This is a genomic window from Alcanivorax sp. UBA3183 (assembly GCF_002364155.1).
Lineage (GTDB): Bacteria > Pseudomonadota > Gammaproteobacteria > Pseudomonadales > Alcanivoracaceae > Alcanivorax > Alcanivorax jadensis.
The window spans coordinates 272,642-320,331 of record NZ_DEXN01000009.1; the positions used below are offsets into that span (position 1 = coordinate 272,642).

Genomic DNA, 47,690 nt, shown 5'->3' on the forward strand with positions numbered 1-47,690 from the left:
CGCACAGTGAATGGCAAAAACCCGGGCAAGAACCGGGTACGAATGGCTCTGGTGGCTCCGCTGGAAGAGTGTGTAGAAGGGGCGAAACGCATCAAGGCGTTACTGGATACGCTGTAACATCGCCGTAGGAGCGTCGCTGGCGGCGCGATCAAAAACCAGGATCAAAAGCGATTTCACCACAGAGGGCACAGAGCACACAGAGTAAAACCCGTCTTTTCCTCAGTGATCTCTGTGCCCTCTGTGGTAAATAGCGCTTTTCAGGTTATGGGCTATCGCACCGCCAGCGAGGCTCCTACGGAAAGGCTCGAAGAGGAAAACACATGGAATTGACCATCTTCGGTATCAAGAACTGCGATACCATGAAGAAAGCCATGAACTGGCTGGATGAAAACGGCATCGACTATCACTTCCATGACTACAAGAAGGAAGGCGTGCCAGAGCAACGTCTTCGCCAGTGGCTGGAAGCACTGGGCTGGGAAACCGTGATCAACAAACGCGGTACCACCTGGAAAAAGCTGGATGATGCTGTCAAGGAATCCATGAACACAGAAAAGGCGATTACCGTGGCAACCGATAACCCGTCCATCATCAAACGCCCGATTCTGCAAAACGACAATTTCATCCTCGCCGGTTTCAAGGCCGACGAGTGGAAAGACACTTTGAATTAAGAAACGTCAGGCGCCTGACGTCCGACGCATAAGAGAGGACACCATGAGCAACTTTTTCGCCATCGCCCTGGGCTGCGGCACCAAGAACCGCAACGACAACTGGCTGGAAGTGTTTTATCCGGATCCAGCTCTCAACCCGGATGACAAACTGGTCGAAGTCATTCGCGAAGAACTCGGTTACGAAGGTGGTAATGCCGCCATCGAACTGACCCACCGTCAGGTACAGCACATTGCCCGCGAATGGCGCGAAGCCGGCTTCGAGCACGAAGCCAGCTATGCCGTTGCCTTCCAGGAGTCGGATCGCCCAGTGGTTCTCACTGTTCTGGAAACCGATGCAGAGCCGGCGTCCACCCCCGAGGCCTACCTGAAGCTGCAGCTGATTTCTCATCGTTTGGCAAAGCCACACGGTATTAACCTGTCCGGTATGTTCCCGCTGCTGCCCAATGTGGCATGGACCAACGAAGGGGCCGTGGACCTGGACGAACTGCCTGAGCGTCAGCTGATGGCTCGCCTTAACGGCAAGGTGCTGGAAGTGAACAGCGTGGACAAGTTTCCCAAGATGACCGACTACGTAGTGCCCAAGGGCGTGCGTATTGCCGACACCGCGCGGGTCCGTCTGGGCGCCTACGTGGGCGAAGGCACCACCATCATGCATGAAGGCTTTATCAATTTTAACGCCGGCACCGAAGGCCCGGGCATGATCGAAGGCCGTATTTCCGCCGGCGTGTTCGTGGGCAAAGGCTCCGACATTGGCGGCGGCGCCTCCACCATGGGCACCCTGTCCGGCGGCGGCAACATCATCATCTCCCTGGGCGAAGGCTGCCTGCTGGGCGCCAACGCCGGCACCGGCATTCCTCTGGGCGACCGCTGCACTATTGAAGCCGGCCTGTACATCACCTCCGGCTCCAAGGTGCAGCTACTGGACGACAAGGGCGAGATCGTGGACACCGTCAAGGCCCGCGATCTGGCCGGCCAGTCCGACCTGCTGTTCCGCCGCAACACCACGAACGGTGCGGTGCAGTGCCTTACCAACAAGAGCGCCATTGCCCTGAACGAAGAGCTGCATAAACATAATTAACGCAACAAGCGGCATGCTTCACACCCGCGTGTCCGCGTAATCTCTGTAGGAGCACCTCTCGAGGTGCGAACCAGCCACCGGGATTTTCCCTGACCGGTTCGCACCTCGAGAGGTGCCCCTACAGCGGCTTTGAATCACCGATACTGGAATACCCATGTCCCGCACCCTCGACTACACCAAAGAACTCATCCGCCGCGCCTCCGTTACCCCCGAGGACGAAGGCTGCCAGGACTGGATGATCGAAAAACTGGAAGCGCTTGGTTTCCAGTGCGAAACCCTGTGGTTCGAGGAAGTGCGAAACCTGTGGGCGCGGCGTGGCACCCAAGGGCCGGTGTTTGCCTTTGCCGGCCACACTGACGTGGTCCCCACCGGGGATGTGTCGGCATGGAAGTACGATCCTTTCACGCCCACCGAGGAAGGTGACCTGCTCTATGGGCGTGGCACCGCGGACATGAAAGGCTCCATCGCCGCCATCATGGTGGCCATTGAGGATTTTGTGGCAGCGCATCCGGACCACAACGGCAGCCTGGCGCTGTTGATCACCGCCGATGAAGAAGGCCCGTCAGTGAACGGCACCGTCAAAGTGGTCGAGCATCTGCAGGCCCGCAATGAACACATCGACTATTGCCTGGTGGGCGAACCCTCCTCCACCAATACCGTGGGCGATGTGATCAAGAATGGTCGCCGTGGCTCCCTCGGTGCACGCCTGACCGTAAAAGGCATTCAGGGGCACGTTGCCTACCCGCACCTGGCCCGCAACCCGGTCCACGATGCGGCACCAGCCCTGGCCGAGCTGGCCAGCACCGAATGGGATCAAGGAAACGATTTCTTCCCGGCCACCAGTTTCCAGATTTCCAACATCAACGCCGGCACCGGGGCCACCAATGTGATCCCCGGCACCTGCGAAGTGATCTTCAATTTCCGTTTCTCCACGGAACTGACCGATGCCCTGCTGCGCGAGCGCACCGAGGCTATCCTGGACAAACATGGCCTGGATTACGACCTGCAGTGGACCCTGTCCGGTCAGCCGTTCCTCACCGATCGCGGCGCCCTGGTGGACGCTGCCGTTACTGCCATCCTTGATGTCACCGGCCTCGACACGGAACTGTCCACCGCCGGCGGTACCAGTGACGGGCGCTTTATCGCCCCCACCGGCAGCCAGGTAGTGGAGCTGGGCCCCACCAATGCCACCATCCACAAGGTAGACGAGCACACCAGCATCAGCGAGCTGGATACACTGACCCGCATCTACACCCGCCTGCTCGAAAAGCTGATGCAGTGAATCGGTACTCGTTGCCGAGGATGTCCGTAGCGCGGAAACAGGCTAAATCCGACCTCTACTTATGGCACCTGTAGGAGCACCGCTCGAGGTGCGAACCCGAGCCCTGGCGAGGGAAACCATTTCGAGTGTCTTTCTGAACCTGTCGAGCCAGGAAGCTCCTTTTCAGTCCTTGCTGATGCGCGGTTCGCACCTCGAGCGGTGCTCCTACAGGTGCCCTGAATTATCCGTTACCATGCTCGCTAACATGACACTGCCGGGAAACAACGATGTGGCTGCATGAAATTCCGGTTGGCGGACTGCTGATCAGCCCCATGGTGCTGTTCGTGCTGCTGGGCATGGTGCTCACCCTGTTGACCTTCCTGCTGCTGCGCAAACTGGGCTGGCATCAGCAACTCTGGAAGAGTGCCTGGGTCTATCTGTCACTGTTTATCTGCTTTGTAGCCCTTTTCCTGAGAGCGCTGAGTTAGGGACAATTCATGCAACAACCGCTACGCATTCTGCTCACCGTAGTGCTGGTCATTCTGGCCCTGCTGGCCGGCAACTGGGTGTGGAATTATTACCTCTATGCCCCCTGGACCCGCGACGGCAAGGTGCGCGCCGAGATCATTACGCTATCCCCGGATGTGTCCGGCTGGGTAAGTGAGTTGCACATTCGTGATGACCAGACCGTAGAACAGGGCGATCCGCTGTTCCGTATCGATGATATCCGCTACCGCGCCACTCTGGCCCGGGCCGAAGCGCAGCTACTCCACGAGCAGGAATCTTTGCGCCTGGCTGAACATCAATATGAACGGCGCAAACGCCTGCACGCCGGCAACAGCATCAGCCGTGAAGAACTGGACAGTGCCCGTATCGAGGCGCAGTTAGCCGCTGCCAATGTAGCGCTCGCCGAGGCAGAACTGGCCAGCGCCAGAATCAACCTGGAGCGAACCAGTGTGGAAGCTCCCGCAGACGGCACTATTGTCAACCTGACCCTGCAGCAGGGAAACTTCGTTAATCAGGGCACTCCGGTAGTGTCCATGGTCAAGGCCGGCAGTTTCTATGTCACCGGCTACTTCGAGGAAACCAAACTACCCATGGTGAACGTGGGCCAGCGTGCCACCGTGGTATTGATGAACGGCGCCAGGAAACTGCGCGGCAAGGTCACCAGCGTGGGGCAGGCCATCGCCAACGCCAACACCCAGACCGACGGCCAGTTACTGCCCCAGGTCCAGCAGACCTTCAATTGGGTGCGGCTGGCCCAGCGCATTCCCGTCCATATCGAACTGGACCACATTCCCGACGATATTCTGCTAGCCGCCGGCATGACCGCCACCGTGCGCCTCCACGAGCAGGACACCAAGAGCGACCAATGAAACTGGATCCGCGACTGGCCGTCCTGCTCACTCCAGACCGCCAGTCTGTCCTGTTTGCCACCAAGGGCGTCATCGCCATGGCGCTGGCACTCTATCTGTCCATGCTGCTGCAACTGGACCGGCCCTACTGGGCGCTGATCTCCGCCGTGTTCCTGCAAGTGCGCCCGGAAACCGGGCTGGTGATCGAGAAAGGCTTCTGCCAGATCGGCGGCACCCTGGTTGGCGGCGCCATGGGACTGCTGATCCTGGCCTGGTTGCTCCCCTACCCGGCCCTCGCCATTGGCGCACTGACCCTGTGGATTGGTCTTAACGCTGGCGCCTCCGCCTGGGTACGCCAGGCCAATTTCATCTACGGTTTCGCCATGGCGGGCATCACCGCCACCCTCATTGTGGTGCTCGCCATCGCAGACCCGGCCAATACCTCCAGCCTGGGCATCTTCCACATTGCCAACGCCCGGGTCAGTGAGATCGTTCTCGGCGCCGTCTGCGCCACCCTGGTGAGCAGCTTACTGTGGCCAGTGCGAGTAAGCGGTCTGCTCAAGGAGCATGCCCGTACCGCCCTCAACCAGACACTGGCCTATCTGGAACTGGAACTGGACCCATCGGGCACCCATGCCAAACGCCATAATCAGGTGGATGCGCTACTGCAGGGTATTTTTGCACTCAGTGATGACAGCAGCGCCGTTCACTACGAGGGCAGCCATGGCCCGGGGCGGGCCCGGGCGGCCACAGTGATCTGCCACAAAACCCTTTCACTGGTGGCCCGCATCCGCGTTATCGGGCGCCTGATGCGCAACCACGACGAGCTGCTCACCCCGGCCCTTCGCGACCTGCTTGATGCCTTGCGGGCGGCATTCCAGCGCATGCGCGAAACCCCTTCCGCCGAACAGGCCATGAAAGAAGCCCAGGCCCTGCGACAGCAGCTGCGCGAAGCTCGCGGCGAACAAGCCGAGGATGCCCCGCCTCTGCAGCGGCGCTTCTTCCAGGTCAGTCAGAACCTGACATCGGACCTGATTCTGGCTCTGGAGGCCAACCGTGCCCTGCATTTCAGCCATGAAGTGCAACTGCGACCACAAGGACTGCGTCCTTACCGGGATCTACAGATCGCCTCCGCCGTGGGCCTGCGCAGTGCGCTGGTGTTTGCCCTTGCTGCCGGGCTCTGGGTCGGCACTGCCAGCCCCATGGCCATCATGCTGATGATCATGCCGGTCATGTTCACCATTCTCTTTGCACGTCTGCCAGAGCCGGATCAGGTGCTGAAACGGGCCACCTTCAGTTCCGTGCTGGCCGCACCGGTAGCCCTTTTTTTCACCCTGCCCCTGTTGGCCCTCAATAACGGCAACTTTCCCCTGCTCATCCTGATTCTCGGCGCGCCTCTTTTTGTCGGCCTGCTGGCCATCAGTAAACGCCTGACCCTGCCACTGGGGCTGGGCTTTTGCACGCCCTATATCATTCTGGTACAGCCGGGCAACGCCATGGATTTTGACGTGGCCCGGGTGGCCAGTAACGGCCTGGCAATCACCGTGGGAATCGCCATCGCCTTCCTCATGTTCCGTCTGATTACGCCACCCAATGGCCCCAACCTGCGCCGCCGGCTGATCCGCCAGACCGCCACCGACCTGACGTTGATGGGCAACCCCTCTGCGGCCACATCAGGTGCCGCCAACATCAATGAAGAATGGTTCAACGCGCGCATGGCCGACCGCCTGCGCTGGCTGACCATCTGTGACAAGGCCCTGCCGGAAGCCCAGCGCCATTTCACCGACCTGGGCCTCACCGGACTGAACCTGGGCCAGGTTTCCCTGTGGATTCAAAGTCGTCTGCGCAGCAATGCCCCACCCGCCCTGCTCGACAGCGCTGATCGCTGGCAGCTGGCCCTGGCTGCGGCCTATCAGGCCTGCTCCCGTGGCACCGTCGACGAGGGCTTTCGCCAACAATCGGAAAGGCTCAAACTGGACATGGACGACGCTGGCAACCTGGCTCAGCGCGACCGCGAACTGATTGCCGGCGCCCTGGAACGCATTGCCCTCACCTTCGAGCGCATGGCGTTCCGGCTGACGGAAGCGCAGCAAAGCCGTGGCGTCGCGGCCTGAAATCGGCCCGAACAGCACTGGCCACAATGTCTACTCTGTGTTTACCTATGTGCCTTTCCCGGAGCCAGACACTGGCCCTCCCAGAACAGCCCGCAGGCCACCTTTACGACCTGCCGTGATGGAGACTTCCTCACATGACCGCGCAAGAAAAACTCGACAGCAAAACCGTCCTGGACACCAACCCGGCCACCGGCACCGCCGTGGCCGAGCTGAATGAAACCGATCTGGCCAAGTTGCCAGAGATCATGGCCAAAGCCCGTGAAGCCCAGGCGATCTGGGCAGCCAAATCATTCAAGGAACGGGCTCGCCATATCACCATGATGCGTAGCTACATTGTCGACCGCGCCGACGACCTGGCTCGCACCGTCAGCGAGAGTAACGGCAAGACCCTTACCGACGCCCTGGCCACGGAAGTGCTCCCCTGTGCCCTGGCCTGCAAGTGGTACGCGAACAACGCTGAAAAATACCTGAAAGAAAAGAACCGTCCCGGCGGCAGCATCCTGTTCTTCAACAAGAAGACCCACATGCTACGTGTTCCTCTGGGTGTAGTGGGCATTATCAGCCCCTGGAACTATCCGCTATCCATCCCCTTCGGTGAAATTGTCATGGGCCTGATGGCCGGTAATGCCGTGCTGCTGAAAGTGGCTGCTGCCACACCGGCCGTAGGCCGCGCCATCGAGCAGATCATCGCTGCCGGGGAGTTACCCGAAGGCCTGTTCCATCATATCGTCGGCTCCGGTTCCAAAGTGGCCACCGGCTTTTTCGATAATGGTGTGGACAAACTGTTCTTCACCGGCAGCGTCCCCGCCGGCAAGACCCTGATGGCCCAAGCCGCCGAAACCCTCACCCCGGTGTCCCTGGAGCTGGGTGGCAACGACCCCATGCTGGTACTGGAAGATGCTGACCTGGAACGAGCCACCAATGGTGCCGCCTGGGCCGGTTACCAGAATGCCGGCCAGAGCTGTGGCGGCGTGGAAAGAGTGTATGTGGTGGACGCGGTCTACGACCAATTCGTGGATCTGCTCGCCAAGAAGACCCGCCAGTTGCGTCATGGCGTGGGTTGCAACGATTTCAATGTGGATATCGGCAGCCTGACCACTGCCGGTCAGCTGCGCACCGTGCAGCAGCATCTGGAAGATGCCCTGGCCAAGGGCGCCCGCATCGAAGCCCAGTCCCGCCCGGTAGGCAACGTGGAAAACGGCTTCTTCCACCCGGCTACACTGCTCACCAATGTGACTGACGACATGCTCACCATGTGTGATGAGACCTTCGGGCCTTTGATTGCCGTGCAACGCGTGGCTAACGAAGAAGATGCCATCCGCAAGGCCAATGAATCCAAGCTGGCGCTAACCTCCTCCGTGTGGACCAAGAACAACAAGCGTGGCCGCGCCATTGCTGCTCGTCTGCAATCCGGCGTCACCACCATCAATGATCATCTTTACAGCCACGGCCTGTCCGAAACCCCTTGGGGCGGCTGGAAGGAATCCGGCATCGGCCGCACCCACGGCCCGGAAGGCCTGGAGGAAATGACCCAGGCCAAAGCCGTCAACTGGGATATCCTGCCCTCCAAGCGCAACATCTTCTGGTACCCCTTCGACGAAGCCACCTACAACGGCATCAAGAACGCCCTGCACTTTGTTTTCCCCAAAGGCATCGGCCAGATGCTAGGTGCTTCACTGAAGCTCACCCCGTTCCTGGTGAAAAAGATGTTTACCAAATGGAAAACGGACTGAATCAGTTGACAGTTAGCAGTTGAAAGTTGACAGCTGCGCGATCCAGATTGTCTGTCATTGAAACGCAAGAGGCCGCGCCCGGTATACGGGCGCGGCCTCTTGCGTTTCAGGTCAAAACAGTTATTCCTCGCGTAGCTGTCAACTATCCACTATCAACTGTCAACTGATCTTATCAAGCCATTCCTGATCCGGCGCATACCACCACGATCCCATCACCGGGCGCGTGTAGTTCAGCAGGCGGTCTTTGACGGTGTCGTCGGCGATGCCGTACATGCGGCGCAGCAGGTAGTCGTAGCGGTCCAGTTCGCAGCAGAAGGCCAGGAAATACAGGCCATGCTCGCTGCTGTCACCGTAGGGCACAGAGCGACGCCACATTTTCTGGGGCACACCGTCCCGGTCCACATCGGTGCGGCCCACGTGGGCATCCGGCGGCATGCGCTCGTCGTCGAACTCCACCGCATCTTCCTTGGTGCGGCCGAACACGTTTTCCTGTTCGTTCACCGGCAGTTGGTTGAATTTCTTCAGGTCATGAACCCACTTCTGGGTCAGCACCCAACTGCCGCCCGCACCAGGATGCGGCTCGGCGATAAAGGCCGCCTTTTCTGCCTTGTCGCCGGTCGGGTTGCCGATACCATCGACAAAACCGGTCAGGTCGCGCATGTCGTGATAGACAAAGCTGTTCAGCTCCAGTTGCGTGGATAGCAGCTCGCCCACTGCATCCCGTACCTGCATACCGGCATCGAATAGATCGCCGCGCTCCTTCGCCTGTACCCAGACCCAAAGATCCCCCTGGGTTGCCGGCACATGGCCCTCCAGGGAAAATGGTGGAAAGCTGAAGCGGGTATCCAACTGCTCCCAGAGGGCTGGCCCGAACGCCATCAACACCGGGGTCTTTTCGCTTTTCAGCGAATTCAGCTGGCGCAATGCGGCTCTCACTGCCTGCATCTCCTGGCCACTGCCAAGGCAGAATTCGAAGAACAGATGATGCTGATAACTACGATCAAAAATCCCCGTTTGCGGTGTCGACACCGTTAACTCCTTAGTACTTATCAATAAACTGCCAATAGTCTAGCAAGGCTACCTGACTTGTTCCCGTGAATATAATGGACCATAGTACGAACTGGCAGACGCAATTCTGAAACAAATTGAAATATGCGCTGGTGTTCCCTGCCCGGGGCTTTCGCTACACTTGCGGCACACTAGTTAACTGAATCCGACTATGACACCTTGGCTTGGCCTGGATCGCCTGGGCTTCTTCCTGATCCGCATTTTCCTGCGTTTGTGCACACGTGCTAACGCGCTGCCTTCCAACCCTGACGAACTGCAACTTGCCCCCAATACCCCGGTGGTTTATGTGCTGCGTGACCGCTCAGCCGCCGATGCAGCAGCAGCGGATCAATCCGCACGACAATTGGGCCTTGCATCTGCATTGCATGGGTTAACGCTGGGCAAAAGCCACCTGAGCCATAGTTACTTCCAGCTGTACCGGCGCAAATTCAGTAATGGCCGGCAGCGAACCCCCGTGTCACCGCCACGGCTGGAAAAACTGGTCAGCGCACTACGCGCCAATCCCGAGGCCGATGTACAGCTGGTGCCGGTATCGGTGTTCTGGGGCCGCCGTCCGGAAAAGGAAAGTTCCCTGTGGCGCATTCTGTTTTCCGACAACTGGTCGCCGGCGGGTTTCATCAAGAAATTCTTTATCATCGTCACCCAAGGCCGGCAGTTGTACGTCCATTTCAGCAAGCCAATGTCCCTGCGCACCCTGGTGGATCAGTGCCCCACGGACGAACAGACCGTGCGCAAGGCTTCCCGCATTCTGCGTGTGCATTTTCGCCGTCAGCAGGAAGCCGCCATCGGCCCGGATCTGTCTCACCGTCGCACTCTCACCAATACCGTGGTGGACTCCATCCCCGTACAGGAAGCCATCCGCGCAGAGGCCCAGCGCCAGGAAACCAGTATCGAGAAGATGGAAGCCAAGGCTCGCCATTACGCCATGGAAATCGCCGCGGATTACTCCCATACAGTCATTCGCTCTCTGGAGTTGTTTCTGAACTGGGTCTGGAACCGGCTTTATGCCGGGGTCAGGTTATACAACATGGACAACCTGACCAAGGTAGCCGGTGATCACGAAGTGATCTATGTGCCCTGCCACCGCAGTCATATTGACTACCTGCTGCTGTCATTTGTGGTATTCCGCAATGGCCTGGTGCCCCCGCACATCGCCGCCGGCATCAACCTGAATATGCCCATCGTCGGGACTATCCTGCGACGGGGCGGTGCTTTCTTCATGCGCCGCAGCTTTCGTGACAACCCCCTGTACGCCACCGTTTTCAGCGAGTATCTGCACACCATCACCGTACGTGGTTACTCCATCGAGTACTTCGTGGAAGGTGGGCGCAGCCGTAGCGGCCGAATGTTGAAGCCGCGCACCGGTATGCTCGCCATGACCCTGCGCAGCTTTCTGCGTGATGCCCGCAAGCCGATTGCCTTTGTGCCGGTTTATGTGGGCTATGAGAAAGTGATCGAATCAGGCTCCTATATCGGCGAGCTGCACGGCAAGAAAAAGCAGAAGGAATCTGTCGGCGGGCTGATGAAATCCCTGGCGGTGCTGCGCAGTCACTTCGGTCAGGTGCATGTGAATTTCGGTGAGCCCATCAAGCTGGTGGACTTCCTCGACGAGCATCACACCGCCTGGCGCAGCGAAGACCTGGCTGCCGATGAAAGCCCAGCCTGGTTCAAGCATGTGGTCAATGAACTCGGACAGGAAGTGGTGGAATCCATCAATGCCGCCGCCGTCGCCAACCCGATCAACCTGCTCAGCCTGGCCCTGCTCGCGTCGCCCAAACACACCATGGATGTGGCCCAGTTACGCCAGCAGCTGAACCTCTACATCGCCCTGCTCAAACAGGCTCCCTACAGTGACAGCGCCTCCATCGCCACGGATGATGCTTCAGCCATCATCCAGTATGGGCTGGACAACGAGTTCCTGGAGCGCATCGAGCACAAGCTCGGCGATGTGGTCACCACCGATGAAAAAACGGCCCTGCAGATGGCCTATGTCCGCAACAACAGCCTGCACCTGTTTATTCTCCCCGGTCTGATCTGCTCGCTGGTGATGAACGCTCGCTCTATCAGCATTGACACCCTGCAGAGCATGGTGCATTTGCTCTACCCCTTCCTGCGCAATGAATACTATCTCCACTGGCAGGATGGCGACGACCTGTCCCGGGCGGTCAGCAAGACGGTGGATGTGCTGGAGAAGGAACAGCTGATCAGCCGCGAAGACCATTGTCTGCACGGCGCCCCTATCCACACCCATGAATCCGACATGCTGGACCATCTAGGCCAGACGGTCATGCCGTCTCTGGAGCGTTACTATCTGACCATTCGCCTGCTGGTTCAGTACGGCTCAGGCATGCTCACCGCCGACCAGCTGGGGGAACTGGCTCACCAGACCGCGCAACGACTGTCGCTGCTCTACGAGTTCAACTCTCCAGAATTTTTCGACAAGGTGGTGCTGAAAAACTTTATCAGCCAGTTGTACGGTACCGGCCTGGTCACCACGAACGATGCCGGCGCCCTGGTGTTTGACGAGAAACTGGAATCGCTTGACGATGAAGCCCGCCGTATCCTCAGCCCGGATATCAGCGACGCCATTCAACGGGTGACGCGGGTGACAGACATTGAGCACCTGGTGGAGCCGGTCTCCTCTGCCTCTGCTTCCTGAGACCGGCAACCGTAGCCGACAAAAAAATACCCGCCAAATGGCGGGTATTTTTATTTCCGGGCACACAGCCAACCGCTAGATGGCAATGGAAATACCCAGGCTGTAGTTGATGCTCTCCAGATCCATTTCCAGTTCCCGGGACAGTGCCACCGTACCGCCAACCCCATTGGCCGTATCACCACTTTCCACGGTACCGGCATCCACATAGAAAATGGAGAAATCCACGGAGGCCGCATCACTGAGCCAGTAGGCAACACCCCCACCAAATTTGAAGGCAAATTCGGTGCTGCCACCGTCTTCAATGGTTGCAGATGCGCCACTAACGAAAACGGTCATATCCTCCAGTTCGTTATCGGCAAGACCGATACCCGCCCCTACATAGGGGTCAAAGGCCCCGGTGCCACGGTCATTCATGAAGTGGTAGTAGCCATTGATCATGAGAAGATGACTGGTGGTCTTGGCCTCGAACGTCCCCGCCTCTGAAGCCCCGCCGGAGCTGACGGTAACGCCATCGTCTTCCTTGGACGCCAGAGAGAAATCCAGTGCAACTTCTGCGCGCAAGTTGGGGGAAAGCCAGGTACCACCTGCTACGCTAAGATAATCCGTACCACCCGGATCGTACCCATCGATGGCCAGAGTCTCGTCTGAAGGACTCGCAACCGTAAAATCCATATCTTGTTCATCGTAATCGGCAAGGCTATAGGCAAACCGCAGGTAGTTATCGGCCATGGCAGATGCCGGCAAAACCAGAGGCAATGCCGCAGTCAACGCAAGCAAACGGAAGGTATTCATTATCTTATCCTCATGCTTAAAGTGTCATTCCTTAACACCAACACATCAGGTGCACCTTTGACGCTATCAAAGCGACATCATTGTGTCTATTTTATGATCAATTCATGAATGCGTTACAGGATGGACTAGTTGCTCAGCGATTCGGGCTACTCATAGACATCAAAACGAATAGCCTTGCCGGCAATCTGATGATGAGGGCTGCGTTTTGCCAGCGGTTCAGCCTTGCCGGGCCGTTTGACCACCACCCGATGCGGATCAAGACCAAGCGCCCATTCCAGCAACGCCGCTTCTTCGTTCTGATCGGGATAGGCTGCCAATTGCTGAAGCCATTGCAGGTCTTTTTTTACCGCCGCCCTTTTGTCCCGCGATGGAAACATGGGATCAAGATAGACCGCATGTAGCGGCGGCAAGGTGTGCGCGCCAGCATCCGCGCAGGGTAGCAACTGCATGGCGGCAGCGAGCTCTGCAGGCGCCCGCCGCAAGCCATCAGCCAGCATGGCATGGAGAATCGGCGAGCGTTCCGCCAGCAATACCGGAAACCCGGCCATGGCGATCAGGGCCGCATCCCGGCCCAGGCCAGCGGTGGCATCCAGAACAGTAAAGGTTTCTTCCCGGGGTTTTCCCAGCGCCTTGATCAACCGCTCGTGGCGGACCCGCTCCGCCGTCAGTCGGTAGCCCTGTTTGCCATCATTGAAGCTGACGCTCAAGGGAGTTTCCCGCCCTTGCGGTCGCCACAGGCTGAGGCGCTCCTCATGCCAGCCCAGCACCAGCGGCAGGGCCAGTTCCACCGCTCTGTCTGCCTCTTCTACCGGCGTACCGGGAAGCCCGTCAGGGCACCCGGGTAACAGACCCAGCACCGTAGCCAGCATGGAATCAGGCCAGCCACGCCAGTAGCGCAACGCCAAGAACCAGGCGGTACACCACAAACGGCAGCATGCCGATGCGCTCAAGCAGACGAATGAAGAACACAATGGTCAGATACGCCGTAATCGCACTGACCACCGCACCCAGGGCCATCAGTCCCCAGTCCACCGCTACCTGCTGCTCGACAAGATCCTTTGTCTTGAGCAATCCCGCACCAAGAATGACTGGAATGGAAAGCAGAAAGGAAAAGCGGGCAGCGTCCTCGCGCTTGTAACCCAGCGCCAGTGCCGCCGTGATGGTAATACCGCTACGGGAGGTACCGGGAATCAGTGCCAGAGCCTGGGCCAGGCCGATAAAAATGGCGCCGATCACACCCAATCGCACCAGACTGAACTGGCGCTTGCCGAACGCATCGGCAGCCCACAGCAACGCGCCAAACACCAGGGTAGTAACGGCAATCACCAGTGCAGAACGCAACTCCCGTTCAATCCAGTCATCACCAAGAAAGCCGAACACCACCGCAGGAATGATAGCCAACACCACCAGCAGTCCCAGTTTCAGGTCGTCGTTCATGGTGCGCTGGGTCACCGCTTTGCCGGCACCGCCGACCATGGCAAAAAGATCCCGGCGGTAGTAGGCCATCACCGCCATCAGGGTGCCCAGGTGAACGGCCACATCAAAGGCCAGCCCCTGATCGGGCCAGCCCAGTACCTGAGACGGCAGAATCAGATGGGCAGAACTGGAAATGGGAAGAAACTCGGTAAGTCCCTGTATCAGGGCAAGCACCAGGGCCTGGAACCAATCCATGGAATGTCCTTATTGAATGGAACGTCAGTAACGGGAACGAGTTGCGAGGGGCGATAATCAAGACGGGTGAAGCGCTTTGAAGCGCGATTCCCGTCTATCGCAACGTTTTACTCTTCTGTGGCGGTGATTTTGTAACCCTGCAAAAATTCCGGGGGCATGCGGCGGGGCTTACCGGAATCCAGTGCCACACACACCCAACGGGTGCGGCCGCGCAGCAGGGTTCGCCCGTCTGATTCGCGAACAATCTGGTAACGGCGCGTGATACTGATGCGCTGGTCGTTTTCCACGATCCAGGTACCGATCTTCAGGTGTTCACCTTCAAAGGCCGGCGCCAGGTAATCCACTTCGGTATGCCGGGCCACCATGCCCCGGTTGAGCTTCTGGTACAGATCCCAGCCCAACCCAAGGCTGGCGGTATGATCCCAGGCAATTTTCTCCATGAAACGCAGATATTCGGTGTTGTTCACATGCCCCATCACGTCGATGGCTTCGGCCGGCACAGTCACCGCCAGTTCATGGACATTGGGAAGGTCCCAGTTGATCATCGTACAGCTCCCTGAATTACCTGATCACGAAGATAGACCGGCTGCGCCAGTTCTGCACTGACACCCTGCCCGCGCTGGAAACCGGATAATGCCAGCTGCGCCACCGCTTTCGCATGAGGATGCACGTCAGCCTCACAGTGACTTGCGCCATAGGCCTGGCAAAGGGCCTCACGATAGACCAGCCCGGAGCCGATAATCATCCAGTCTTTTTGTGGCAGAGATGGCAAAGTATCCGGGTGAAACAGGCCGTCGTCGAACACGGTTCTGGCAACGCTATCCTCACAGGCATAGGCGCCCAGATAGACCTCTCCCATACGCGCATCGAACACCGCGATCACATCCCGGTGTGGCGTCGTCTCCTGGGCGCTGAGTGCACAGGCCGCCAGAGTAGACACCCCGATCACCGGCAAGTCCGCCGCAAAGGCCAGCCCCTGGGTAACCGCAGCCGCGACCCGCACACCGGTAAAGGCACCGGGACCATGGCCAAAGGCAATGCCGTCCAGCTGGCGAAGCGACAGTTGCGCTTCCGCCAGCAGTGCTTCCACCATCGGCAGCACCCGTTCGGTTTGACGACGTGGCGCCTGCTCGAAATATTCGAGCACCTCGTCGCCATCCATGATGGCCACCGAACAGGTTTCACCGGCGGTTTCCAGAGCCAGAATTCGTGTCATGATTCAATCTGTTCCGTTGTCTGCCCTTCTTGCTGCCGGGCCAGGTAATCGAAAAACCGTTGTACCACGTCCAGCTTCCGGGTGCGGGTCATGTTGGGCAGACTGTTCACAAAGAGTTTTCCGTAGCTGCGCGTCAGCAGCCGGGGATCCGCCACCACCAACAGGCCGGTATCCTTGGGATCACGAATCAGTCGGCCGGCACCCTGGCGCAATGCCAGCACCGCCTGGGGCAACTGATAATCGCGGAAGGCATTGCCACCATTGCGATTGATATGTTCAATGCGTGCCGCCGCCACCGGGTCACCCGGCGAGCCGAACGGCAGTTTATCAATAATCACGCAACTGAGTGCCTCACCACGCACATCAATGCCTTCCCAGAAACTGCTGGTGCCTAACAGCACCGCGTTACCTTTTTCCCGGAAGCTGTCCAGTAACTCCCGTCGACCGGACTCCCCTTGCACCAGCAACGGATAGTCCAGACGGGGGCGTAGCAACTGGGCCGCTTCCCGTAATGCTCTGTGACTGGTGAAAAGGAAAAAAGTGCGACCCTTGGCGGCATTGATGACCGGCACCATGGCATCGCAAAGCGCCGCGGTATAGCCGGGATCGTTCGGCGCCGGCAGGCCGTCAGGGGCATAAAACACCGCCTGGCGTTTGAAATCGAACGGGCTTTCCAGCCGCAGGGTGGTAGCCGCGTCCATGCCAAGGCGCTTCTGGATATGCTCAAAGCGCCCGCCCACAGACAGGGTCGCCGAGGTAAGCACCCAGCTGCACGGCTGACGCTCGCGCTGGGCACGCAGCTGGGCTGCCACGGACAGGGGCGTACTGTGCAGCACCACAGTCCGTTTGAAGGTTTCAAACCAGTACACTCGGTTGGGTTGTTCCCCTTTCAGGTAGGCCGCCAGGCAGTCCACTTGCTCGCTGGCACGACGGGCACAGGCCTCCATTCCCCGGCTGGCCTTGGCCAGGGGGCCAAGGAACATTTCCAGATCGCGCAGGGCCGTTAGCAGGGTCTCGCCCGCTTCGATGACAGTCTCTTTCTCCGCCACCTCGGACCAGGGCTCCCGACGCTCGCCGTCGCCCAGGCTCAGGCGCAGATCCAGGCAGCCCTTCTCCACCGCTGCGATCAACTGGTTCAGGCGCGCCAGGTCGGCAGCGGTCTGTCCGGCTTCAGACAAACTATCACGACCCAGTTCCTGGACCTGCCGGGTGCTAAGGGTATCGCCGAAAAACGCGGCAGCGATTTCCGGTAGCTGATGCGCCTCGTCGAAGATCACCGTATTGGCACTGGGCAGCAGTTCCGAGGCCGAGCCGTTACCGCGCAAGGCCGCATCGGCAAAGAAAAGATGATGATTGACCACCACCAGGTCCGCTTCCTGGGCTTCCTTGCGGGCCTTCATCAGCGGGCATTCCTGATAGTTGGGGCAATCTGTGCCGAGACAGTTGTCGGCAGTACTGGTTACCCAGGGCCATACCGGCGCGTCTTCGGGAATCTGTTGCAGCTCGGCGATGTCACCGGTTTTGGTACGACCAGCCCAATGGGCGACGATCTGCAACTGCTCGGCGGTTTCCCGAGTCAGAAAACGGGCCTCTTCCTGATGCAGGGTCATCCGGTAGGGACAGAGATAATTGGCGCGCCCTTTCAACAGCGCCACCTTGCGCGGCAGCCCCAGAGCTTTCTTGACCAGCGGCACATCCTTGAAAAAAAGCTGATCTTGCAAACTCTTGGTGCCGGTGGACACCAGTGTCGGCCCCTCCGACAACAGGGCCGGCACCAGGTACGCCAGGGTCTTGCCGGTACCGGTTTCCGCTTCGACCATCAGGGTGCCACCGGTGCCGATCACCGCATCCACTGCGTCCGCCATGGCCAGTTGCGGTTCACGGGGCTGATAGCCCGGCAAAAGCGGCGCAAAGCGCGTCAGATCGGTAAGATGGTTACGGGCGCTGGTCACACGATGTCCTGAGGATGACAGAAAGGAAGCAAGCCACAGAGCATAGCATTAGACGCCACAAGCAGCACGCCTCACGCAACGCGGAAAACCCGTCAACGGACGGTTTCTGTGCTCAGGCATCCCACACCAACGGAGGCACCCCATGGACTACACCCTGATCATTCTGGCTGGCGGCCAGGGAAAACGGGTCGGCGGCGCCGACAAGGGATTAGTGGAGCTGGATGGCAAGCCGCTGATCGCTCACCTGCTGGATCACGTGGCACCCTCCCCGACCCGTATCGTAATCAGTGCCAACCGGAATCAGGCCACCTACCGGCATTGGGCCGACCAGGTGGTCAGTGATGAACGTGACGGGTTTCAGGGGCCCATGGCCGGCCTGGAAGCAGCACTGAATGCCAGCCAGGGGCTCTGCCTGTGCCTGCCCTGCGATCTGGTGAAGGCTCCCGCCTCACTGCCCGGCGACCTGCTGAAAAAAGCCGGGCCGGAGCACATCTGCGTGGCCAAGGATCCGATCCGCCGCCAACCTCTTTGCCTGGCGTTGCATGCGGAGCACTGGCGGGACTCCCTGCACACCTATCTGGATAGTGGTGGCCGCAGCGCCTACGGCTGGCTGGATCAGGTATCGGTTCACCTGGTGGCCGTGGCCACGCCTCTGCAAAATCTGAATCACGCGGAACGTCACACGTCTGATGTCTGACGCTAGAAACAACAATGCCCGCACAAGGCGGGCATTGGGGAAAGACTCCAGATAAACGACAGTGTCGTTATATCAGGCAGTCACTTCCTGGATCTGCTTCATCAGGGCAACCTGGTCAGCAGAAGGCTGGGCGGTTTGCAGCGCCATCAGCTTGCTCATGTCGCCTTCGATACGGATCTGGCCACTCATGAAGCCCTGCATACCGGCGGACTGGTCACCTTCGATGAAGATACGCTTGGCCAGATCAGCCGGCAGGATCATGGTAGTCGGCGCGTCAGCGTGATGACCTTCTTCGATCATGCCACCGACCAACGCCATCTCCTTGTCGCCACCATCGCCGGACACAGTGATGTTGATTACCAGATCTGCCAGGGCAGCCGGAGTTTCCACATCACCGGCACCGTCACGGATCTCTTTTACTTTCGCAAACCACTCGTCAGACAAAAATTCCAGGCTCATTCTTATATCTCCTTAACCTATCGTTGTGGCTTCGACACCCCGTGTAATCAGGCATCACCATTCAAACAAGCGTTCGAAACTTACCCGTACCTTATAGAAAGGCCCAGAGGGTGGCAATAGCCGTACAAGCGTCTATCGGGGACAAAAAAACCCGGCGCAAGGCCGGGCTTTTGGGTCGTTGTCATGCAGTGGTAATCAGAGGTCGTAACCACGCTCTTCGTGCAGGGCAATATCCAGACCCTGGGTTTCTTCGTCGCTGTCCACACGCAGCTCCGAGAACAACCCAACCAGCTTGAGCAACACCCAGGTCACCACAGCGGTATAAACGAACGTGGCCACCACGCCCAATGCCTGTACCCCGAACTGATCCAGCATGGTGAATTCCGGCTTGGCAAAACCGTAACCGGAGAACAGCCCCAGTTCCGTGGACGCAAAGATACCGGCAAACAGGGTACCGAGAATGCCGCCTACACCGTGCACCGGGAACACGTCCAGGGAATCATCGATCTTCAGCTTGTGCTTGATGAAGATGACCGAGTAGAAACAGATCACACCTGCAGACAGACCAATCACCAGCGCTGCTGCCGGCCCGACAAAACCGGATGCCGGGGTAATGGTACCCAGACCCGCCACCATGCCGGTGGCGATGCCCAGTGCCGAGGGCTTGCCGAACTTCTTCCACTCCATGGTGATCCAGGCCAGAGAGCCTGCCGCCGCGGAAATGTGCGTGACCAGCATGGCCATGGCAGCGTCGCCGCCGGCGGCCAGTGCAGAGCCACCGTTGAAACCGAACCAGCCCACCCACAGCATGCCGGCACCGGTCACGGTCATGGTCATGTTATGCGGCATCATGCCTTGCCCGGGAAAACCCTTTCGGCCACCCAGCACCAGTGCCGCCACCAGCGCCGCCACACCGGCAGTGATGTGCACCACGGTGCCGCCAGCAAAGTCATACAGACCTAGGTCAGCCAGCCAGCCGCCGCCCCACACCCAGTGGCAGACGGGCACATACACACCCAGCAGCCAGAGCACGGAGAACGCCAGCATGGGTCCGAAACGCATGCGCTCGGCAAAAGCACCCACGATCAGCGCAGGAGTAATAATGGCAAAAGTCATCTGGAACAGGCCGTGCAGGCTTTTCGGCAGCGTGCCTTCCAGAGTGTCTTTACTGATACCGGCAAAGAACGCGTGATCAAGACCACCGATCCAGGCATTCATGCTGCCGCCATCGGAGAACGCCAGCGAGTAACCACAGATCAGCCATACCAGCGATACCGCACAGGTAATGGCAAAACACTGCATCAACACGGATAGTACGTTTTTACTCCGCACCAGGCCGCCATAGAACAGGCTCAGGCCGGGAATGGTCATGAACAGCACCAGCGCGGTGGCCGTCAGAATCCAGGCGGTGTCGCCGGTATCCAGGCCATCGGCCAGGGCCAGGGATGGAAGCATTAACAGTACAGCAAGCAGTTTTTTCATCATCGCCCCCTTAAATAGCTTCGTTGCCGGTTTCACCGGTGCGGATACGAATTACCTGCTCCAGATCGCTGACGAAGATCTTGCCGTCACCAATCTTGCCGGTGCCCGCCGCCTTCATGATCGCTTCGATGGCCTGATCCAGGTCCTCTTCACGCACCGCCAGTTCCAGCTTTACCTTGGGCACGAAATCGACCACGTACTCGGCCCCCCGGTACAGCTCCGTATGGCCCTTCTGGCGACCAAAGCCTTTGACTTCAGTAATGGTCATGCCCTGCACCCCGACCTGGGCCAGCGCATCGCGGACTTCGTCCGCTTTGAACGGCTTGATCACCGCTGTCAGCATTTTCATGGTTGTCTCCTGATCCACGTGCATCTCTGATGCACCAACACAATACGTGCCGAAAAGTTTGCACCGGCATAGGGCATACAAGAATCAGGCCAGTAATATTACTTTTTAATTTCAGTTACTTGGCCGCATTACACCCCAAATGTGCACCACAATAGAACCGTTGCACCACGCAGATGCACAGATTTAATGCATTAAAGCATTCCAGGATGATGCAGCGAGGGAAAATTCAGAAAAAGCAGCAAAGCAATATGCACCAGCAAGACGCAGCGCATCGACATACGAAGGGATTAAGGAAGGAAATACCACGCTTTCCCCAGCCTGGGGAAAGCGTGGCGGCAGATCAATACAGGTAATTGAACATTTTGCGACGGTATTCGCTGGCCAGCGGGTCACCCTTGGGCAGGCATTCGAATACTTCCAGCAGCGCGCTGCGGGCAATACCATCGCGGAAATCCCGGTGCTCACTCAACAGTTGCAGCAACGCCTCCAGGCCAGCCTGGAACTGGCCGGCTGCCGCGGCCTGCAAACCAAAGGCATAGAGATCTTCCGGGTTCGGCTCATCGCTGATGCGTTGACGCAGCTCCGCCAGAGAACGGCTCTCGCCCTCCAGTTTTTCCAGCAGGGCAAAGCGGGCACGGAACGGCCGTAATGGCTCCACGTCCTCGGTGACCTCCGCCAGCACCGACTGGGCCTCGTCCAAACGTCCTTCACCCAACAAGAACTCCACCAGCATGGCCCGGATCGCGTGCTTGTCCGGGCTCTGCTGCAAGGTCTGGCGTAGTGCAGCTTCCGCCTGCTCACCATGGCCGGCGTCGATGGCCATACGGATCTGCTCGATAAACCCTTCTTCCTGCTGTTGCTCGGCAGCTTCCGGGTCCACCACCGGGGCCAGCCACTGGCGCAACGCCCCTTCTGTCTGGGCACCATCCAGCTCGCTGACCAATTGCCCCTGATACACCAGTTTCAGGCTGGGCAGGCTGCGCACCCCGAACTGGCTTGCCAGCATTTGCTGCTCATCCGCATTGACCTTGGCCAGGATCACCTTGCCCTGGTACTCATTGACCAGGCGCTCCAGTATCGGTGCCATCTGTTGGCAGGGCTGACACCAGCTGGCCCAGAAATCCACAATCACCGGCACCTGCCGGGACTGCTCAAGAATTTGCTGAATGTTCTGTTCAGTTGCTTCAATGATGTAGTTGTTCGGTTGCAACGCCTTGCTCCTGAAAGCCCTAAAACTGTGACAATTGTAAGGTATGACCGCCATTAAATCCGGTTAAATCCTGTGCAACTGATCACTTTCACGGGTTAGACTCAAAGAGGCTGAGTCAATTAGGCTTCACGCCATGTACATGACACATGAGTACGCTGGACCGTATTCAAATTTACCTGAGTTCACAGGCTCGGGTTCACGGCAAAGGAGATCACCATGCTTAGCCTGTTGGCTATTGTAGTGTTAATTGCCACGCTGATGACCTTGTTCTATCAGCGCATCAGTCGCGGCATCGGCAGCGCGGTTTTTGTAGTTGTCTGGCTGTTGAGCGCCTTCCTGGCCCCCTGGCTGGTTCACCCGGTTTCACTGATCCTGCTGGCCGCCGGCGTTGCTCTGCTCAACCACGTTGATCTGCGCCAGAAGTTCATCAGCAAGCCGGTCTATAATGCTCTTGGCAAGGTCATGCCCGCCATCGGCGACACCGAGCGCGAGGCCATTGAAGCCGGTACTACCTGGTTCGAGACCGACCTGTTTTCCGGTCGCCCGGACTGGGAAAAATTCGCCCATATTCAGTTTTCCACCCTCACCGATGAAGAGCAGTCCTTTGTGGACAATGAGGTCCAGGAACTGTGCGACATGCTGGATGAGTGGAAAATTTTCCACGAGCTGAGAGACCTGCCAGAGGAAGTCTGGGATTTCCTCAAGCACAAGGGCTTCTTCAGCCTGATCATCCCCAAGGAATACGGCGGCAAGGCATTCTCCCCCTATGCCCAAAGTCGCATCATGAGCAAGATTGCCACGCGCTCACTGACCGCGGCCGTTACCGCCATGGTCCCCAACTCCTTGGGCCCCGGTGAACTGCTCGCCGAGTACGGCACCCAGGAACAAAAAGACCGCTGGCTGCCCGGCCTGGCCAAGGGCGACGAGATCCCCTGCTTCGGCCTGACCGGCCCGGAAGCGGGTTCTGATGCCGGCGCCATTCCCGATACCGGGGTTATCTGCAAAGGCAAGATCGACGGCAAGGAAGTGTTGGGCATGCGCCTGAACTTTGCCAAGCGCTGGATCACCCTGGCTCCGGTGGCCACGGTGGTAGGTCTGGCCTTCAAACTCTACGACCCGGAGAAACTGCTCGGCGACAAGGAAGAGCTTGGAATCACCTGTGCGCTGATTCCTGCTGACACTCCCGGGGTGGAAATCGGCCGTCGCCACTACCCTGGCTCTCCGTTCATGAACGGCCCCATCAACGGCAAGGATGTGTTCGTACCGCTGGATACCATCATTGGCGGGCCAGACATGGCCGGTCGTGGCTGGCGCATGCTGATTGAATGCCTGGGTGCCGGTCGCGGTGTCTCCCTGCCCGCCCTGGCCACTGCCAGCGGCGAAGTCGGTTACCGCATGACCGGTGCCTTCGCCCGTATCCGTCGCCAGTTCAACACGGCGGTAGGCCAGTTCGAAGGCGTGCAGGAAGCCTCTGCCGAAGTAGCCGCCATTGGCTACACCCTGGAAGCCTACCGTCACCTGGTGACCCGTTCACTGGAAGATGGTGCGCCTTCAGTGGTCACCGCCATGGCCAAGTACCACGCCACGGAAATGATGCGTGAGCTGATTAACCACGGCATGGACATCGCCGGCGGGCGCGGTATTCAGTTGGGCCCCCGTAACTTCCTGGCCCTGCCCTATCAGTCCACCCCCATCGCCATCACCGTGGAAGGGGCGAATATCCTCACCCGCTCGCTGATGATCTTCGGTCAGGGCGCCATGCGCTGCCATCCATACCTGTATGACGAATTGCAGGCGATCCAGGCAGAAGACAAGAAGCAGGGTCTACAGGATTTCGACGCCCTGTTCTTCTCCCATGCCGGCCACACCCTGGGCAATATCAGTAGCGGTATCATGCAGGCTATTGCCGGCCCCTACCTGTCCGAAGCACCGGGCAATGCGGACGCCTTCAGTGCCCCCTGGTATCGGCTGGTGAACCGCTATAGTGCGGTGCTTTCCAGTACTGCAGATATGGCATTGGCCCTGCTGGGTGGCGATCTGAAACGTCGTGAGCTGCTCTCCGCGCGGCTGGGTGATGTGCACAGCCAGTTGCTGATCGCCTGTTCCATTCTCAAGTACCACGCCACCCTGCCACGGGACGAGGCCAACGACGCCCATGCCAGCTATGCGCTGCGCCGGTCGTTCAGCAAGGCCCATGACGCGCTGGATGCCTTCTACCGCAACTTCGGTTTCTTTGGTGTGGGGTATGCGTTGAAAGGCTTGTTCTTCCCGTTCGGTCGCCCTTGCAAGGCCCAAGCCCCAAGCGACGACCAGATCCGCACGCTGGGTGACATGATCATGGCGCCCAGCTCGGTGCGCGATGCACTGGCAGAGCCGGCCTATATCTCTCAGGACCCGGCAGATGCTATCGGTCGCGTGGAAGCCACCTTCAACAAACTGCTGGAAGTGGAACCGGCCTACCTGGCGTTCCTGAAAGCCGACGGCAAGGGACAACTGGAAGGCAACAGTGTCCTGGAAAAGCTCCAGGACGCGGCCAGTAAGGGCATTATCGACGCCGATCAGGTAGACCCGGTGAACGAGTACGATGCCATGCGCTACGACTGCCTGCTCACCGACGCCTTCGATATGGACCTGAAGGACGTCAACGTGCATGCAGAACGGCCGATGATGTGACCCACCCAGGCGGAGGCGGCCGCAAGGCCCCTCCGCTTTTCCTTCCCCTATACTCCGAAGCCCCCCGTAGGAGCTATGCTTGTCCCCCAAGGGGGATCTACGACATGCGAACCGAGCGCAGCGAGGCGGCAGAAGCCAACATTTATCCGCCATCGTTTCTGGAGAGACCTGTCGAGCTCTGAGATTCCTGATCGCCCTCCGGGCGATTTCCGCGCAAGCGCGGTTCGCCATGCAAGCATAGCTCCTACAGCGGCTTCGTAGCAGCAGCCTCGTACTGGAGATTATTGGCAAGGTCGCCAACCGGTCCACAGTTTCACAAAAAGCCACGTCAGCGGTGAAAACGCTGCTTTTTCCACCAGTTATTCCGCTGTCATCCCCATATCACGCAGATTTAACATTCATATCACCCTTTTGGCGCTTTTACGGATCGCCGCTTTCGTCTAGGCTTTGCCAAAATTACGCCCCACCTGGGCCCGGCGTATCAGGGAGTCTCTGAATAACTCCTTACATGCTCAGGCTTTCAGGCTGGCTCACAATCTAGGCGCACATTTGAAGGCATGCTGGTTGCCTGTCGAGAAAGTGCAACAACGGGTGTGGGCCAGCCTGTACGCCCCGGAGGGCGAGACCTGGAGGACATATCTGTTGTGCTTTGCCGCTAGGAAAGGGAACCCACCCTGCCCGTCGCGACAAAACACAACAGCTGCACCCTTCAGGCCACGCTGAGTATGCAAGGAGTTATCCAGAGACTCCCACTCGCCCTTTGCCCCTCGGACAACAGGTCAGGAATGACAGTAGTCGTCGAAGAAAATACCGTTCTCGAGTTCAAGGGCCGCATGCTGATGATGACGGTCCTGCAACTGAAAAACCTGGATGCCAACCTGCTGCATCAGGAAGTCAGCCAACGGCTGGAAGATGCCGCCCAGTGGCTGCAGGAAGCCCCGGTGGTGATTGACGTGAGTCAGGACCTGGAGGTGGACCCGGTAGCCCTGATGGCCGCGGTGGACACCCTGCGCAGCCTGGGCGTGAACCTGGTGGCCCTGGCCCGCACGACCGGCATTGATAGCGATACCGCCGCCATGCTTGGCTTGGGTACTCTGAGTCTGTCCGGTGGCCGCGATGTGCCGCGCCGTAGCGAGCCCGCGCCACAGGTAGAAGCAGAAAAAGTCCCCACCGCCACCCAGCGCATCGAGACGCTGGTGGTGGACCAACCGGTACGATCCGGCCAGCAGGTCTACAGCCGTGGCGATTTGATCGTGCTGGCCCCGGTGAGTACCGGCGCCGAGCTGATGGCGGAAGGCAACATCCATGTCTACAGCAAACTGCGTGGCCGCGCCCTGGCCGGCGTCCGCGGGGACGGCAGCGCACGTATTTTCTGCCAGCAACTGAATGCCGAACTGGTATCCATTGCCGGCCATTACCGGGTAGCCGAAGATCTGCCCGAAGCGCACCGCAACCGGGCTGTCTATCTGTCCCTGGAAGGTGACGCCATGCAATTTACCGCGCTGAGCTAGCGCCACAGAAAGACGAAGGTAAGGAGAAAGAGCGTGACGAAGATTGTGGTCGTGACATCCGGCAAGGGTGGCGTCGGCAAAACCACCACCAGTGCAGCGCTGGCCACCGGCCTTGCCCTGCGCGGTTTCAAAACCACTGTCATTGATTTTGATGTGGGCCTGCGCAACCTGGACCTGATCATGGGTTGTGAACGCCGCGTGGTTTATGACCTGGTGAACGTGATCAGTGGCGATGCCAACATCAAACAAGCGCTGATCAAGGACAAGAAGGTGGACAATCTGTTCATCCTTCCCGCGTCCCAGACCCGTGACAAGGACGCTCTCACCACCGAAGGGGTGGAAGGCGTGCTCAACGCCCTGCGCGATGACATGAAGATGGACTACATCATCTGCGACAGCCCGGCCGGCATCGAGAAAGGCGCCCTGATGGCCGCCTACTTCGCCGACGAGGCAGTAGTAGTGACCAACCCGGAAGTCTCCAGTGTGCGTGACTCCGACCGCATCATCGGCATTCTGGCCAGCAAGACCCGCCATGCCGAACAAGGTGACGGGGATATCCCCGCCCGTCTGCTGCTCACCCGCTACTCCCCGGAGCGCGTAGAGAGCGGCCAGATGCTGTCCGTTGAGGATGTGCAGGAAATTCTCGCCATCGAGTTACTCGGCGTGATTCCTGAATCCCAGGCGGTACTGAACGCCAGTAACTCCGGCAGCCCGGTGATCCTCGATATCGATTCCGATGCCGGTCAGGCGTACAGCGATGCGGTAGCCCGCTTCCTGGGCGACCAGCTGCCCCATCGTTTCGTCAACGTTAACAAGAAAGGTCTGTTCGGCCGTCTTTTTGGAGGCTAAGGGATGAGCATCTTCAGTTACCTGCTTCCCAAGAAGCAGACTTCCGCATCAGTGGCCAAGGAACGCCTGCAGATCATTGTGGCCCGCGAACGCTCCACGCGTGGCGGCCCGGATTATCTGCCGCAGCTGCAGCAAGAGCTGCTGATGGTGGTACGCAAGTATGTCCCCGTGGGGGAAGACGCCGTGAATGTGCAGGTGGATCGTGATTCAGGCTGCGAAATTCTCGAGCTGAACATCACCCTGCCGGAAGAAGAAGCCCAGCAGCAGTACTGAGCTGGCACCGGAAGCCGCCGCAAGGCGGCTTTTTTCTTTCTGCCCTATTTCCCCTCACATCTACCACGTCCCGCTACCGGCACTCTCTGTGCCCCATGCGTATACCTGTAAGCGAACACTGCTTTCTCTCAACCTGGCACCACGAGCGTCGCTGGCGACGCGATCCGTGACATCGACGAAGCCACTCTAGGAACGAGCGTAGCGGAGTAACGCACGTATTTCCGTGCGACCCGAAAGGTGAGCGAAGCGAATAACTCCGCTTGAGGGACGAATCAGAGCCTTGGCGAGGAAGCAGGCGATGCGAGTGTCACCTGGTCACTCAAGTGAGCCCGGTTGCTCTGCTGCTTCGGACCGCATCCGGGGGTAGACTCTGCGGATGATTTCCACGCTGACGCGTGGTTCGTCCCTCAAGCGGAACTCCTACAGCGGCTTCGTTATAAACGTGAGGGCCGACACCCCTACGGCGGACCGGACTATTCCGGCAGCACCTGCCATTCCGGTTCGTCAAATTCCCCGATCACCGTAACCTCGCAAACCTTGGCGTGTTTCGCCAGAATCGCCTTTACCTTTTCACTGCGACTGTCGTCCTTGGCATCACGGTGAGCCTTGCTGTCCCAATGGGCAATGGCCAGCACCTTGTCCGGTTCGCCGATCTTGCGGTGCAGGTAGGTACCCCGTGCGCCCGGAGTCTGCTGAATGATTTCACTGGCTTCCACCCAGCCCTGAGCATATTCCTCTACGGTAAAGCCCGGTTTCACCCGAACTTCGAAGATAAATTTCATGGCTGTTCTCCCTGTCGGTAAAACTGTGCCAGCAGCCGGTACAGATCCGGCCAGTCCCGGTGCAACGAGTCCGGCGCCTCGAAAAAGGCTTCACTGCAAACCGCAAAGAACTCACCCGGCCCGGTCAGTGCATAAGGATCGATAGACAGGGGCCGATGCTGTTCATAATCATCGAATAGCCGGTCCCAGGCCGCCGTGAAGGTATCGTGCCACTGGCGCGGATTCATACCCGGATGCAGCGGCGGCGCGCCATTGGCACCGTTACGGCGCATATCGAGTTTGTGGCTCATCTCATGGATGACCACATTGCTGCCCTGCCCGGCTTCAAGCACTGATTCCCATGACAGTATGACCGGGCCCTGATGCCAGGCCTCACCGGCCAGCACCGGGCTACTGGCATGGACCACACCATCCTCAGTCTGCCAGGGCCGATTGGGAATGAAATCTCCCTCATAGAGAATGACCGTATACCAGCCGTCATACCAGTCGAGCCCCAGTTCCAGGATGGGCACACAGGCCATGGTGGCGATACGCAGACACATGGCATCGGTAATGGCGAAGTTGTTCCCCGGTGCGACACTCTTGCGCGCCAGAAAGCGAAAGCTCAGATCCCGCAGTCGAGCCCGCTCATCGCCCTGATACCGCTGCAACACCGGCCAGTCGGCCACCGCCGCTTCCCATTCTGCTTCGGTATACCCCATCTTCTTGACCCGGCGCTTGTCGCGCCAGTTTCGCCAGGCTGCAAACATTGTTACCTCAACGTCGAACACCACACCCTATTCAAGGCCACGCACAATTTGGAGCGCTCGGGCATAACAGCTGTTATCGCTGCTGGCGCTCTTCACATTGCGAGTACCGAGTTGAAAGTAACGACAGGCATATAACAATGCGGATTCTGATCTATTCGCTACTTTCAACTCGCAACTCGGTCCTGCCCTGAAGCGATTCACCCGAATCAATGTCTGTACCATGAATCAACCCGCGCTCAGGATAATGCGTGTCTACTTTGACCTGATCTATGTCGCCTGAACAGTCGTTACCCGGCACAGGCCCTGTGCTACCATCGCCAGCTCTGTTGCCATGCGAATCCTGTTCAGTGCCTGTTAACCAAGCTCACAAAGCCGACCTGCTGCTTCTGGTGGTCACCCTGCTGGCCGCCATCAGCTGGATGTTTTCCCGAGAGGCGGTGCTGGCAATGCCACCACTGCTGTTCATGTCGCTGCGCTTCCTGCTGGCGGCAAGCCTGCTGGCCATGGTCGCCCACCGCCAGCTGCGCCGGCTCAGCGGCCAGCAACTAGTCCGCTGTGTGCGGGTGGGCGCCGTGTTCGGCATTGCCATGAGCTGCTGGGTCATGGGGCTGGCCATGGCCGAACATGTTGGCGAAGGGGCCTTTCTCACCAGCCTGGGCGTGGTTCTGGTACCCGTGATCGCCCGGCTGATCTTTGCCGAACCAGTGCCCGGCAGTACCTGGCTGGCTTTGCCGGTGGCTGCTGCGGGTCTGGCTCTGTTGTCACTGGAACAAGGACTGCATCTGGAGGCCGGACAGCTGTTCTTTGTGGCGGCAGCCACCATCTTCGCGCTCTATTTCAACCTCAACACCCGTGCCGCCAACACCATTTCCACCACCGACCGCAGCGGCAATGCCATTGAACACCCACGCATTCCGGCTCTGGCACTGACCACGGTAGTACTGGCGGTGGTCGGTGTGCTGACGGGCGGCCTGTCCGCCATTTTCGAGCCCTGGGGCGAGGCCGCGGCAAACGCCACCTTCGAGTTGGCAATCTGGGTCATCCTCAGCGCCACCGTGGGTACCGCCCTGCGCTTTCTTGTGCAAACCTATGCGCAAAGCCTGTCACTGCACAGCCATGGCGTTGTCATCATGGTTCTGGAACCCATGTGGACCGCACTGATGGCGGCGGCCTGGTTCGGCGAGCAGATGACGCTGATGCAGCTAGCCGGTTGCGCCCTGATTTTCCTGTCACTGCTGGTCAATCGCTGGCGGGCAGTGAGAAGCCTGCTCAAACAGGCTCTGTCACGCGTTTCCACTCACCATTAAGTTGCTCACTCCCGACGAAAAGGATGTCTTATGGGACCCGATATTCTCTCCCTGATCCCCGCTATCGCCCCCGGCACTCTGGTGGCCATTACCGCCTTTGTGCTCGCCGGAATATTCATGCAGCGTGCCCGCACTGCGGCCATGCTCGTGATGATCGCCGGCCTGCTCACCCTGCTGCAGAATGGCTGGATCATCTTCAACCAGACCGTATTGCTGGAATGGATGTTTGATGACGTTATCAGCTCGGATACCTACTCACTCATCGCAACCGCCGCCTACAACCTGTTCTACCTTGTCATCAGCGCCCTGCTGCTGTTTGCTGCCTTTGCCGGTCGCCAGTCTCTCAACGCGCCCAGATCCACCGCTCCTCAGGTCGAGCCCCGTCCCGAAGGTAATCTCCCCGCCCATCGAGGCGGGCTGGTGCTGACCTTCGGCCTGCTGGGTGTCCTGTTGTTTGCGCCGCTGGGCATCGTCGCCTGGATACTGGGCAACAAGGATCTCCACGCCATGGGCAGCGGTAACATGGACCCGTCAGGGGAAGGCATGACCACCGCCGGCAAGGTGCTTGGCATCATTTCCACTGTCCTGATGGTGGTCGGTTTGCTGGTGGCCATGGCTGTAATCAGCATTATTGCCGCCAACTTCCGGGGCTTCTGATTCTTGCTCGCAGGCCCAGGCAAAAGCTCGGGGCGGTTTCCATAAACCATCGCGGTAATGCCACAGCCATTCACTGTATGCACATTTGTGTATCGCGCTGTGACCCAGTTCCTTCTCTCCATCCCCAGTTGGCGCACCATTTGTTTCTGGCAGGAAATCACCGTTTATCATTTGCACTGCCATCGCAATACCGGTTACTGGTATTGCCTGAGCGTTCAGCCCTGATAACCAATAACAAAACGATGGGACAATGAGAGCAATCAACCTGGCAGTTTTCTGCCTTCTCGGCACATTGCTGACCCCCAGTCTGCAGGCGGCTCCTGCTGACTGCGGGGCAGATTCGTCACGCCCCCTGGTTCTCTCCAGCCAGGACCAGCAATTGCTGGAGATACTGGGAGGACATGCCAGTAACAGCCACACCCCTACCCTGATCCGCTACAACGACCAGACTCCTGGCATCAACCAGCCAATTCTGGGCAACTATGCCCGTCTGCGCCTGGCAGCCATGGCTCTGCGCGATGGCGATACCGAATTCGCCCGGCAGCAATTGAATCAGGTGGAACAGAACAGTCCCGCGGCGGTGGATGCGGCACTGCTATTGGCGGAAAGCTATCGTCGTGACGGGGACCGCGAGCGGGCCAGGACCTGGTTCGTGCGTATTGCCGCGCGTTTCCCCGGTAATCCCAGAGCCGTCTCCGGGCTGGTACTGGCCGGCGATGACTGGCGCAAACAAGGAGCCGTTGAGCAGGCCCTGCCGGTCTACAACCTGGCCCTGAACAAGGTGGCGGAAAACATGAAGGCGCTGCAAACCCTTGCCGACGACCCGGATCGCCTGTATCGCTCGCTGACCAACAGTGTTGCCGGCAACAGCACCACCGTGATGGACCAGCTGGTACTGGCCATGATCCGCGACCGCGACAGCCAGGTTCTGGATGCCACCGGCAAGCTGATCAATGCCAGCAATGTCCGCAAATGCCTTCGTGAGCAGGAAAAAACCTTGCGTAACGCTATCCAGCACGCCACCGCCCGGGACCTCTCGAATGGCGCTTTTCGCACTGCCGCCAAGATGGAAAGAACCGCCACCGAACAGGAAATTGCGGATCTGCAGCGGGTTCTGGCCAATGCACCGGATGCGGAAGACTTCCGGGCCCGTCTGACAGACGCCCGGGATCGCCTGCAACGTATTGAAGACCGCCTGGAAAGACTGGGCAGCACGGCCCTGCCTCCAGCACTGGAAAAACGAAAGAAACAGATGCAGAAGGACAAACAGCGGGTGGAAACGGAGATTGAGGATGCCAGGCAGCAGGTGCGCCAGGCCTTGAAAGCCCAGCTACCGGAGCTACAACGGTTTTACCGCAACCTGGCCGGGGAAGCGCAGCTGGGCAAGGCCCAACTGCTGCAGGCAAGAGGGTGAATCATCAGCCCGGAATGCGGTTTTAGCCCTTGTGGCTTTTCAGCAGACTATCCACCTTGTCGATGTACTTCTGCTTGGCGTCGTCCGCAGACATGCCCTTGAGCTTGGCCCAGGCGTCATACTTGGCCCGGCCCACCATATCCAGCATGCCCGGACGTTTGCCACTCACATCGCCAGCACTGCCCTGTTTGAAGTGGGCATACAGAAACAACAGATCATCGTTGCCGGGCTTGCGATCCAGGGTTTTCACATCTTTTTGGGCTTGTTCAAAACGGGCAGTATCGGTCATGATGCTTCCTGTTGGTTGTGATCATTATTGAATATCGCGACAGGCTTTATTCGCGATCAGGCTGTCAAAATACTGCGCTGTCACAGCCTGCGAATCAAGGAGCCTCTGGATAACTCCTTGCATGCTCAGTCTTTCAGGCTGGCCTGTAATCTAGGCGCAATGTTGAAGGTGTCCCCTCAAGGGGGATCGAGATGTGTCGACCCATCAAGACATTGCAACAACGAGTGCGGGCCAGCCTGGGAGACCCGAAGGGCGCGGCCTGAAGGGCCCATCTGCTGCGCTTTGTCGCTAGGAAAGGGAACCCACCCTGCCCGTCGCGACAAAACACAACAGCTGCACCCTTCAGGCCACGCTGAGCACGCAAGGAGTTATTCAGAGGCTCCTCAAACGGAATAATAATCAGGTAACGCCATGCCCGCAGCATCGGAAGCAGCGATCAGCAAAAACCAGGAAGGCGTCCTGCGCAACGCACTCGACAGCCTTCTGGTCACCTTTGATGGGGAATTGGAAGCCCGCTACCGGGAACATGCTCATCGGCGCGCCCAGGACCTGATAAGCCATTCGGTCTATCTGCTCGGGCTGTTGTACCTGGTGGTGGTGCTGCCGGTAATGCTGCTGGTAGATACCGCTGAGATGGTCGCCTGGCGCAATTACGGGGTCTATCCGATCGCGGTGTCACTGCTGGCTCTGTGGTGCAGCACCCGGCTGTCCTGGCTCACAGCCCACACCATCGGCGTCATGTATCTGGCCCTCGGCATTGCCCTGGCCGGCACTCTGCTCGGCGCCATCCGCTTTCACGGTCTTTTCCCCGGGCAGATTTCCGCCTTTGAAACCATCTATATCCTGATTATCGGTTTTTCCATCTTGCGCTTGCCGCCGCGGCAAACGCTCATCAGTTGCCTGTGTGCCCTGGCGGTAACCCTGCTTGCTGCCCTGTTTCAACAACTACCTCTGCCGCTGCTATCCATGCTGCTTTACTTCGTCATTCCGCTGATTATCTGTGCGCTCAATGGCTACATTCTGGATGTCAGTGCCCGACGCAATTTTGCCAACAATCTGCTGCTGGAAAGTGAATCCTCGCAGCTGGCCCGCTGGCGGGAACAGGCGGAAAAGGACACCCTGCGCCAACAGCAGCTCAACCTGTTTCTGGAACGGATTGCCGGCAACCTGACACCGGCGCAGCTTCTCGAACGGGTGCTTGGCTATCTGATAGAACAGATCGGCGCGAAAGCCGGCGCCGCCTACACCCTGGAAGAGCAGGAACTGGTCCGGCAGGCTAGCTGGGGGCTCAATGCCAGCGCCTCGGAACGCCGCAAATTCCCCCAGGATGAAACCCTGCTCGGCGCAGCGCTGAACCAGAAACTGCTGATACAGCAGCATACCGTGCCGGAAGGCTATCTGGATCTGGAAGTCGGGGAAGGCAAACGCAAACCCGCCACCCTGCTACTGTGGCCAATACATCAGGGAGAGTTTGCGTTGGGTATCGTGGAAGTGGCCGGCTCTCAACCGTTTTCTGACGCCGATGAGGCCCTGCTCAACGAGTTGCACCGGCCACTGGCCTTTGCCTTGCAATCGGCCCAGCGCCGCCAACAGTTTCTCAGCCGCCTGGACGAGCAAGACAACACTGCTCAGGCCTGATTCTTTTGTCGAAGCTCCAGCAACGGGGCGGACAAGCGCTCCGGGCGGCGCGGCACGATATCCGCCAGTGCCTGCACAATCCTGGCCATGTCCTGCTCCATGTCACCGGTGGGCATGAAGCTGCCAACAATGCGAACCTGACGACGCTGGTAACAGAAACCGATCACCACAATGGGGATCTGCATCTGTTCGGCTATCCGGTAGAAGCCAGTTTTCCAACGCTCTGCCCCTTCCCGTGTCCCTTCCGGTGCAATGCCCAGCCAGAACGGTTTTTGCCGCATCACAGAGGTAGTCTGATCCACCACATCGTCGGCACTGTCCCGGTTTACCGGTATCCCGCCCAGCCAGACCATCAGCTTGCCAAGGCGCCCCTCGAACAGGGTGTGTTTAGCCATGAACTTCACATGGATTCGCAGGCACTGAATCGCACTGATACCCACCACACCATCCATATTGGAGGTGTGCGGCGCTACCGCCAGAACCGCGCGCTCCACATTGGGCAGTGTGCCGACGATCCGCCATCCCATGGCCGAAAGAATCACCCGGCCCAGGCCGGCGAGCAGCCAATGCCCCCGTCGTGGCACTCTTTCACCCAGGGTTCTCGCCTTGATCGGCGGTAATTCTGTTTTCATGCAAATACCGTAAATGTCTGGCGGCTCAGCGCCACCGCTTTGCCTTCCCCGTCCCAGATTGTCGCCTGACTCTGACCGTAACCGTCACTGCTCTGGTCCGTCTTTACCCGATACTGCCACAGGGTATCCGCAGGGCGCGAGAGCGGATCGTCGAGCAGCTCCATGGTCCAGGTCAACGAACTGGCCGGGGCCGGCTTCTTCAACATGGGCAACACCGACGGCGGCCAGGTATCGACCAGCGCGATCAACGCCGCCGTGCTCATGACCTGCGGTGGCGTGCGAAAGCCCATGTAGCCACTAAAATCGGGCACTTCACTGCCACTGAAAGGCGGCATTCCATCGGCATAACGCATCTGGAAGTGCTGCAGAAAATCCGGCGTCAGACCGGCAATGAAGGGCAGCTCGATACAACGATCCGGCGCCGGCAGGGTCGGCGCTGCCGGCGGCGCCACGATCACACGAGACTCGCGGGCCCCGCCCAGGCTCACCAGCATGGCGGCCACCACCTGCCCTTCCTGACGGGCCGACACCATAGCCTGCATCACCGATTTTCCTTCCCGGAACACCTCACTGTGTAGACTGATCGGCCCCGGCGCCATGGGCGCCACAAAGGACAGGGAAAAACTGCGCAACGTTCTGCCCGCGGCGACGGTTTTCTCCAGGTGATCAAACAACACGGCACCTACCAGCCCACCAAACAGGGCACGGCCCTGGCCCCAACCTTCCGGCATCATGCCATTCCCCTGGCCATCCACCGTGGCCAGGATCTCGTCAAAATTCATTTCCGTCTCCCGTCAGCGAATGCCTTTAATAACACTGCAACCCGATGGGTGAAAGCCATTAACCCGTCATTGGCCAAGCCGGCTAAGACATCCTGCTGGAATTTGTGCAAATATCCGGCAAAAGTGGTGATTTGGCCATGCGCGAACTGGCCCTTCCCGGTAGCATAGGCGCCTGTTTTTTCAGTTCCGCCAGTACGGAGTAATCGGCATGACCTGGTTGAAATCCCGACGTCTGCACTATCTGTTGGCCATGACAGCGCTCTTCTTCAGCCTGATGGTCATCCTGCGGGCCATTTTCTATTTTGGCTTCTCCGAGGTACCGGGTAACCCGGATTATGAAACCGGCGCCATTCTCAGCGCCCTGGGTATCGGTCTGCGCTTTGATCTGCGTCTGGCCCTGCTGCTGATGCTTCCCCTGGCTGCACTGGCCTATCTGCCGCGCTTCAATCTGCTTAACAGCCGCCTGATGCGTCTCCTTGCCCATGGCTATCTGATCATTGCGCTGGCTCTGCTAGGTCTCACCTATATTCTCGACTTTGGCCATTACGCCTATCTCGGTGAACGGCTAAACGTTACCGCCCTGCGCTTCATGCAGGACACTCGCGATTCCACCCTGATGGTGTGGGAAAGCTACCCGGTGATCTGGATTACCCTTGGCCTGGTTGCCGGCGTGGCCGGCAGTTACTGGCTCGCTCGTATCGCCGAACGCAAACTGCTGCAGCGGACGGCTGCCGGCATCTCCGGATTCCAGGCCACCGTCGGTTTTCTGGTCTGCTTTACCCTGTTCTTCTTTGCCATTCTTGGCCGGGTCAGCAACATCAACATCCTTAACCCCATTCCGCTGCGCTGGAGTGAAGCCTTTGTGTCCGGCGACCGGGCCATCGGCGCCCTGGGTTTGAACCCGGTCCTCTACTTTCGCGACACCCTGCTGATTCCCGTGTCCCCTTTCGACAAGGAACAGGTCGCCGAGTATTACCCGCTCATTGCTGATCATCTCGGCATTCCCGAGGATCAGCGTCAGGATCTCAATTTCGTACGAACGGTAGAGGTGCAGAGTCACAAGCTTGACCATGAGCGCCCGCCGAATGTGGTCTTTGTGATGCTGGAATCTCTGGGTGCAAGCCGTGTCAGCAGCTACGGCTTGCCGGTGGAAAGCAGCCCCAATCTGGACCAGCTGGGACGTGATGGCTGGCGCTTCGAAAATTTCTATGTGCCCGTGACTGGCACCGCCAAGACGATCTGGGCCACCTTTACCGGCATCCCTGATGTGGCTCCCACCGAAAGCGCCAGCCGCAACCCGCTGACCAGCCACCAACGCACGGTGCTGAATGAATTCGAGGGCTACCGGAATTTCTATTTCATTGGCGGCAATGCCGGCTGGGCCAACCTGGACGGTCTGGTGCAACAAACCATCGATGGCCTGGAGCTGTATCAGGAAGGTGACTGGCAATCGCCGGACGTGGACGTATGGGGCATTTCCGATCTGAACCTGTTCCGCGAATCCAACCAGATTCTCGCCGACCTGCCGGATGATCAGCCGTTCTTTGCCTTCATCCAGACCGCCGGTAACCACCGGCCTTTCACCATCCCGAACAATAACGGGGATTTCCAGCCACGCACGGACCTGTCCGATGAGGAGTTGGCCGAATACGGCTTCCGCAGCGCCGCCCAGTTCAACGCGGTACGGCTGCTGGATTACAACGTGGGCGAATACATGAAATGGGCTCGGGAAAGCGATTATTTCGACAACACCATCTTTGTGTTCTTTGGTGATCACAGCAACCGCATCACCACCCTGCCCCACATGCCGGCCATGGATCAGCTGGGGCTGGAAAGCAACCATGTGCCGCACATCATTTATGCACCCCGCTACCTGAAACCCAGAGTGATTGAGGAATCGGTGGGCCTGGTCGATGTGCTACCCACCGTTGCCGGTATGCTGGGACTTAACTACCGCAACACTACCCTGGGCCGGGATTTCCAGATTCCCGCCCCGGAAGGGGATCGCGCCAGTTTTGTGGTGCTGCGAGAAGGGCCTACCCCCATCTACGGCATGGTCACGAAAAACTTTCTGGTGCGAATCAATGCCAATGGCAACAACGCCACCCTGCATGATCTGCACAGCGACACCCCCAAACAAGACGTGGCTGCAGAGCACCCGGAAGTCTTCGAACGGCTGTTCAAACTGGCTCGCGGGCAATACGAAACCGCTCGCTACATGTTCTACGACAACGTGGACGAGTAATCCGCAGGCCCTTGTCCGCTACCCATAACGTCCTCAGACTGAGGGCGTTATCATTTATGGGCTAAACCGAGTGCAACCACGGGAAACCACCGATACCGTCATCATCGGCGCTGGCGTCATTGGCCTGGCCATCGCCAGTGAACTTGCACCCTCCAGATCTGTTGTATTGCTCGAGCAGGAAAGCCGTTTCGGCGAACATCTTTCTTCCCGCAACAGCGAAGTCATCCACGCCGGCCTCTACTACCCGCCAGATTCCCTGAAAGCTCGCCTGTGCCTGCGTGGCAACGCCCTGCTGTACCAGTACTGCCAGGAACAACAGATTCCCTATCAGCAGTGCGGCAAGCTGATCGTCGCCTCACAGAGCCAGCAAGAGGCGCTGGACAATCTGTACCGTAACGCGATGGAGAGTGGCGCCACAGGACTGCATCGGTGCAACCAGTCATGGCTGCGTCAGCAGGAGCCATGGCTACAGGCCAGTGAAGCCCTGCTCAGCGAGCACAGCGGCATCCTTGATAGCCATGCCTTCCTTTCAATACTGGCTCAGGAAGCGGAGCGCCAGCATGCCCTGCTCTGTTATCGGCACCGGGTGCAGCGGATTGACTGTGGCCCAGGGGATTTCCTGCTGCAGGTAGAAAGTGACGACACAACCTTTGAACTCCGTTGCCAGCACTTGATCAATGCCGCAGGCCTCCATGCCGTTCCCTTGCTGAAAGACTGCAACGGCTTTCCCGCAGAAAAGATTCCCGAACAGCGGCTGGCCCGAGGCAACTATTTTTCCCTCAGCGGGGGCAGCCCCACCCGGAGGCTGGTCTACCCGCTACCGGAAGCAGACGGACTGGGTATTCACCTCACCGTAGACCAGGCCGGCAATGCCCGCTTCGGCCCGGATGTGGAATGGATCAAGCACAGGGATTACCAGGTCAACATCACCCGGCTACCGCAATTCGAAGAAGTGATACGACGCTACTGGCCAAGCCTGGACGCCGACAGACTCACCCCTGCCTACGCCGGCATCCGCCCCAAGCTGTTTATGGAAGGAGAACCCTATCGGGATTTTCTGATACAGGGAGAAAAGGAGCACGGCATCAAAGGCATGATCAACCTGCTCGGCATTGAATCACCCGGGCTGACGGCGGCACTGGCCATTGCGGAAGATATCGCCAACCTCGGTTAAGTTTACGTAGGCTCAGTGCACCCTACGCTCAGCGGAAATTGAGAGCGGCATCAGTGATGACGCCCCATGACCCTTCCCGCCAAACGCGTCACCCAGCTAGCAGGCAATACCCGCACCAAAGAGACCATGATTCGATACAAGGCACCGGGAACCACCACCGCTTTCCCACTGGCCAGCGCCTCCAGCCCGGCCGCTGCCACTACGTCCGCAGGCATCATGGCTTTTTCCAGATCCGGGTCCATCCGCTCACGGGCGATGGACGAAAACTCGGTGCGGGTGCCGCCGGGGCACAGTGCCGTCACCACAATGCCCGCTGGCTTGAGTTCTTCGTGGAGAGCACGACTCAGATGCAGCACACAGGCCTTGCTGGCTGCATAGGTGACCATGCCCGGGATCGGAAACCAGGCAGACACCGAGCTCACATTGAGCACCCAGCCCTGGCCCCGTTGCGCCATGGGCGCGGCAAACCGCTGAGTCAGCGCCAGCAGGCTGCGCACGTTTACATCGACCATGCCCAGCTGATCCGCTACCGGTAGAGACAACAGCGGCTTCTGGAAACCAAAACCCGCATTGTTGATGAGAATATCCACCTGCCGCCCGGCTGCCTGCGTCTGGGCATACACCGCCTCGGCCGCTTGCGGATCAGACAGATCAGCGGTAATCACATCAACGGTGACCGACGCCAACTCCCCGGCAAGAGAATCGAGCCGCTCAGTGCGCCGTGCTACCAGAATCAGGTTGCAGCCTACAGCAGCCAGTTGCCTCGCCATCTGTTCACCGATGCCGCTGGAGGCGCCGGTAATTAACGCGGTTTTTCCCGAAAACATTTTTTGCTCCCGCTTTCAGCTTTGTCTGTCCTGACGAAGTTCAAGACACCAGTAGGAACGGAGCGTAGCGGAGTAACGCCCGCCAGGGCGGCCCGCAGGGTGAGCGCAGCGAATAATTCCCTTCCAGGGGACGAACCTCGCGAAGCGAGGCGACCGAAGGGAGTGATTTCCAATTCCCAAGTGACAGAGACAATTCCAGGTACGTTTGTATTATCTGAACCGTTTTCCTCGCTGTCGCTCGGTTCGTCCCTCAAGAGGAACTCCTACAGCGGCTTCGTGGGAATTCAGAATCTCGCGTAACGTTTGGGTTTTCGCCACTCCATTGAGCGCAGCTTGTACCTGAAAACAAAAAACCCGGCACAAGGCCGGGTTTTTTGTTGGTGCGGGAAGCAGGCTTTTTACAGCTTGCCGTCCAGCTCCGGTACTGCTTCGAACAGGTCAGCCACCAGGCCGTAGTCCGCCACCTGGAAGATGGGGGCTTCTTCGTCCTTGTTGATAGCAACGATGACCTTGGAGTCTTTCATGCCGGCCAGATGCTGAATGGCACCGGAGATGCCCACAGCAACGTACAGGTTCGGCGCAACGATTTTACCGGTCTGACCGACCTGCATGTCGTTGGGTACGAAACCTGCGTCGACGGCAGCACGGGATGCACCCACGCCAGCGCCCAGCTTGTCAGCCAGCTTGTACAGGATTTCAAAGTTCTCACCGTTACCCATGCCACGACCACCGGAGATCACGATCTCGGCAGAGGTCAGCTCGGGACGGTCAGACTTGGCCAGCTCTTCACCCACGAAGGAGGAGATGCCAGCGTCTTTTACAACGTCCAGGTTCTCAACAGAGGCGGAACCGCCTTCTGCTGCAACGCCATCGAAGGAAGTACCACGTACGGTGATCACTTTCTTCGCATCGCCACACTTAACGGTAGCAATAGCGTTACCGGCGTAGATCGGGCGCTTGAAGGTATCAGCGTCAACCACGTCGGAGATTTCGGAAATCTGGGCCACGTCCAGCAGAGCAGCGGCGCGGGGCGCGAAGTTCTTGCCGGTAGTGGTGGCAGCAGCCAGGATGTGGCTGTAATCGGCGCCGACTTCGGCAACCAGATCGCCAATGTTTTCGGCCAGCTGATGCTCGTAAGCATCGTTGTCAGCGCACAGTACCTTGGAAACGCCATCAATCTTGGCCGCTTCTTCAGCAACAGCGCCACAGCCTTTACCGGCTACCAGCACAGTGATGTCGCCGCCGATCTCTTTGGCAGCAGCAACCACACTCAGGGTGACCTTGTTGAGCGCGGCGTTATCGTGTTCGGCGTAAACTAATACACTCATCAGATCACCTTCGCTTCGTTCTTCAGTTTCTCGACCAGCTCGTCAACGGAGCCAACGATGATGCCAGCCTGACGCTCGGCCGGAGCTTCCACACTGACAGTGGTCACACGCGGAGTCAGGTCAACGCCCAGATCAGCGGCTGTTTTGGTATCCAGCGGCTTCTTCTTGGCTTTCATGATGTTTGGCAGAGACGCGTAACGCGGCTCGTTCAGACGCAGGTCAGTGGTAACCACTGCCGGCAGGTTCAGCTCAACGGTCTGCAGGCCGCCGTCGATTTCACGGGTAACCTTCACTTTACCGTCGGCCACGTCCACTTCAGACGCGAAAGTGCCCTGCGGCATACCGGTCAACGCAGCCAGCATCTGGCCGGTCTGGTTGTTGTCGCCGTCGATAGCCTGCTTGCCCAGAATAACCAGCTCAGGCTTCTCTTCGTCAACGATGGCTTTCAGCGCTTTGGCGATGCCCAGCGGCTGAACGTCTTCGTCAGTTTCTACCAGGATAGAGCGGTCAGCGCCCAGAGCCATGGCAGTACGCAGTTGTTCCTGAGCGGTCTTGGGACCGATGGAAACAGCAACGATTTCGGTAACCACACCCTTCTCTTTCAGACGTACCGCTTCTTCTACAGCGATTTCACAAAAGGGGTTCATGGCCATTTTGACATTGGCGAGATCAACACCAGTGTTGTCAGCCTTCACGCGAACCTTGACGTTGTAATCAACGACTCGCTTGATGGGTACAAGAACCTTCATAGGATCCTCGGAATGTTCCATTGGGTGACATGTAGAAGGAGGCGATAATTGACGCCGTTGCCGGGTCCACCCCCGCGAAAGAGCCGCTATCTTGAACGCTAGGTTAAAGCAGGTCAATAGGCCGAAAATCTGTAAGCGAATGATTTTGCTGCAAATAGACCACACAAGGTGTCCACTTTTCGTGACTTTGCAGTCGGCCATTTCCTTGTAAATCAACCAGCTAGCAAGGGATAATCCGAACACCTGTTTGAAATAGCTGCAGTGCGCCGCCCCGCCGGATCAACACCCGGTAACAATGCAGCGGGCGTTGCGGCCAACCCAGGCAGTGGTGCGGTTTCGCCTATCTCTATATACTCCGCGCCACCCCAAGGCTGGCCCCAGGCAGCTGCTGAGAAAGGTTTTTCTGTGGCAGAGTGTTTCAGAACCCCTTTCTCAGTGGCTTCAGGGCCGAACACGCAATCGATAGCGAGGAGACAGGCTGTGGAACGCGAATCTATGGAAGTCGATGTAGTCATCGTCGGCGCCGGTCCTTCCGGTCTGGCAACCGCCTGCCGTCTGGGCCAGATCGCCCAGGAAACCGGTCAGGAAATCAGTGTGGTCGTGGTAGAGAAAGGCTCCGAAGTCGGTGCCCATATTCTCTCCGGTGCGGTGCTTGAGCCGCGCGCCCTGAACGAGCTGTTTCCCAACTGGCAGGAAATGGGCGCTCCGGTGAACACCAAGGTCACCGGCGACGAGATCTACTACCTCACCGGCCCGGAAAAGGCACAGAAAGTGCCGAACCTGTTCGTACCCAAGACCATGCACAACGAAGGGAACTACATCATTTCCCTGGGTAACCTGTGCCGCTGGCTGGCAGAACAGGCCGAAGGTCTGGGCATCGAGATCTTCCCCGGCTTTGCCGCCAGCGAAGTACTCTACAACGAAGATGGTTCGGTGAAAGGTATCGCCACCGGCGATTCCGGCATCGGCCACGACGGCGAGCACAAGCCCAGCTATACCCCCGGCATGGAGCTGCACGCCAAGTACACCATCTTCTCCGAAGGCTGCCGCGGCCACCTGGGCAAACAGCTGCAGGAAAAATTCAACCTGCGCGAAGGCACCGACCCGCAGCATTACGGTCTCGGCATCAAGGAACTGTGGGACATCGATCCGGCCAAGCACCAGGAAGGTCTGGTAGTGCACACTGCTGGCTGGCCGCTGACCGAATCCGGCTCCCCGGGTGGTGCGTTCCTGTACCACATCGAGAACAACCAGGTTGCCCTGGGTCTGATCACCGACCTGGCCTACTCCAACCCGCATGTCTCTCCGTTCGACGAGATGCAGCGCTGGAAGACCAACCCGGAAATCAGCAAGCACCTGGAAGGCGGCAAGCGTGTCTCCTACGGCGCCCGTGCCATCTCCAAAGGTGGCCTGCAATCCCTGCCGAAGATGACCTTCCCCGGTGGTCTGCTGGTGGGCTGTAACGCTGGCACCCTGAACTTCGCCAAGATCAAGGGCACCCACACCGCCATGAAGTCCGGCATGATTGCCGCAGAAATCCTGGCAGAAGCCCTGAAAGGCGGCCGTGGCAGCGACGAGCTGACCGAGTACAAGGACGCCTTCGACAAGAGCTGGGTACACGAAGAACTGCACGCTCAGCGCAACTTCGGCCCGGCCCAGCACAAGTTCGGTAACTTCATCGGCTCTGCCTTTGCCTTCGTGGACATCAACCTGTTCAACGGCAAACTGCCGATCACCATGCGTGACACCACCCCGGATCACGCTACGCTGAAGCCGGCAGATCAGAGCAAGAAGATCGACTACCCGAAACCGGACGGCAAGATCACCTTCGCCAAGTTGGACAGCGTATTCCTGTCCAACACCAACCACGAAGAAGATCAGCCGTGTCACCTGACGCTGAAAGACCCGAACGTACCGCTTGAGGTGAACCTGCCCAAGTGGGACGAGCCGGCCCAGCGTTACTGCCCGGCGGGTGTGTACGAAGTGGTCGAGGACGAGAACACTGGCGACAAGCGTTTCCAGATCAACGCCCAGAACTGCGTGCACTGCAAGACCTGCGACATCAAGGACCCTACCCAGAACATCAACTGGGTGGCTCCGGAAGGCACCGGCGGCCCCAATTACCCGAACATGTAATTGACCGCACGGCTTCCGTGTTGCAAACAAAAAAGGCGCCTTCTCAGGCGCCTTTTTTGTGTCTGGTCAGTCGCCGGGAATCTGAAGACTTCGCTTTGCAAGCAAAGCTCCAACGGTAAATCGCTGCCCCGTTGGAGCCTTGTTCACAAGGCGAATCAGGCGCCTTGCTGTGCCTTCACATCCGCATCAGACGCAACGCTCAGACCGGTTTCCTTTGCAGCCGCTGGATCACACGGGCTCGCTGCTCCGCGCGATTCTTGCGCAGGCGATACCAGGCCAGCCGAATGCGATAGTCCAGAGCGTCCATCAGTTCCAGTGGTGGCATGGCCGGCATGTGCAGGTCCGGCTTGCGGGACTGAATCCGCTGGGGAGCTTCCAGTGTGTGGGGGTCATTGCGTTTCATGGTCTCCTCCCTGTTCGAGAACGTTGTGGAGTGGCTGGGTTGTGATTGGCCTCCATGATGCAATCGAGTTTACTATCAGTAAATCGAAAAGATCTTTACCTATCGTTCAATTTTTCTGAAAGGTGAAACATGCCATCGGACAGCCCTCTTCAGCCTCTGCTGGACACGGAAATCCTGCGCAGCTTCGTGGCCATCGCCGAGACCGAGAGCTTCACCCAGGCCGCTGCCGAAGTGTTCCGTACCCCCTCTGCCCTGAGCATGCAGATCAAGCGGCTGGAACAACAGGTAGGCCAGCGACTGTTCCTGCGCGAAGCCCGCCGGGTGAGCCTGACCGCCGAAGGCGAAGCCATGCTTGGCTATGCCCGACGTCTGCTGAAACTGAACCAGGAAGCCATCAGCCACTTCACCGCCCCGGAGCTGGAAGGCACCGTACGACTCGGTACTCCGGATGATATCGGTACCCGCATCCTGCCCCAGGTACTAACCCAGTTTTCCCGCTCCCATCCTGCAGTACAGGTGAACGTGATTGTCGGTCGCAGCGCCGACATGCTGAAGCAGCTGGATGCGGGCAAGCTGGATCTGATTATGGTCACCACCGGCAAACAGGCCCGCCCGGCACGCGGGGAAGTGGTGCATAGCGAACCGCTGGTCTGGGCCGGCGCACAAGGCGGCATCGCCGTCAGCCAGACTCCCCTGCCCTTGGCACTGGCCAGCCAGGGGTGTCCCTGGCGCAAGATGGCCCTGGAAGCTCTGGACCGCAGTGATCACCGCTATCGCGTCGCCTACACCAGTGAACACTGCGCCGGCCAGGAAGCCGCCATGCAGGCCGATCTGGCCATTGGCCCCTTCCCCCTCAGCCTGATTCAGCCACCCCTGCAGCAACTGGGCGATGAATACCAGTTACCGGAGCTGGGCGATTACCAGATCGCCATGCTTTATCGGGGTGAAGAAGGCTCTGCCACCCATGTACTGGCCGGCCATGTGCGCGCGGTTTTCCGGGCATTGCGGCTATAAGTGGTCAGAAAAAGCCACAATGATACAAATAATTAATTTTGTCTCATTGTTTGATGGCGCACTCCTCGCTAGCATGAAATGAAACAGGCGTATGAACCACCACGCTGACTGCGAGGACAGAAAAACAATGACAGCTCAAGCCAACCTGGAAAGCCGCCAGGCCCGACTGGAACACGAATGGCCCACTCCCCTCACCGCGAGGGAACTGGATCAGCAATTCCCCGGTATCTTCGATGGCGCCATGCTGTTGGCCGGTGGTGCCAACATCATCCTGCAACTGGCCCTGCCAGCGGTGGGGTATGGGGTAGCGGAAAGCCGCGTGGAAAGTGGCTCAATCCTGCATCATCCGATCAAACGCTCGCGCACCACCTTCACCTACCTGGCCGTCGCCATGATGGGCACCAGTGAAGAGAAGCTGGCCTACCGCAGGGCAGTGAATCGTTCCCATGCCCAGGTACACTCCACCGAAGACTCACCGGTGAAATACAACGCCTTCGATGAAAACCTGCAGATGTGGGTCGCCGCCTGTCTCTACTGGGGCTTCGTGGACACTCACCAGAAACTCCATGGGCCAATGAGCCGGGAGGAACAGGAAACCTTTTACCAGCTGGCCCACCCGCTGGGGACCACCCTGCAAGTGCGGCAGGATACCTGGCCGAAAGACCTGGAGGCGTTTGACGCCTACTGGCAGGAGGGCCTGCAGAAGCTGCACATTGACGAGCGTATCCGCCAGTATCTGATGATGATTGCCGACCTGACATTCCTCAGCTCGCCAACCCGGTTTCTGTTGGGGCCTTTCAACCGGTTTGTGACCACCGGTTTCCTGCCAGCCGAGATCCGTGAGCAAATGCAGCTGGAATGGAATGACAAAAAGCAGCGCCGTTTCGAGCGTACCGTGCGCACCATTGGCCGCATCAGTCTGCTGCTGCCGCGCGTCATCCGGCAGGCGCCCTACAACCTGGTGTTATGGGATTTCCGCCGCCGCCTTAAGCATGGCAAGCCGCTGGTTTGATACCACCGCTCCCCGTTGGAGCCTTGCTCGCAAGGCGAAGCGCTGAATCTGACCCTTCGCTTTGCAAGCAAAGCTCCAACGGCTTAATCCAAAAAGACAGCCAGTTCCGGCGCCGTAAGCTCCCGCCACTCACCCGGTTTCAACTTTTCATCAAGCACCAGATTACCAATCGCCAGCCGATGATCTTCCCCCGATAAAATGGACACGCTTCATTTCACGCTGCCATTCTCTCGTATTCTGCCGGGGCCACGTAGCCAATGCCAGAGTGTAACCGTTTCTGATTATAAAACTGGTTGATGTAGCCACGCAGAACCGCTCGCAACTCTTGCTCATCCTTAAACGATACGCCATGGATCACTTCAGCCTTCATACTATGGAAGAAGGATTCCATATGCGCATTGTCCGTGCATTGTTTAGGCCGATTCATACTGGGCCTGATGCCGTGCCTGCCTAACTCGTTCTGGATCAAGTACGCTCCATACTCCACACCACGATCCGTATGAAATATTAGGCCCGAAGACGGCATTCGCACCCGTAAGGCATGGCGCAAGGCCCTCAGAGTCAGATCAGCTGTCTTCCGGTCTCCCAGCGACCAGCCAATCACCTTCCTCGAATAGACATCCAGCACGACCGCCAGATACCGCCATTGCCGGTTAACCTTGATATAAGTGAGATCCGCTACCCACTGTTGATTTACCCCGGTTGGTGCCGGCATATTCAGGCGTAGGTTCTTGTGGCGTTGATAGAATCGCTCCACACCCGGCACCCTGCGGTATAGCTTTGCTACACGCCCGACCAGCGAAGCCTCCCTCATCAGCCTCTCAACACGTTTACGGCCAACCCGGATGCCTTCGTGACGCAAGGCCTGATGTACTCTCGGACTGCCATAGACGCCCCGGCAATCCTCATGGATCCGGCGCACCTTCTTCAGTAAGCGCCGATCATCTCGGACTCGTTGTGGCTCCTGCCGCTTGCACCACGCATAGTAGCCACTTCTCGACACACCCAGCCAATTGCAGAGGTACCTGACGCCTAGTCTTCGTCCGTGTTCCTGGATGAATCCAAATCGCTCTGATGTCGATCCGACAGATACCGTTGCCACTTTTTTAGAAGGTCATTCTCCTTCTGCAAGCGGGCATTTTCCCGTTTGAGCTTATCGAGTTCTTTCAGCTCCTCGGCGGAGGGGGCTTTCTTTTCTTTCATTACACCAACACGCTTTCGACCATCTGGCTTGATCTTGCCTTCTCGATATTCCTTGCGCCACCTCGAAAGCATCATCGGGTGGATATCCAACCCAGCCGCCACTTGCTGGACCTGAATGCCTTCCTGACAGCTAAGCTCAACAGCCTTTACTTTAAAGTCCGTCGAATACTGCCAGGTCTTTCTCGGATTATTGTATCGGGCCATATACCACCTCCTCTGGTTAGGAGAAGGTGTCCACTAAAGCGGGGGAACTACACGATGCAACGTCAGCACCTTGTT

The 47,690-nt window shown here is 58.6% G+C and carries 44 protein-coding genes (1 of these 44 cut by a window edge); 23 read left to right on the top strand and 21 right to left on the bottom strand.

The features are described from left to right. From dapC to B3Q33_RS04420, 8 genes are all read left to right on the top strand, one after another. On the top strand, nt 1-117 hold the 3' portion of the coding sequence (gene dapC, locus B3Q33_RS04385; RefSeq protein ID WP_272962861.1) for a succinyldiaminopimelate transaminase. It extends 1,065 nt beyond the left edge of the window; the window shows 117 of its 1,182 coding nt (coding positions 1,066-1,182); its start codon lies beyond the left edge, outside the window; it ends in the stop codon at nt 115-117. Between the two features lie 203 nt (nt 118-320). Next, nucleotides 321-668 carry an ArsC family reductase gene (locus B3Q33_RS04390; protein WP_272962860.1) on the top strand — a complete coding sequence of 116 codons (348 nt, stop codon included), beginning with the start codon at nt 321-323 and terminating at the stop codon, nt 666-668. Between the two features lie 43 nt (nt 669-711). Beyond that, the gene (gene dapD / locus B3Q33_RS04395) at nt 712-1,746 is read left to right on the top strand and encodes a 2,3,4,5-tetrahydropyridine-2,6-dicarboxylate N-succinyltransferase (RefSeq protein ID WP_272962859.1); all 1,035 of its coding nucleotides are present in this window, start codon (nt 712-714) and stop codon (nt 1,744-1,746) included. A 154-nt stretch (nt 1,747-1,900) separates the two neighbouring features. Next, nucleotides 1,901-3,028, top strand: coding sequence for a succinyl-diaminopimelate desuccinylase (dapE, locus tag B3Q33_RS04400; RefSeq protein ID WP_272962858.1), 1,128 nt, complete (start codon nt 1,901-1,903; stop codon nt 3,026-3,028). A gap of 266 nt (nt 3,029-3,294) precedes the next feature. After that, nucleotides 3,295-3,495 carry a DUF1656 domain-containing protein gene (locus B3Q33_RS04405; RefSeq protein ID WP_062817757.1) on the top strand — a complete coding sequence of 67 codons (201 nt, stop codon included), beginning with the start codon at nt 3,295-3,297 and terminating at the stop codon, nt 3,493-3,495. A 9-nt stretch (nt 3,496-3,504) separates the two neighbouring features. Continuing rightward, nucleotides 3,505-4,383: an HlyD family secretion protein gene (locus B3Q33_RS04410; protein ID WP_272962857.1), complete on the top strand. Its 879-nt coding sequence runs from the start codon at nt 3,505-3,507 to the stop codon at nt 4,381-4,383. Further along, nucleotides 4,380-6,476, top strand: coding sequence for an FUSC family protein (locus B3Q33_RS04415; RefSeq protein WP_272962856.1), 2,097 nt, complete (start codon nt 4,380-4,382; stop codon nt 6,474-6,476). The genes B3Q33_RS04410 and B3Q33_RS04415 overlap by 4 nt, the downstream gene beginning before the upstream one ends. A 134-nt stretch (nt 6,477-6,610) precedes the next feature. Then, nucleotides 6,611-8,209 carry an aldehyde dehydrogenase family protein gene (locus B3Q33_RS04420; protein ID WP_272962855.1) on the top strand — a complete coding sequence of 533 codons (1,599 nt, stop codon included), beginning with the start codon at nt 6,611-6,613 and terminating at the stop codon, nt 8,207-8,209. Nucleotides 8,210-8,368: 159 nt separating this feature from the next. On the opposite strand, the gene B3Q33_RS04425 is transcribed toward B3Q33_RS04420, so the two are convergent. Beyond that, nucleotides 8,369-9,238, bottom strand: coding sequence for a Dyp-type peroxidase (locus tag B3Q33_RS04425; RefSeq protein WP_272962854.1), 870 nt, complete (start codon nt 9,236-9,238; stop codon nt 8,369-8,371). A gap of 190 nt (nt 9,239-9,428) precedes the next feature. On the opposite strand from B3Q33_RS04425, the gene plsB reads away from it, so the two are divergent. Beyond that, nucleotides 9,429-11,936 carry a glycerol-3-phosphate 1-O-acyltransferase PlsB gene (gene plsB / locus B3Q33_RS04430; protein ID WP_272962853.1) on the top strand — a complete coding sequence of 836 codons (2,508 nt, stop codon included), beginning with the start codon at nt 9,429-9,431 and terminating at the stop codon, nt 11,934-11,936. A 75-nt stretch (nt 11,937-12,011) separates the two neighbouring features. Here plsB and B3Q33_RS04435 read toward each other — a convergent pair whose 3' ends face one another. The 6 genes from B3Q33_RS04435 to B3Q33_RS04460 all read right to left on the bottom strand — a co-directional run bounded on the left by B3Q33_RS04435 (nt 12,012) and on the right by B3Q33_RS04460 (nt 17,567). Continuing rightward, nucleotides 12,012-12,728, bottom strand: a complete 717-nt coding sequence (locus B3Q33_RS04435) for an outer membrane protein (protein WP_272962852.1) — start codon at nt 12,726-12,728, stop codon at nt 12,012-12,014. Nucleotides 12,729-12,874: 146 nt separating this feature from the next. After that, nucleotides 12,875-13,633, bottom strand: a complete 759-nt coding sequence (locus tag B3Q33_RS04440; protein ID WP_286827024.1) for a class I SAM-dependent methyltransferase — start codon at nt 13,631-13,633, stop codon at nt 12,875-12,877. Further along, a complete protein-coding gene (locus B3Q33_RS04445) occupies nt 13,602-14,399 on the bottom strand; it encodes an undecaprenyl-diphosphate phosphatase (RefSeq protein ID WP_272962850.1) in 798 nt (265 codons plus the stop codon). The genes B3Q33_RS04440 and B3Q33_RS04445 overlap by 32 nt, the downstream gene beginning before the upstream one ends. Before the next feature lie 107 nt (nt 14,400-14,506). Beyond that, nucleotides 14,507-14,944 (bottom strand): acyl-CoA thioesterase, encoded by a 438-nt coding sequence (locus B3Q33_RS04450; protein WP_052042436.1) that lies wholly within the window; start codon nt 14,942-14,944, stop codon nt 14,507-14,509. Next, complete coding sequence (tsaB, locus tag B3Q33_RS04455) at nt 14,941-15,615, bottom strand: tRNA (adenosine(37)-N6)-threonylcarbamoyltransferase complex dimerization subunit type 1 TsaB (RefSeq protein WP_272962849.1); 675 nt, start codon at nt 15,613-15,615, stop codon at nt 14,941-14,943. Before tsaB ends, B3Q33_RS04450 begins: the two co-directional genes overlap by 4 nt. After that, entirely contained in the window at nt 15,612-17,567 is a 1,956-nt protein-coding gene (locus tag B3Q33_RS04460) for an ATP-dependent DNA helicase (RefSeq protein ID WP_272962848.1), read from the bottom strand. Before B3Q33_RS04460 ends, tsaB begins: the two co-directional genes overlap by 4 nt. A gap of 142 nt (nt 17,568-17,709) precedes the next feature. Between B3Q33_RS04460 and B3Q33_RS04465 the strand changes: the two genes are divergently transcribed. Then, entirely contained in the window at nt 17,710-18,264 is a 555-nt protein-coding gene (locus tag B3Q33_RS04465) for a molybdenum cofactor guanylyltransferase (protein WP_272962847.1), read from the top strand. A 72-nt stretch (nt 18,265-18,336) separates the two neighbouring features. On the opposite strand, the gene B3Q33_RS04470 is transcribed toward B3Q33_RS04465, so the two are convergent. From B3Q33_RS04470 to B3Q33_RS04485, 4 genes are all read right to left on the bottom strand, one after another. Continuing rightward, on the bottom strand, nt 18,337-18,723 hold the full coding sequence (locus B3Q33_RS04470) for an SCP2 sterol-binding domain-containing protein (RefSeq protein ID WP_035244687.1): 387 nt from the start codon (nt 18,721-18,723) through the stop codon (nt 18,337-18,339). Nucleotides 18,724-18,918: 195 nt separating this feature from the next. Beyond that, nucleotides 18,919-20,205 carry an ammonium transporter gene (locus tag B3Q33_RS04475; RefSeq protein WP_035244688.1) on the bottom strand — a complete coding sequence of 429 codons (1,287 nt, stop codon included), beginning with the start codon at nt 20,203-20,205 and terminating at the stop codon, nt 18,919-18,921. Nucleotides 20,206-20,215: 10 nt separating this feature from the next. Continuing rightward, nucleotides 20,216-20,554, bottom strand: a complete 339-nt coding sequence (locus B3Q33_RS04480) for a P-II family nitrogen regulator (protein WP_035244689.1) — start codon at nt 20,552-20,554, stop codon at nt 20,216-20,218. Nucleotides 20,555-20,894: 340 nt separating this feature from the next. Beyond that, nucleotides 20,895-21,764: a tetratricopeptide repeat protein gene (locus B3Q33_RS04485; RefSeq protein WP_035244690.1), complete on the bottom strand. Its 870-nt coding sequence runs from the start codon at nt 21,762-21,764 to the stop codon at nt 20,895-20,897. A 216-nt stretch (nt 21,765-21,980) separates the two neighbouring features. Between B3Q33_RS04485 and B3Q33_RS04490 the strand changes: the two genes are divergently transcribed. The 4 genes from B3Q33_RS04490 (at nt 21,981) to minE (ending at nt 27,070) form a co-directional block, all read left to right on the top strand. Further along, nucleotides 21,981-24,437, top strand: a complete 2,457-nt coding sequence (locus B3Q33_RS04490) for an acyl-CoA dehydrogenase (protein WP_272962846.1) — start codon at nt 21,981-21,983, stop codon at nt 24,435-24,437. A 785-nt stretch (nt 24,438-25,222) separates the two neighbouring features. Next, a complete protein-coding gene (minC, locus tag B3Q33_RS04495; protein ID WP_272962845.1) occupies nt 25,223-25,948 on the top strand; it encodes a septum site-determining protein MinC in 726 nt (241 codons plus the stop codon). Between the two features lie 33 nt (nt 25,949-25,981). Continuing rightward, the gene (gene minD, locus B3Q33_RS04500) at nt 25,982-26,797 is read left to right on the top strand and encodes a septum site-determining protein MinD (RefSeq protein WP_272962844.1); all 816 of its coding nucleotides are present in this window, start codon (nt 25,982-25,984) and stop codon (nt 26,795-26,797) included. Nucleotides 26,798-26,800: 3 nt separating this feature from the next. After that, the gene (gene minE, locus B3Q33_RS04505) at nt 26,801-27,070 is read left to right on the top strand and encodes a cell division topological specificity factor MinE (RefSeq protein WP_035244697.1); all 270 of its coding nucleotides are present in this window, start codon (nt 26,801-26,803) and stop codon (nt 27,068-27,070) included. A 473-nt stretch (nt 27,071-27,543) separates the two neighbouring features. On the opposite strand, the gene B3Q33_RS04510 is transcribed toward minE, so the two are convergent. Both B3Q33_RS04510 and B3Q33_RS04515 read right to left on the bottom strand, forming a co-directional pair. Continuing rightward, on the bottom strand, nt 27,544-27,852 hold the full coding sequence (locus B3Q33_RS04510) for an antibiotic biosynthesis monooxygenase family protein (protein WP_035244699.1): 309 nt from the start codon (nt 27,850-27,852) through the stop codon (nt 27,544-27,546). Beyond that, the gene (locus tag B3Q33_RS04515) at nt 27,849-28,601 is read right to left on the bottom strand and encodes a zinc-dependent peptidase (RefSeq protein WP_272962843.1); all 753 of its coding nucleotides are present in this window, start codon (nt 28,599-28,601) and stop codon (nt 27,849-27,851) included. The genes B3Q33_RS04510 and B3Q33_RS04515 overlap by 4 nt, the downstream gene beginning before the upstream one ends. Nucleotides 28,602-28,948: 347 nt before the next feature. On the opposite strand from B3Q33_RS04515, the gene B3Q33_RS04520 reads away from it, so the two are divergent. The 3 genes from B3Q33_RS04520 to B3Q33_RS04530 all read left to right on the top strand — a co-directional run bounded on the left by B3Q33_RS04520 (nt 28,949) and on the right by B3Q33_RS04530 (nt 31,979). Further along, nucleotides 28,949-29,908 (top strand): DMT family transporter, encoded by a 960-nt coding sequence (locus tag B3Q33_RS04520; protein ID WP_035244702.1) that lies wholly within the window; start codon nt 28,949-28,951, stop codon nt 29,906-29,908. Nucleotides 29,909-29,938: 30 nt separating this feature from the next. Further along, nucleotides 29,939-30,565 carry a hypothetical protein gene (locus B3Q33_RS04525; protein ID WP_272962842.1) on the top strand — a complete coding sequence of 209 codons (627 nt, stop codon included), beginning with the start codon at nt 29,939-29,941 and terminating at the stop codon, nt 30,563-30,565. A 250-nt stretch (nt 30,566-30,815) separates the two neighbouring features. Next, nucleotides 30,816-31,979, top strand: coding sequence for a tetratricopeptide repeat protein (locus B3Q33_RS04530; RefSeq protein WP_272962841.1), 1,164 nt, complete (start codon nt 30,816-30,818; stop codon nt 31,977-31,979). Nucleotides 31,980-32,001: 22 nt separating this feature from the next. Here the strand turns inward: B3Q33_RS04530 and B3Q33_RS04535 are convergent, their stop codons facing one another. Continuing rightward, complete coding sequence (locus tag B3Q33_RS04535) at nt 32,002-32,268, bottom strand: acyl-CoA-binding protein (RefSeq protein WP_035244705.1); 267 nt, start codon at nt 32,266-32,268, stop codon at nt 32,002-32,004. Between the two features lie 411 nt (nt 32,269-32,679). On the opposite strand from B3Q33_RS04535, the gene B3Q33_RS04540 reads away from it, so the two are divergent. Beyond that, on the top strand, nt 32,680-33,906 hold the full coding sequence (locus B3Q33_RS04540; RefSeq protein ID WP_272962840.1) for a GAF domain-containing protein: 1,227 nt from the start codon (nt 32,680-32,682) through the stop codon (nt 33,904-33,906). Here the strand turns inward: B3Q33_RS04540 and B3Q33_RS04545 are convergent. Both B3Q33_RS04545 and B3Q33_RS04550 read right to left on the bottom strand, forming a co-directional pair. Continuing rightward, on the bottom strand, nt 33,897-34,538 hold the full coding sequence (locus B3Q33_RS04545) for a 1-acyl-sn-glycerol-3-phosphate acyltransferase (RefSeq protein WP_035244709.1): 642 nt from the start codon (nt 34,536-34,538) through the stop codon (nt 33,897-33,899). The genes B3Q33_RS04540 and B3Q33_RS04545 overlap by 10 nt on opposite strands. After that, the gene (locus B3Q33_RS04550; RefSeq protein WP_035244710.1) at nt 34,535-35,320 is read right to left on the bottom strand and encodes a thioesterase family protein; all 786 of its coding nucleotides are present in this window, start codon (nt 35,318-35,320) and stop codon (nt 34,535-34,537) included. Before B3Q33_RS04550 ends, B3Q33_RS04545 begins: the two co-directional genes overlap by 4 nt. Before the next feature lie 208 nt (nt 35,321-35,528). Between B3Q33_RS04550 and B3Q33_RS04555 the strand changes: the two genes are divergently transcribed. Together B3Q33_RS04555 and B3Q33_RS04560 are read left to right on the top strand one after the other, a co-directional pair. After that, nucleotides 35,529-37,565 (top strand): LTA synthase family protein, encoded by a 2,037-nt coding sequence (locus tag B3Q33_RS04555; protein ID WP_272962839.1) that lies wholly within the window; start codon nt 35,529-35,531, stop codon nt 37,563-37,565. A 70-nt stretch (nt 37,566-37,635) separates the two neighbouring features. Then, on the top strand, nt 37,636-38,739 hold the full coding sequence (locus tag B3Q33_RS04560) for an NAD(P)/FAD-dependent oxidoreductase (protein ID WP_272962838.1): 1,104 nt from the start codon (nt 37,636-37,638) through the stop codon (nt 38,737-38,739). Between the two features lie 50 nt (nt 38,740-38,789). Here B3Q33_RS04560 and B3Q33_RS04565 read toward each other — a convergent pair whose 3' ends face one another. The 3 genes from B3Q33_RS04565 to B3Q33_RS04575 all read right to left on the bottom strand — a co-directional run bounded on the left by B3Q33_RS04565 (nt 38,790) and on the right by B3Q33_RS04575 (nt 41,643). Then, nucleotides 38,790-39,566 carry an SDR family NAD(P)-dependent oxidoreductase gene (locus B3Q33_RS04565; protein WP_272962837.1) on the bottom strand — a complete coding sequence of 259 codons (777 nt, stop codon included), beginning with the start codon at nt 39,564-39,566 and terminating at the stop codon, nt 38,790-38,792. A gap of 398 nt (nt 39,567-39,964) precedes the next feature. Beyond that, complete coding sequence (locus B3Q33_RS04570) at nt 39,965-40,894, bottom strand: electron transfer flavoprotein subunit alpha/FixB family protein (protein ID WP_035244716.1); 930 nt, start codon at nt 40,892-40,894, stop codon at nt 39,965-39,967. After that, nucleotides 40,894-41,643 (bottom strand): electron transfer flavoprotein subunit beta/FixA family protein, encoded by a 750-nt coding sequence (locus tag B3Q33_RS04575; protein ID WP_035244876.1) that lies wholly within the window; start codon nt 41,641-41,643, stop codon nt 40,894-40,896. The genes B3Q33_RS04570 and B3Q33_RS04575 overlap by 1 nt, the downstream gene beginning before the upstream one ends. A gap of 480 nt (nt 41,644-42,123) precedes the next feature. Here B3Q33_RS04575 and B3Q33_RS04580 point away from each other — a divergent pair, with 480 nt between their 5' ends. Beyond that, the gene (locus B3Q33_RS04580; RefSeq protein ID WP_272962836.1) at nt 42,124-43,779 is read left to right on the top strand and encodes an electron transfer flavoprotein-ubiquinone oxidoreductase; all 1,656 of its coding nucleotides are present in this window, start codon (nt 42,124-42,126) and stop codon (nt 43,777-43,779) included. 199 nt (nt 43,780-43,978) lie between these two features. Here the strand turns inward: B3Q33_RS04580 and B3Q33_RS04585 are convergent, their stop codons facing one another. Then, the gene (locus tag B3Q33_RS04585; protein ID WP_035244720.1) at nt 43,979-44,182 is read right to left on the bottom strand and encodes a hypothetical protein; all 204 of its coding nucleotides are present in this window, start codon (nt 44,180-44,182) and stop codon (nt 43,979-43,981) included. A 129-nt stretch (nt 44,183-44,311) separates the two neighbouring features. Here B3Q33_RS04585 and B3Q33_RS04590 point away from each other — a divergent pair, with 129 nt between their 5' ends. Further along, nucleotides 44,312-45,196 (top strand): LysR substrate-binding domain-containing protein, encoded by an 885-nt coding sequence (locus B3Q33_RS04590; RefSeq protein WP_272962835.1) that lies wholly within the window; start codon nt 44,312-44,314, stop codon nt 45,194-45,196. Between the two features lie 127 nt (nt 45,197-45,323). Then, nucleotides 45,324-46,208 (top strand): oxygenase MpaB family protein, encoded by an 885-nt coding sequence (locus B3Q33_RS04595; protein WP_272962834.1) that lies wholly within the window; start codon nt 45,324-45,326, stop codon nt 46,206-46,208. 214 nt (nt 46,209-46,422) lie between these two features. Here B3Q33_RS04595 and B3Q33_RS04600 read toward each other — a convergent pair. Then, nucleotides 46,423-47,615 (bottom strand): IS3 family transposase gene (locus B3Q33_RS04600; protein ID WP_273010285.1). Its coding sequence is split into 2 segments (ribosomal slippage): nt 46,423-47,318 and nt 47,318-47,615, totalling 1,194 coding nucleotides; the frame shifts between segments, so codons are not numbered across the junction. Nucleotides 47,616-47,690: the final 75 nt, after the last annotated feature.

Coding starts and splice junctions, on each gene's coding strand:
- B3Q33_RS04575 (WP_035244876.1), bottom strand. CDS start 41,643: ATGAAGGTTCTTGTACCCATCAAGCGAGTCGTTGATTACAACGTCAAG.
- B3Q33_RS04570 (WP_035244716.1), bottom strand. CDS start 40,894: ATGAGTGTATTAGTTTACGCCGAACACGATAACGCCGCGCTCAACAAG.
- B3Q33_RS04590 (WP_272962835.1), top strand. CDS start 44,312: ATGCCATCGGACAGCCCTCTTCAGCCTCTGCTGGACACGGAAATCCTG.
- B3Q33_RS04480 (WP_035244689.1), bottom strand. CDS start 20,554: ATGAAAATGCTGACAGCGGTGATCAAGCCGTTCAAAGCGGACGAAGTC.
- B3Q33_RS04420 (WP_272962855.1), top strand. CDS start 6,611: ATGACCGCGCAAGAAAAACTCGACAGCAAAACCGTCCTGGACACCAAC.
- B3Q33_RS04465 (WP_272962847.1), top strand. CDS start 17,710: ATGGACTACACCCTGATCATTCTGGCTGGCGGCCAGGGAAAACGGGTC.
- B3Q33_RS04540 (WP_272962840.1), top strand. CDS start 32,680: ATGCCCGCAGCATCGGAAGCAGCGATCAGCAAAAACCAGGAAGGCGTC.
- B3Q33_RS04530 (WP_272962841.1), top strand. CDS start 30,816: ATGAGAGCAATCAACCTGGCAGTTTTCTGCCTTCTCGGCACATTGCTG.
- B3Q33_RS04565 (WP_272962837.1), bottom strand. CDS start 39,566: ATGTTTTCGGGAAAAACCGCGTTAATTACCGGCGCCTCCAGCGGCATC.
- B3Q33_RS04585 (WP_035244720.1), bottom strand. CDS start 44,182: ATGAAACGCAATGACCCCCACACACTGGAAGCTCCCCAGCGGATTCAG.
- B3Q33_RS04405 (WP_062817757.1), top strand. CDS start 3,295: ATGTGGCTGCATGAAATTCCGGTTGGCGGACTGCTGATCAGCCCCATG.
- B3Q33_RS04510 (WP_035244699.1), bottom strand. CDS start 27,852: ATGAAATTTATCTTCGAAGTTCGGGTGAAACCGGGCTTTACCGTAGAG.
- B3Q33_RS04535 (WP_035244705.1), bottom strand. CDS start 32,268: ATGACCGATACTGCCCGTTTTGAACAAGCCCAAAAAGATGTGAAAACC.
- minE (WP_035244697.1), top strand. CDS start 26,801: ATGAGCATCTTCAGTTACCTGCTTCCCAAGAAGCAGACTTCCGCATCA.
- B3Q33_RS04450 (WP_052042436.1), bottom strand. CDS start 14,944: ATGATCAACTGGGACCTTCCCAATGTCCATGAACTGGCGGTGACTGTG.
- B3Q33_RS04490 (WP_272962846.1), top strand. CDS start 21,981: ATGCTTAGCCTGTTGGCTATTGTAGTGTTAATTGCCACGCTGATGACC.
- tsaB (WP_272962849.1), bottom strand. CDS start 15,615: ATGACACGAATTCTGGCTCTGGAAACCGCCGGTGAAACCTGTTCGGTG.
- B3Q33_RS04550 (WP_035244710.1), bottom strand. CDS start 35,320: ATGAATTTTGACGAGATCCTGGCCACGGTGGATGGCCAGGGGAATGGC.
- B3Q33_RS04445 (WP_272962850.1), bottom strand. CDS start 14,399: ATGGATTGGTTCCAGGCCCTGGTGCTTGCCCTGATACAGGGACTTACC.
- dapE (WP_272962858.1), top strand. CDS start 1,901: ATGTCCCGCACCCTCGACTACACCAAAGAACTCATCCGCCGCGCCTCC.
- plsB (WP_272962853.1), top strand. CDS start 9,429: ATGACACCTTGGCTTGGCCTGGATCGCCTGGGCTTCTTCCTGATCCGC.
- B3Q33_RS04390 (WP_272962860.1), top strand. CDS start 321: ATGGAATTGACCATCTTCGGTATCAAGAACTGCGATACCATGAAGAAA.
- B3Q33_RS04515 (WP_272962843.1), bottom strand. CDS start 28,601: ATGTTTGCAGCCTGGCGAAACTGGCGCGACAAGCGCCGGGTCAAGAAG.
- dapD (WP_272962859.1), top strand. CDS start 712: ATGAGCAACTTTTTCGCCATCGCCCTGGGCTGCGGCACCAAGAACCGC.
- B3Q33_RS04555 (WP_272962839.1), top strand. CDS start 35,529: ATGACCTGGTTGAAATCCCGACGTCTGCACTATCTGTTGGCCATGACA.
- minC (WP_272962845.1), top strand. CDS start 25,223: ATGACAGTAGTCGTCGAAGAAAATACCGTTCTCGAGTTCAAGGGCCGC.
- B3Q33_RS04595 (WP_272962834.1), top strand. CDS start 45,324: ATGACAGCTCAAGCCAACCTGGAAAGCCGCCAGGCCCGACTGGAACAC.
- B3Q33_RS04475 (WP_035244688.1), bottom strand. CDS start 20,205: ATGAAAAAACTGCTTGCTGTACTGTTAATGCTTCCATCCCTGGCCCTG.
- B3Q33_RS04525 (WP_272962842.1), top strand. CDS start 29,939: ATGGGACCCGATATTCTCTCCCTGATCCCCGCTATCGCCCCCGGCACT.
- B3Q33_RS04435 (WP_272962852.1), bottom strand. CDS start 12,728: ATGAATACCTTCCGTTTGCTTGCGTTGACTGCGGCATTGCCTCTGGTT.
- B3Q33_RS04545 (WP_035244709.1), bottom strand. CDS start 34,538: ATGAAAACAGAATTACCGCCGATCAAGGCGAGAACCCTGGGTGAAAGA.
- B3Q33_RS04470 (WP_035244687.1), bottom strand. CDS start 18,723: ATGAGCCTGGAATTTTTGTCTGACGAGTGGTTTGCGAAAGTAAAAGAG.
- B3Q33_RS04415 (WP_272962856.1), top strand. CDS start 4,380: ATGAAACTGGATCCGCGACTGGCCGTCCTGCTCACTCCAGACCGCCAG.
- B3Q33_RS04410 (WP_272962857.1), top strand. CDS start 3,505: ATGCAACAACCGCTACGCATTCTGCTCACCGTAGTGCTGGTCATTCTG.